Here is a 57,671-nt window from a genome sequence, read left to right as displayed (position 1 = left end):
GACTAGCAAATTGTGCCGAAAGAACGGCAATTTTTAAAGCGGTTTCTGAAGGTAAAACAAAATTTAAAAAATTGGTGGTAATTGGAGATACTGATGGGCCTATTTCACCATGTGGAGCTTGCCGTCAAGTTATTAGTGAGTTTTGTGCTAAAGATATGCCTGTTATTTTGACCAATATGCAGGGGAAAATTCAAGAAACAACAGTGGGAGAATTATTACCTTGGTCTTTTTCACCAAGTGATCTTGATTAACATTATTTTTTAACAATAAAAAATAGTAATCAGGACTTAAGATTTATTTTGTATAAACAAAGCTATACACTAATTTTATTTATTGATAGTAAGAGAGAATAGTAATGAGATTTGTAGATATTATAGAAAAAAAACGTGACGGCAATGTATTAACCACTGATGAAATCCAATTTTTTATCACTAATTATACCAATGGCACTATCCCCGATTATCAAGTTAGTGCTTTATTAATGGCAATTTATTATCAAGGTATGACTTCTAAAGAGTGCGCAGATTTAACCTCGGCGATGATGTATTCTGGCGATACTGTTGATCTGTCTTCAATCAAAGGCATTAAAGTTGATAAACATTCCACTGGCGGTGTAGGGGACACTACAACATTAGTTCTAGCTCCTTTAGTAGCAGCTTTAGATGTTCCAGTAGCTAAAATGTCTGGACGAGGGCTTGGTCACACGGGCGGCACCACAGATAAATTTGAATCGATTCCTGATTTTAAAATTGAGTTAAGTAAACAAGATTTTATTAATCAAGTTAATAATAAAGGCCTTGCCGTTATTGGTCAATCAGGCAATTTAACCCCAGCAGATAAAAAACTTTATTCGTTACGTGATGTAACAGGTACTGTTAACTCTATTCCTCTTATTGCAAGTTCAATTATGAGTAAAAAATTGGCAGCGGGAGCTGATGCCATCGTTCTTGATGTTAAAACAGGTGATGGTGCGCTAATGAAAGATATGGCCGATTCAGAAAAATTAGCCCATGAAATGGTAAATATTGGTAATCAAATTGGCCGTAGAACCATGGCAATTATTTCGGATATGTCTCAACCTCTTGGTTTTGCAATTGGTAATGCTCTTGAAGTAAAAGAAGCAATTGATACGTTAAAAGATCATGGTCCAGCCGATTTAACCGAACTGGTTTTAACATTAGGTAGTCAAATGGTTGTACTTGCCGATAAAGCAAAAACATTAGAAGAAGCCAGAATAAAACTTCAAGAAGTTATCAAAAATGGTAAAGCTATTGAGAAGTTTAAAACCTTAATTGAAGCACAAGGCGGTGATAGTTCGGTCGTTGATCATCCTGAAAAATTGGCTAGTGCACCTTACCAAATTGCCCTACCAGCCCTTAAGTCAGGTTATGTATCAAAAATTATCGCAGATCAAATCGGGATCGCTGCAATGCAATTAGGTGCTGGTCGTGCAACCAAAGAAGATATTATTGATCCCGCTGTTGGAATCGTGTTACATAAAAAAGTAGGCGACAAAGTTACTGAAGGTGAAGCTTTATTAACGATACACGCCAATACTGATAAGCTTGATACTATCAAGCACAAATTATATGACAATATTACCATTAGTGATAACGCAACTGAGCCACAACTTATTTACAAGGTGATTACAGGATAATAGCTGTTATATAAGGATTTAGGAGATACCATGTACTATTATCAGTTTAATAAAAAATTATCATTACTTGTTTGTATGGGGCTATTTTCAGCCTCTTGCATTGCCGCTGTTACCACAAAAAGCTCGTCAGTTCCAACTTGGGAAAAAGACAAGTCTTATCTATTTACTATTTTACATACCAATGACCACCACGGCCGTTTTTGGCAAAATGATATTGGTGAATATGGGCTTGCTGCTCAAAAAACCGTAGTGGATGAAATTAGAAAAGAAGTTACGGCAAAAGGAGGAAAATTACTGCTGCTATCAGGTGGTGATATTAATACTGGTGTCCCTGAATCTGATGTACAGCAAGCCAAACCTGATTTTATTGGCATGAATGCGGTTGGTTACGATGCTATGGCTGTGGGTAATCATGAGTTTGATCATCCTTTGACTATTATTCGTGAGCAACAGAAATGGGCAAAATTTCCTTTTTTATCGGCAAACACTTACTTTAAAGGTACAGATAAACGTGTATTTGATGCCTATAAAATGTTTGATTTGAATGGTATTAAAGTTGCTGTGTTTGGTTTAACCACTGACGATACTATTTTTCTTGCTTCACCCAAAAATACGGAAGGCGTCGAATTTCGACAAACCTTACCCGAAGCACAAAAAATAATTAAACAGTTAAAAGATAATGAACACCCTGATATGATTATTGCTGTCACTCATATGGGGCATTATGAAAATGGTGAACATGGATCAATGGCACCGGGTGATGTTGAATTAGCCAGAAATTTGCAGACCGGCGATTTAGATATGATAGTAGGAGGACACTCACAAAACCCTGTGTGTATGGCTAGTCCTAATAAACGTATTACCGAATATGTACCAGGTACACCTTGCGCGCCAGATCAACAAAATGGCACATGGATTGTACAAGCTCACGAATGGGGGAAATATGTTGGACGTGCAGATTTTGTTTTTTTAAATGGCAAAATCACGTTAAAAAATTACCAATTAATTCCTATTAACCTTAAAAAGGAGGTTGATAATGGTAACAGTACCAAACACCTTGAATATTACACGCAAGAAATTCCTCAAGATAAATCCTTACTTGAAAATTTGAGACCTTATCAAGAATTAGGTAAACAGCAGTTGTTAGTGAAAAGTGGCGAGTTAAAAGGACGATTAGAAGGTAATCGAGATGTTGTTAGATACCAACAAAGCAATATGGGACAACTGTTACTCAGTGCTTTTGTTGAAAAAACCAATGCAGACGTTGGCATTATGTCTGGGGGGATGATTCGTGACTCATTAATTGAAGGTAATATTACTTATCGTGATATTTTAAAAGTAGAACCTTTTGGTAATAGTGTAGTTTATTTTGAATTAACTGGTAGTGAATTAATTGATTATCTAAAAGTTGCATTAAGTAAAAAACAAGGTTCGGGTGGATATGCACATTTGAAAAATATAAACCTAACAAGAAATGGGAACAATATTGAAGATGTAAAAATTAATGATCAACCGATCAATTTACAAAAAAACTACCGCATTGCCACACTCGACTTTTTAGCCGCAGGTGGAGACGGCTATCCAATAACTAATACGTTATCGACTTATGTTGATACGGGTTATCGCGATGCCGATGTAGTAAAACAATATTTTGAGACTCATTCGCCAATTACTGCGTCTGATTATAAACCAAAACAATTTATTATTGAGAAATAAATATTGAGATAATTATGAGCATGACCGAATTTCAACAAAGTTGTTATAATATTGTGACAGACCCTAATTTGTCACCCAAACAAAAATCAAATTTGCTCGCCTTAGCAGCAGAAAATAATTTACCTTATGTAGATCTGGATGAAGAAACACAACAAGCTTTAAATGACCGCGTTATTTGTGATATGTACGAAGGTCACGCACCTTATAAACCTCGTTATGTTTTACCTGATTATGTAAAATTTTTAAAACAAGGATCACAGTGGCTAGAACTTAATCCTGCTGAAACATTTGATGATGCATTAAATTTGCTTATCATCATCTATCATCATGTTCCTTCAGTAACTGGTATGCCTGTTTATTTAGGATGCTTAGATCAAATTTTACTTCCTTACGTTGGTAATCTTACTGAAGATGAAATTTATCAGCGATTAAAGCATTTTTGGATCATGCTTGATCGTAATTTACCTGATGCATTTATGCATGCAAACATTGGACCAACCGATAATATTATCTGTCGGGTAATCTTACGTATAGATAGAGAGCTCAAACAAGTTGCTCCAAATTTAACCTTTATCTATGATGAAGACATTACACCAGAATCATTATTATTAGTGACAATTGAAAATATTTGTGAAACAAGTAAACCCCATATTGCAAACAATAATTTGATCCAAAAAGATTTTGATGGCCAAGGATACGGTGTTGTAAGTTGCTATAATTCACTACCTGTTGCTGGAGGAGGAAGCACGCTTTCACGAATCAATTTAAAAGAAGTTGCAGTACGTAGTAAAAATAGTGAGGATTTTTTGACAAATACCTTACCTTACTATTGTCAGTTACAGCTTAATCTTATTCAAGCAAGATCTAACTTTCTTTATAATCAATCCAACTTTTTTAATAGCAGTTTTTTAGTCCAAGAAGGATTAATCGATCCCAATCGATTTGCCCCCATGTTTGGTATCTTTAGTATGGCTGAAGCGGTCAATATCCTGCAAGAAAAAGCAAATTTAGCAGGGCGTTATGGTTTTGACCAACAAGCCAATGAGCTAGCATTAACCATTACCCAACTCGTTGCCAAATTTATTGATACACACACAATAAAAAATGCTTGGAAAGGAAAGGCTATGTTGCACTCGCAATCTGGTATTAGTTCAGATAGAGGCACAACCCCTGGTTTACGCATTCCTTATGGTCATGAACCTGATCCTGTTACCCATATTATGGCGCTATTTAAACACCATCATTACTACACATCAGGTATCAGCGATATTTTAACAATTGATGAAACAATCAAAAATAATCCTCTAGCCTTACTACAAATTTGTAAAGCAGCTTTTAAATTTGGTTTCCGCGAATTTACTGCTAATATCAGTGGTAATGATCTTGTTCGAGTAACTGGTTATATGGTTAGATTATCGGACATCAAAAAGTATAAACAAGAAGGATCACGAATTAATACAACGTTTTTAGGAGCAGAAGCTGCTAATGACGTTAAAAACAATAGTTATTTATGTCGAAAACCACGAGTAATTAGTCATGAGCAAGACATGGGCAATCGTTAATAAGCTTTTACCCTTTTCTTGTGTAGATGGACCTGGTAATCGACTAGTTATATTTTTACAAGGATGTAATTTTCGTTGTTTAAACTGCCACAATCCTTATACGATATCATTGTGTAAGGATTGTGGCCAATGTATTGATACTTGTCCACATAAAGCATTAAGTTTTAGTAACAATAAAGTTATATGGCAAACTTCAAATTGTCAGCAATGCGATACTTGTATTAATACTTGTAAGCATTCTTCATCACCAATGACTTATAGATATAGTGTAGATGATATTTTAATCACTATCCAGAAATATCTACCGTTTTTAAATGGTATTACCATAAGTGGTGGAGAAGCAACAATGCAGTTACCCTTTATTAAAGAGCTATTCAATGTTATCAAGCAATCTAACGATTTAAAGCACCTTACCTGTTTTATTGATAGCAATGGTTATTTAACTAAAACAGGGTGGCAAAAAGTAGAAAATGTGATGGATGGCGCAATGATTGATCTCAAAGCTTGGGATAATGATGTGCATAAAAAGTTAACGGGAAGAGACAATCAACGAGTAAAAGAAACGATTAAATATCTAGCAAAAATAAAAAAACTATATGAGGTAAGACTTTTAATTATTCCTAAACAAACGGATCTACAGGATAATGCTAAAAATATTGCCAACTTTTTGATTGATTTAGATCCCAATATTCAAATAAGAATTAATGCTTTTCATAATCATGGTGTATATGGTATCGCTAAAAACTGGCCACCTGCCAGTAGACCCGAAGTAGAACTGTTTGCAGAACAATTAAAACAGCATAGCCTACAACATATTATATTACCTAATGTTTATTTGTAATGGTATTACTTGTGAATTTTAAGCATCGATAAATGGCAGGTCAATTTTATCGATGCTTTATAGCTGTTTTAGGATATCATTATATATTAACAATTATGATATTATGAAAACTATTCATAATATTCAATTGTTCTGGTTGTGATTTTATAGTCATCACAATTTTTAATTGTCCAATCACCTTTTTCATTATGCCCAGAAAAATAACATTCAAGCGATGCTTTCTTCTTAGAATTAATATATTTTTTCATTTTGATTAGCTGCCCTTGTTTGTTATATTCCATTATATATTGTTTTTCATCAATCACGGTCGAAATTAACTGATTATTTTTATCGTATTGAAATGTCATATGATCTCCAAGAGAGAGTATCCTGTCTTGAGGATCGTAACTTACAGAAACGGATTGAAGTTCATCTGAATCTATCCCAATTTGGATAAATTTATTTTTGTAGTCTGTCTGAAAAATATTAAATAAATCTATTTTTTCGTAATCATCTGTAGCTAATGGATTAAAATGATTTTGATTTTTACTAGGTAAAGACATTGTAAAATGATCATAGAATTTCCAGGTTTTTACCTCTGTTTTTATATCTTCAGAAGAACTAATAATACGCTTATTTTTATAATTACCTTGATTGAAAGTCGCAACAAAATTAGAAACTAATCCATTATTATCAAAATTCATTTCGAAAGTTACTTCTCTATTTCGATTAAGTGATTTTGCGTAACTGTCTAACAATTTATCTTTTATCGTGCCTTTTGTTGATTTAATTCTATTTTGAGTAAGAGCATGATCAAAATAATAATACATTACAACTAAGTTAGTTGAACGAGCTAAATTTGATGAAGGTTTAACTTTGGCAAATAGTACGGGATCAGGCTCTTTGCCCCAATCATTAATCTGTTGTTTATACTTGATACAATAATTCCTTAGGTTACGTGCTTTCTTAGCATCATAATATGCATAGGTGAAATGTTGCAAATCTGAGTTATCATTATCTATATTATAAAAAAATGATTTTCTAATAGAATTTTTATCATTAATGATAAATTCACCATTTACCGATTTAGCTAGCTCGATTCTAGATCTTAATTCATTAGGGAATTGCTTATTAATTAAACTAGGATAACTATAGTCAGAGTTAGCATATTGTTTATTTGTATTTATTTGGTGAAAATAAAAGTATTGCTGAAAAATATCATTATTTACCCATGAAGGGATCTTTTCAACTGTATAACTTACATTTATAAAAGTATTTACATCTTTTCTATTCTCATAAACACCTAATTTATTTAAAGTTACTTTTCCAAAACAGAAACTACCTTCTTTAAATTCAGTTTCACTGTTTAATTTAGCTAAATGATAGCGCTTCGTTTGATTTTCGACATCTAATGAGTACTCTAATAAACCCAAGCTAGAAAAAATCTCTAATCGTCGATTTAATTCGTTATTTACCCATACATCTGCCCGCTCATGAGTTGGATAATTAATTTCTTGTTTAAGATAAGGAAATGTTACTTTACCTAGATAAAAACAAAAAGGTTTTTCTTGAACTTGTAGTGCAGCTTCAATGTCGTTCTTCAATTTAGTTTTACTCTTATCACATCCTGTTAAAATAACCATTAATGTCAGTAGAGCTAAGTAAAAATATTTTTTCATTATTATTGTTCATCCTTTTTTAATAAATAATAGAGTTATTTAATACTAACAATACTTTATATCATAACCGATAATACTATTACATTAAGTAAAAAGTAAACCTGAGTTGACGTTAATTATATGGTTCAGTTCTATATTGAGTAGATCGCTATTAGGTAGCTTTGACTAAATGGTTCTAAATGCAGAAAAGGGACAATTGTCCCTTAAATTAGAAAAATATTATTTATTCTTTTTAAATGCAGTTGCAAATGCATTTCCCATGACATTATTAGTCATTGAAGAAGAGTGTTGTTTTTTAGTATTGTTAACCGAACGTTCATTAATGAATTTTCGATTATCAGTTTTTGTCGATGCAGGATCATCTAATCGCATTGATAAAGCGATACGTTTTCGAGGAATGTCAACTTCTATCACTTTAACTTTGACTATATCACCAGTTTTTACCACAGTTCTTGGATCATCAACAAACTTATCTGATAAAGCAGAAATATGTACTAAACCATCTTGATGCACACCTATATCAACAAACGCGCCAAAATTAGTTACATTAGTAACAGATCCTTCCATAATCATACCTATTTTTAAGTCTTCCATCGTTTCTATATCATCAGCAAATTGCGCAGTTTTAAATTCAGGTCTTGGATCTCGGCCTGGTTTATCAAGCTCTTTGATAATATCTGTAACTGTTGGCACACCAAAATGATCATCTACGTAATCGATTGCTTTAAGTGATTTTAAATAGTTTGTATCACCTAAAATTTCTTTTAAAGATTTGTGATTTTTTTCTAAAATTCGTTCTACAACTGGATAAGCTTCTGGATGAACGGCCGATGCGTCAAGAGGATTTTTACCATCCATTATACGTAAAAATCCAGCGCACTGTTCAAATGCTTTAGGACCTAAGCGTGCCACTTTTAATAATTGTTGACGATCCGTAAATTGTCCATTTTCATTACGCCAATTAATTATATTTTGGGCTATTACTTTATTAAGTCCAGCAATACGAGCAAGTAACATCATCGAAGCAGTATTTAAATTCACACCAACCGCATTAACACCATCTTCAACAACAGCATCAAGTTTTTTTGCTAACTGAGTTTGGCTAACATCATGCTGATATTGCCCTACCCCAATCGATTTAGGATCAATTTTAACAAGCTCAGCTAATGGATCTTGTAAACGACGTGCAATTGATACTGCGCCACGAATAGATACATCTAAATCAGGAAATTCTTGCGCTGCTAGTTCTGATGCAGAATAAACCGAGGCACCTGCTTCGCTTACTATCACTTTTTGTGCTTTCACTTCTGGATATTTCTTCTGAACATCAAGATAAAAACGTTCAGTTTCGCGTGAAGCTGTACCATTACCAATGGCCACTAATTCAACTTGATATTTAATACAAAGTGCGGCAATAACCATAGCTGCTTTATCTGCCTGCCCTGTATGAGGATAAATCGTTTCAGTCGCAACTAATTTACCTGTTGCATCAACAACAGCTATTTTTACACCTGTTCTTAAACCGGGATCCATGCCCATAGTAACTTTCATACCTGCTGGAGCAGCCATTAACATATCATGCAAGTTGGCAGCAAATACATTAATCGCTTCTTCCTCTGCTCGCTCACGTAATGTTGTCATTAATTCGGTTTCCATGTGCATCAGAATTTTAATGCGCCATGTCCAATTAATCACAGCTTTGCGCCATTTATCTGCTGGTTGTTCATTAAAATGAACGCCTAGATATTCAGTGATAATTTGTTCACAATAACTCTCTTTAGGCGCTTGTTCAAATTGCGGGTCAGCATTTAAGGAGAGTTGTAAAAAGCCTTCATTTCGCCCTCGAAACATTGCTAATGCACGATGAGATGGTATTTTAGAAATCAATTCACTTTGTGAAAAATAGTCTCGAAATTTAGCACCTTCTTCTTCTTTACCGCTCACCACTTGCGAAACTAAATGAGCATTATTCCAAAGATATTGGCGCACTCTCGCTAATAACGCAGCATCTTCGGCAAAGCGCTCCATCAAAATGTAACGAGCTCCATCCATTGCTGATTTTGTATCAGTAATACCTTTGTCGGAATTGATATATTTTTCGGCTTCAATTATTGGGTCAAGTATGGGATTTTGCCATAAGTCGTCAGCTAATGGTTCAAGCCCTGCTTCAATGGCAATTTGACCCCGAGTTCGGCGTTTAGGTTTATATGGTAAATAGAGATCTTCAAGTTCAGTTTTACTAAGCGTTTGTGTAATACTGTTACTTAATTCTAATGTCAATTTACCTTGTTCTTCAATTGACTTTAAAATCGTTTGCTTGCGATCTTCAAGTTCACGCAAATAGCTCAATCGACTATCAAGAGTACGTAATTGGGTATCATCAAGCCCACCTGTCACCTCTTTTCGATAACGAGCAATAAAAGGAACGGTACTGCCCTCATCTAATAATTGAATCGCCGCTAGAACTTGTTCTGATTTTACGGTCAGCTCACCAGCTATAATATGGCTAATTTGTTTATTCATCATGGTGTTTTTAACAATTTTAAACAAAGTGGTGATTATATACCTATCTTTGTTTCTGTTGCAATTCAGATCCCTTGAACTTCTACCTAAAAAAATATCACTATTTTATTGTAGTTATATTTTTTGATTTGGCTCACTTTAAATAAAGCATACCATAAATTTAGCTTCGTTATTTAGAGCTACATAATGCGTAATACGGATGCTGATCATCTCTATCGCCATTTAGTGCAGCATCATTCATATTGATATAAATAGGAGAACCCGTAGAATTAGAAATATCACTAGTCCAACCATAGGTTGGATTATAAAAATTATCACCTTGATAATACGCTAATCCCCCCCATTCAGTAATTAATCCCCCATGTACAGCTCTTTTATAGTAGTTATCAGGATTATTACCATATTTACCTTGATGAAGCAGAAAGTTTGCATTACTCAGCTCTCTAAGAGATGCTAATTTATAATCACCTAAATTATTGCACCAATCGTTTTGTTCTTGATGAGAATCAGTATATTCTCCTCTATTGATAAACCATCTAGTTATTCGGAAACTGTAACTAAGTGTTATTCCTTGTTTGGTTTCACCTATTATTTCAATATCAACTGGTAAATTCGCTTTGGGTGCTGTAGCCTGATTAGCACCTTTAGATGATGAATCAGGACCTTTTAATGTAACCAGTACCATATTTTTCGCATCATAAGCCTTAAAACCACCTACAATCACGGCTCTTGAAGCTTCAGATTTTGTAACTATCGCTGTAATTGCGCCAGGAGATCCTTTATTAGGATCCGATGTTCTTACAATCCATTTTGTTGTATCTAATGAATTGTCAATATTCTCAGTAATTAAATAGAAAAAGAGGCCATTTGCACCAACTGAGGGGAAGTTATTTAAATAATCATCTTGTGGTACAAAGCCATTCCAATCTACCCAATCAAAAATAGATCTATCCCCCCCAAGAATAAGATGGAGCACTATAAAGCATATGCGGGCTAGCATATTTGACGGCTTCACCACCCACTTTGATATTAAAATTTCGATAAGGTATTTTAGTTATAGCAATTTTATCATCTGGGTAAGCCTGAAAATTTGGATCTCCGTATTTCGTAGTTAAAGCAACCCCACCACTAACTTTAATATAAGGATAAATACCACTTTTTACTAATGTTTCAAATGCAGTTTTTGTTTGATCAACTGTTAATTTAACTTCTTTATTACTTGCATCTTCATAATACCATTCTAGAGAAATTGGGGTATCCGTGTCTTCTAATAATTTAATATCTCCATCACCATCTATAACCTCAAAGTTTTCTGGTTGCTTAATTGCGGCTGATAAGCCTAAACTTTCAGGAGTTCTAGTTGAAATGTCTAAGCCTAATGCTGTGTTCAAATCACCTGTGTAAAAATAGGTATTTCCATTATAGACAACACCAAAATAATTAAATGCTTTATTGGATTGAATATTATTTTCTATTGAACTAATAAAACGAGGACTATTTCCCTTAATAGTATTTGCTGTAACGGCCGATAATGCTATAGATTTAGTTGAAAAAAAACTAATAAGACAAAATAAGCTAAAAATTAACTGTTTCCGTGTAGTCATATTCATTCCTAATGGTGATATAAACAATAACAACTTATTTATTTTATTGTTGTGTAGTTACAAAATTTAACTTATTTATACGATATACTTACTTAATTACTAAGCAATAGATATCCCGACAAAAAAGCAGAAAAAAAGAAATACAAACAATAAAATTATCATAACATTTCATTATTGATTTTTAAAGATTATTTAATTTTAATTTGATAAATATTAAATAATTGAATAAATTTTATTAAAGACTTGTCTTATTTTTATTCGAGACAATAAATTTTAACAAAGGGATATCGAACTTTTACTCGAGAAATAAAAATAATTATAGGCACTGAAAATATGCAAAAGAAAAACTATATAACAAGAGAAGGCTATTTAAATCTTAATCATGAATTGAAATATTTATGGAAAGAAGAAAGGCCTCGCGTTACACAAGCTGTATCAGATGCAGCAGCGCTCGGCGATCGTAGTGAGAATGCAGAATATATTTATGGAAAAAGAAGATTACGCGAAATTGATCGGCGTATACGTTTTCTTACCAAGCGACTAGAAACATTAACAATTGTTGAACCACATCCAAAACAAAAAGGTACAGTATTTTTTGGCGCATGGGTAAAATTGGAAGATGAATCTGGTAATTTACATATTTACCGTATTGTTGGTAGCGATGAATTTGATCCTAAAAAAAATTGGATATCGATTAATAGCCCTGTAGCAAAAGCATTAATAGGTCATAAAGTTGATGATGAAATAGCCGTTATCACCCCTAATGGCAAAGTATTGTATTACATTACTGAAATAAGCTATACCGAGTTATGCTAATATGCCTTAACTTATTCATTCCATTTGTTAAATCTAAAAACTATAAGATATGGGTAATTAAGTATATAATTATCAGAACATTTATAATCTATTTAAGATATTATGATTTTCGTCAATCAACTATACATCTACCCAATCAAATCGATGCAAGGGATACAATTAACAAAGGCTAATACTGTCGATGGAGGCTTTGAGCATGACCGAATATTGATGCTTAGTGAACCCGATGGCACCTTTATTACGGCAAGACAACACCCTGAGCTTCTGAAATTCAAAACATCCATAGTAAAAAACGAAGTACATATTTCACTATCTCCAACTGAAATGATAAAATTTAATCTTGATGAGTTTTCGTTGAGTTATGAGCCTACTGAAATTTGGGGTAATCATTTTACCTCACTAATAGCACCTATAAGAGTCAATCAATTTTTCAGTCAAATTTTGCATAAAGATGTACAATTAAGATGGGTTGGTCAACAATTAACTCGTCGAACCAAACGCTATCCTGAAATTCCTGTTAGTTTTGCTGATGGTTACCCTTATTTGTTATTAAATAAAGCTTCATTTGATTATTTACAACAGCAATGCCCTGAAAAACTCGATATTAGACAATTCCGTGGAAATATTGTTATTCAAGGAGCACTACCTTTTGCGGAAGACGGTTGGAAAACAATAAAAATTGGCAATGTGATTTTTGATATTGTTAAACCCTGTAGTCGCTGTGTTATAACGACAATGAACATAAAATCTGCAACATTCTTAGCTGATAATGAACCAATTAAAACCTTACGTTACTTTAGAGCCGATAAGCAAGGGGAAATTGATTTTGGTATGAATATGATAGCCCGAAATCATGGAACAATTTCAGTTCACGATAAAATTGAAGTATTGGAACGGCAACCAGCTAAAAACTATATTAAAACCTTTCCAACAGAAATAAAAACTGAAGCAAAAGTTTGTACAATAAATTTTGAAAATCAAATAATTAAAGGTAATAATAAGCAAACTATTTTAGAGCAGTTAGAACAACATAAAATAGCATTACCTTATTCTTGCCGTGCAGGTATTTGTGGGCGTTGTCTAATTGAATTAAAACAAGGTGAAGTAAATGGATTAACACAATCTGCAATTAGATGCCATAATAAAATTTTAGCTTGTAGCTGTATTCCTAAAGGAGATATTACAATTAAGTTACTTAAGAAATAGCCTTAAATCCAAAATAATCTAATGTCGGCGCTTGTTCAGTTGATTGTTTCTCTATAGGTATTAATCTGTCATTCATTACTTTTATTGCTTCAGAAAACACAAATGTTTTGCTCATTGCAATAAACGAAGCCTGTGCAATAATACAAAGAGAGGCATTCCCACCCGCTTCAACGACCATCAAACAAACCTTTTGCCCATCTTCTTGTAAATTTACTTCAACAATATCGGCTACTTTAGGTATATAAAGTTTTGGCTGTTGAGAAAAATACCAACTCTTAGGCATTTGTGGTTTTAAAAAATTAGCAGCCACAATAGCGTTAATAGATAGTTCAACTTTTTGTGAATCTGTTAAATTAAGTAACTGACAACTATTATAAAATTGATAATAAGACGTTGCGTCACTAACAGAAAATGGAAACTCACCAAAAACATCAGGAACTAACATTTTACTTGGATAACAAGAACGAAATAACATTTCAGATGAAACTTCAAGCATTAAACTATCGTATTCGCTATCAAAATACCATCGCCAACAATCAGTTGGTCGAAAAGTCATTTTCATTAGTATGTTACCCTTATCATTTGATTTAAAATTGGTCAAAAAGATAACATAAATTACATAAAAAATAAATAAAAAGTTAAAATAAAAATAATTTAATTATATAATTTTTAAAAAATTTAATTATAAATTGAAATGATCAAAAAAATATAAATTGGATCTAAATTTGATCCAGATAGATCCTTTTAGATCTAATTGTTTTATACTGAAACATATACTTACCTGAAAGTTTTTTACAATAAATTCAATTTTTAGATACAAAAAAAGGTACTTTTCAGCACCTTTTTTATAATTATAAATAGCTATTTAGCTTGCAACATTGATGCGTTTCATATCAGTCATATAACTACGTAATTTACGACCGATTGTTTCAATTGGATGATTACGGATTTCTTCATTCACATCGCGTAATTGTGCATTATCAACACTACCTTCAGGGATCGCTTTACCTAGATCGCCAGCTTGTAACATTGGCATGAATTTTTCTTTTAATAGTGGTACAGCGGCATTAGCAAATAGATAGTTGCCATACTCAGCTGTGTCAGAAATAACAACATTCATTTCATACAAACGTTTACGCGCAATAGTATTAGCAATAAGTGGTAACTCATGTAATGATTCATAATAAGCTGATTCAGCTAAAATACCGGATTCAAGCATAGTTTCGAAGGCAAGTTCAACACCGGCTTTAACCATTGCAACCATAACAACGCCTTGATCAAAGTAAGCTTGTTCATCAATTTTACCCTGATAGTCAGCAACTTTTTCAAAGGCGGTTTCACCTGTTTCTTTACGCCATTTAAGAAGGTTCGCATCATCATTTGCCCAGTCTTTCATCATAGTTGACGAAAACTCGCCTGATATAATGTCGTCCATATGTTTACGATAAAGATCCGTCATGATCACTTTTAATTCTTTCGCTAAAGCATTTGCTCTCAATTTAGCTGGATTTGATAAACGATCCATCATTAAAGTAATTCCACCTTGTTTTAGCGCCTCAGTGATCGTTTCCCAACCAAATTGGAGTAATTTACATGCATAAGCAGGATCAACACCATCTGCCACTAGCTTATCAAAACAAAGTAATGATCCTGTTTGTAACATACCACAAAGGATTGTTTGTTCACCCATTAAATCTGACTTAACTTCGGCAACAAATGACGACTGTAAAACACCTGCACGATGTCCGCCTGTTGCCGCAGCCCATGCTTTAGCAATTGCTAGCCCTTCACCTTTTGGATCGTTTTCTGGATGAACTGCAATTAATGTTGGCACACCAAAACCTCGTTTATATTCTTCACGAACTTCAGTACCAGGGCATTTAGGGGCTACCATCACTACTGTAATATCAGAGCGAATCTTTTCTCCTACTTCAACAATATTAAATCCGTGAGAATAGCCAAGCGCAGAACCTTTTTTCATCAACGGTTGAATAGCTTGAACAACGGCAGAATGTTGTTTGTCAGGAGTCAAATTGATAACAAGATCTGCTGTTGGAATTAATTCTTCATAGCTTCCTACTTTAAAACCATTTTCAGTTGCTTTCTTCCATGATGCTCGTTTTTCAGCAATAGCTTCTTTACGTAGTGCATAAGATATATCTAAACCTGAATCTCGCATATTCAGACCTTGGTTAAGGCCTTGCGCTCCACAACCAACAATTACAATTTTTTTACCTTTTAAAAAATTAGCTTCTGATGCAAATTCATCACGAGCCATAAAACGACATTGACCTAATTGTTCTAATTTTTCACGCAAATTCAATGTATTAAAATAGTTTGACATTTTTCTCTCCAAGAGTTTAAGTATTCACAATCAACAATAAAACACTATATAATACTTTTAATATTGCTAAAATTGATATATTTAAAATATAATATTGCATAAATTGCAATAAACTTGCTAAGTTCAATGCTTTCTTTTAATCTAAATCACCCTCAATTCTGAATAAATCAATATGGATGCTCGATATAAACAAGCAAATAAAGAGGCTAAACTTTCTTTATTGCTAACTTTTATTTATCTTCTTGGATGGATCGTTTGTGCATACTGTATTAACGACAAAATAGGATTTTTAGGTCTTCCATTGTGGTTTGAACTATCTTGCATTATGGTGCCTATCGGTTTTATATTGCTTTGTTGGGTAGTTGTAAAATTTCAATTTAAAAATTTCTCATTAGAACAAACTAAGTGATTTAACATGCATTTAGATATTATTATACCGCTTGTCATCTATCTTATTTTTGTGTTTGCATTATCAATTTATGCTTATGTAAAACGTAAAAAAGTAAATCAATTCACTGATTATTTTATCGGCAATAGAACCATGGGAGGATTTTTACTCGCCATGACACTAGCCGCAACTTATATTAGTGCTAGCTCATTTATTGGTGGTCCCGGTGCTGCTTATAAATTTGGCCTTGGTTGGGTGCTATTATCGATGATCCAAGTCCCAACTGTATTACTCTCACTTGGTATTCTAGGCAAAAAATTTGCCATTTTGGCTCGTAAATATAATGCTATAACTTTAAGTGATATGCTTTATGCTCACTATAAAAGTAAAGTCATAGTTTGGTTTGCAAGCATTTCATTAGTTGTGGCTTTTATTGGTGCTATGACGGTACAGTTTGTTGGTGGTGCACGATTATTGGAATCATCAGTTGGCATTTCTTACGATATCGGATTATTAATTTTTGGTGTTGGTACCGTTATATATACTGCTTTTGGAGGATTTAGAGCAAGTATACTTAATGATGCTTTTCAAGGTTTAGTAATGATAATTGGCGCTATCTTGCTATTAACAGCAATTATTTATGCTGGTGGTGGTATAACAGCTATTATTCACCGTTTGAGTGAAATCGATCCTGCGCTACTAACACCACAAGGTCCTAACAATTTTATGGACTTTCCGTTTATGGCATCATTTTGGGTTTTAGTCTGTTTTGCTGTGGTTGGTTTACCTCATACAGCGGTTCGCTGTATGGCATACAAAGACAGCAAAGCTGTACACAAAGGCATTATAATTGGTACTATTGTTGTCACAATCATTATGTTAACCATGCATTTATCTGGCGCTCTTGGTCGAGCTATTATTAGTGATTTAACTGTTCCGGATCAAATTGTTCCAACTTTAATAATTAACATTATGCCACCATTAGTGGCCGGTATCTTTTTGGCCGCTCCACTTGCTGCAATTATGTCAACAATTAACGCCCAATTGCTACAAATTTCATCAGTTATTATTAAAGATCTATTTTTAAGTATGAATCATGCAAAAAACTATAGTGATAAAACATTAACTCGCACATCTGTTATCATAACTTTTAGTTTTGGTGGATTACTCATCCTAGCGGCTTGGAATCCACCAGATATGATTATTTGGTTAAATTTACTTGCATTTGGTGGGCTTGAAGCCGTATTTTTATGGCCATTGGTACTTGGGCTTTATTGGAAAAAAGCAAATTCAACCGGTGCTTTATGTTCTATGTTTGCCGGTGCGATAAGCTATACTCTTTTATCTGTTTACAATATAAAGCTTTATGCTTTTAACCCGATTATCCCATCCTTAATTATTGGATTGGTAGCATTTATTATTGCCAATATGTTTGGTAACACAGGAAAAAATTATGCCTTGGATTCAACTCAAAATTAATACAACCAACGATCTTGCTGAACAAATTAGCGAACAATTAGAGGAGTCTGGTGCTGTATCAGTCACTTTTCAAGATACCTTTGACACACCTGTTTTTGAACCATTACCTGGCGAAACTAAACTTTGGGGTAATACCGATGTGATTGGGCTTTATGATGCTCAAACAGATATCGATGAATTAAAAGCAATGCTAAATCTTGAACAATATTCTTATAAGATTGAACAATTAGAAGATAAAGACTGGGAACGTGAATGGATGGACAACTTTCATCCTATGAAATTTGGTGAGCGACTTTGGATTTGTCCTAGTTGGCACGAAGTGCCCGATGCTAATGCAGTTAATGTCATGTTAGATCCTGGATTAGCATTCGGTACAGGTACTCACCCAACCACGGCATTATGCTTAACTTGGCTTGATAGTTTAGACCTTAAAGATAAATTAGTTATCGATTATGGTTGTGGATCTGGTATTTTGGCAATTGCTGCACTAAAATTAGGTGCAAAACAAGTAATCGGTATTGATATCGATCCTCAAGCCATTCAAGCTAGCCGTGACAATGCACAGCGTAATGATGTCAGTGAAAGGCTAGATCTTTATTTATCAAAAGAGATCCCAGACAATTTGCAAGCAGATATAGTTGTTGCCAATATTTTAGCTGGACCATTAAAAGAGCTTGAACCACATATAAGTAAATTAGTAAAACCTGAAGGTAAGCTTGGTTTATCTGGTATTTTAACTACCCAATCATCAAGTGTTTGCATGGCTTACCAACCCAATTTTAAATTAGATCCAATGGTTGAACTTGATGAGTGGTGTCGTATCACTGGTAAAAAAAATAAAAAAATTAACGCTACCCCCTTTTAAGTTTGAAAAAAAATGCGTAATATAGCCGACCTTAATTTACTTAGCATTGGTGAACTAAAATTAAAGAATAATTTAATTGCAGCACCAATGGCAGGAATAAGTGATAAGCCATTTCGTAATCTATGTCATCGATTTGGTGCTGGTATGACTGTTTCAGAAATGTTTTTAGCAAATTCTGATGTTTGGCATACCGATAAATCAACTTTGCGAATGATAGCAAATGATGATGTTGGTATTCGTGCCGTACAAATTGTTGGTTCTGATCCCGACGAAATGGCAAAAGCTGCGGAATTTAATGTCAAACACGGTGCTCAGTTGATTGATATTAATATGGGATGCCCAGCTAAAAAGGTCAATAAAAAATTGGCTGGATCTGCCTTAATGCAGTATCCGGAACTTATTAAAAAAATTTTGCAGAAAGTTGTCGGTGCAGTTGATGTTCCGGTAACATTAAAAACGCGGACTGGATGGAATAAAGAAAATAGAAATTGCATAGAAATCGCACAAATTGCACAGGATTGCGGCATAAAGGCAATTACTATTCATGGACGAACACGTGCTTGCTTATTCAACGGTGTCGCTGAATATGACTCTATTAGAGCAGTTAAAGAAAACGTTTCAATACCTGTAATTGCCAATGGAGATATTTCTACACCTGAACAAGCAAAAGATGTTTTTCAATATACGCAGGCTGATGCTATAATGATCGGGCGAGCGGCACAGGGGCGACCTTGGATATTTGAAGAAATTGCATTCTATTTAACACATGGACAGTTACAGAAAAATAAAAGTATTGATGAAATAGAACAAGTTGTGCTATCACATCTTGATGATCTTTATCAATTTTATGGAGAATACAAAGGATTAAGGATTGCCAGAAAGCATGTAAATTGGTACACCAAGAATTATGCTGACAGCGATCAATTCAGGCGCTTATTTAGTGTACTTAGCAATACAAGTGAGCAAGTAAACACTCTAAAAGCATTTTTTAGTAAAATTAGAAACAACCCAAAGAGTTAAGAATACTATGTCAGAACAACGCGTTACAGCTGCAGCACTTAAATTTACAACTGTAAATTCTCAAGACCAAATAACACAAAAGCCATTGCGTGATTCAGTGAAGCAAGCTTTAAAAAACTATTTATCACAATTAAATGGTGAAGATCCGACAGATCTTTATGAATTAGTGTTAGCTGAAGTTGAACATCCATTCCTTGATATGGTTATGCAATATACACGTGGCAATCAAACTCGAGCAGCAAATATGCTTGGTATCAACCGCGGTACACTTCGCAAAAAATTAAAACAATATGGAATGAGCTAATCGTTTATTACTTAATATTTTATAATATAAAAAGGCACCTTGATATAAGGTGCTTTTTTTCTATTTTAGATCTCAATTACAAAAATTATTCAATGCTCTACTTTTATAATACTTACTAAGCAGACATACGTTTAATTAAAGTTGGTGTTAAAGTTAATGTATGAAGTGAATCAGTAGGATTATGGAATCGATTTAATAATGTCTCAACAGCCAATTGTCCTAGTTCTTCTTTTGGTTGATGGATAGTAGTTAAAGGTGGTGTCATATATTGTGCAATTTCAATATCATCATAACCAATAATTGCAATATCTTTTCCTGCTTCAAGACCATTTTTATAAAGGGCTTGATAAGCACCAATAGCCATAGCATCATTAGAACAAAATACAGCCTGTGGAGGAATAGATAGTTTTAATAAATTTTGCATAGCAATAATACCTGAAGCAAATTGAAAATCACCTTGGACTTCATATTCCTTTAAAATTTCTAAACTAGCATTTTGCATAGCCTTGCGGTATCCTTGCAGGCGAGTTTGCGCTTGGGTATTATTTAAAGGACCTGTGATGCAAGCTATTTGTTTGTAGTTTTTCTCAGTCAAATATTGTGTAGCAATCATTGCGCCATAAAACGAATTATCTTTAATAATATCACACATACCATCAAATGGTGCCCAATCCATCATTACTATAGGAAGCTTAGGATATCGAGCAAATATCTGTTTTGGAATAGAATAAGTTTCAGTGCACATAACCAACAAACCATCAACACGCTTTTGCAGTAAATGTTCAATATTATCAAGCATGCGCTGATGATCACCTTCGGTACTACATAAAATCAAATTATAACCAAGTTCATAACAACTACGCTCAACACCTTGCACAACTTCTGAGAAAAAAGGATTATTGCTTGCTGTAACCAACATCCCAATGGTATAAGTTTTATTGCTTTTCAAACTGCGAGCAATAGCTGAAGGAGCATAATTTAACTGTTTGATAACGAGCTCAACTTTTTCACATATAGCAGGACTAACATAACGATCTTTATTGATGACATGGGAAACAGTTGAAATTGATACATTCGCAGATTTTGCGACATCTTTTATTGTAACCAATTTTTTATTGCTCTTCTATAAATCTTGTAAATTAATAAAATCTTCGACTTCATTGCGTGTTGGCACTGATGTCTGTGCTCCCGCTCTAGTCACCGATAGTGCCGCAGCGGCATGAGCAGACCTAACAGCTTGATTGAGTGATTTCCCTTCTAACAGAACTGTTACTAACATTCCATTAAATGTATCACCAGCTCCAATAGTATCAACTGCTTTAACATGAAATCCAGAAACAATTTCACCATCACCACAATGACTAACCCAAGCCCCTTTACTACCAAGGGTAATAATAACGGTTTTAATACCTTTATTATGTAAAAATAATGATGCTTTTTGTGCATCTTGTTCTGTGGCAATTTTTATCCCTGTTAGATACTCTGCTTCTGTCTCGTTTGGTGTAATAATATCAATGTGTTTAAGTAAATCATCTGATAATTTTTGTGCAGGTGCTGGATTTAAAATTACTTGGGTATCATTTTGTTTAGCTAATTTTGCAACATGCTCTACAGTCTGTAATGGTATTTCTAGTTGCATTAAAATTGCATTCGCTTTTATTATATCATCTTCAAATTGCACCAAATATTCAGGTGTGACTGCTGAGTTTGCTCCTGAATGGATAGCAATTTGATTTTCTCCTTGTTTATTTACTAAAATCAATGCAACACCTGTATTTTTACTTTCAATTACAGCAACAGAATGAGTATCTATATGATCATTTTCTAATTGTTGCTTAAATTTTTTACCAAAATCATCATCCCCCACCGCTGCAATAAACTGAACGTTAGCACCTAAACGTCCAGCGGCAACAGCTTGATTAGCTCCTTTACCTCCATATGAAATTTTATAGTTTGAACCTTTTAATGTTTCTCCTGGTTTAGGAAATTCATTTACATTTAAGATATGATCAATATTTACGCTACCTATCACGATCAATTTACTTGAATTCATATAACTACTCCATATTCACATAGTAATAGGACGCTAGAATGCGTCCTAAAAAAGTTTATTTAGTAATAAGTTTTAATTCCACAGGAATTTTTGCATCAACTTTTTCACCTTTTATAACTTTATCTGCAATTTCAATACCTATTGATCCTATTTTTTCTGGTTGTTGAGCTACAGTTGCAGCCATCTTACCACGTTCAACAGATTTAATGCCATCACCAGTACCATCAAAGCCAACCACTAAAATATCATTTCTTCCGGCTGTTTGAATTGCACGCATAGCTCCTAATGCCATTTCATCATTTTCTGCAAATACTGCTTGCACTAAAGGATAAGCAGTCAATAAATTTTGCATAACATTCATACCTTTAGCTCTATCAAAATCAGCTGGTTGTGCAGTTAAAATAGTAAATTGGTTATCTTTCATTGAATTGGTAAAACCTTCACCACGTTCGCGAGAAGCTGAAGTACCAACAATACTTTGTAATTGAATCACCTTTGCACTAGCGCCTAATTTTTGAAAAATAAAATCACCGGCCATTCTACCACCGGAAACATTATCCGAGGCGATATGGCTAATAACATCTCCTTTAACAGATGCACGATCAAGTGTTATAACAGGAATGCCAGCTTTATTTGCAGCAAGTACTGCATTACCAACAGCCTCAGAATCAGTAGGATTGATAAGAATTACTTTAGTCCCTTTAACAATTGTATCTTCAACATTTGCGAGTTCTTTTGCGGGATTATTTTGTGAGTCTAATATCACTAATTCATAATCAAGCTCCTTAGCTTTATTTACTGCACCTTCTTTTAAATTAACGAAAAAAGGATTATTAAGGGTTGAAACAACTAAAGCTATATTTTCTTTCGCTGAAGCTTGAAAGGCCAAAGAAAAATTTAATGTAATTGCAACAATGGCTGTAAAAATTTTTCCGAATTTCATAACTTTCTCCTAAGGTAAAACATCGTGTTTAAAGCAACTATTTATTAGTTTTTTTATCGACTAAAACTGCTAATAAGATAACAACGCCTTTTACTATCATTTGGTAATAGGCATCCACTCCCAACATATTTAATCCATTATTTAAAAAGCCTAAGATTAAAGCACCTACTAGTGTTCCGATAATCTTTCCTCTCCCTCCCGACATACTAGTGCCACCAAGTACAACAGCAGCTATTGCATCCATTTCATAACCTGTACCGGCTGTTGGTTGAGCTGAAGATAACCGTGCTACTTCAATAGTACTTGCAAGAGCACAAAGCAAGCCACTAATGGCATAAACTATAATTTTTACCTTATCAACATTAATACCTGAAAGACGAGTTGCCGCTTCATTCCCACCAAGTGCATAGATATAACGACCCAAGCGAGTATATTTTAATAAGTACCATGCAAAAATAAAAACAATAATCATGATTAATATTGGCACAGGAATTCCTAACACTCGACCAAATGCAACCCATTCAAATAATTCAGAATTATCATTACTACCAGTAGAAATAGGACTACCTTTAGTATAGACCTGTGTTATTCCTCGTAGGATAAGCATCATAACTAAGGTAGCAATAAAAGCTTGAAGTTTTCCTTTGGCTATAATAATCCCTGAAAAGGCGCCCAATAACCAACCTAAAGCTAGAGAAACAAAAATAGCAATAAAAGGTGAAATATCTACCCCAATTATAGAAGCAGCAATTGCACCAGTTAAAGCAAATATTGATCCCACACTTAAATCAATTCCAGAAGTTAAAATAACTAGAGTCATTCCAACAGCAATAACCGCATTAATTGAAGTTTGCTGTAATATATTGAAAAAATTATTTAACGTAAAAAAGTTATCATTTAAACAAGAAACAATAGCAATTAAAACCAGTAAAGTAATCAAGGACTTTTGTTCAATTAATATGTTCTTAAATGTTTTATTTTGCAACATCAGTGTTCTCCTGTATTTTTCCAACGGCTGCTGCCATAAGTTTTTCTTGTGTTGCCTCACAACTTAAAAAGTGCCCTGTTACTCTTCCTTCATGGATAACTAAAATACGATCACTCATACCAAGTATTTCTGGCATATCTGATGAAACTAAAATGACACTCAAACCTTGTTGTTTAAATTGATTAACGAGTTGATAAATCTCCTTTTTAGCCCCGACGTCTACCCCTCGAGTCGGTTCATCTAAAATTAATATATTTGGACGAGTCATTAAACCTTTGGCAATAGCAACTTTTTGTTGATTACCACCAGATAAGAAACCGATTGTTTGATTGATTGATGGTGTTTTAATATTAAATAATTCTATAAAGTCATTAACTACATCTTGTTCTTCAGTTAACCGCAGTTTATTAAATTTGCTAATAAAATAATTTAGGGCATTAAGTGACATATTCTCTTTCACTGACATACCTAAAATTAATCCATCTTTTTTACGATCTTCAGAAATATAAACAATACCATTTGTTAAACCTTCACGAGGTGAACCGATTTTAATTGATTTATCATTTAGAATAATTTCACCTAACTTTGCAGGGTTAGCACCATAAATCATTTTCATTAATTCAGTTCTTCCAGACCCCATTAAACCAGAAATACCAAGTATTTCGCCTTCATGAAGACTAAAACTAATATCATTTACCCCCACTCCATTTAGATTTTTAACTTCTAATGCAATGTTACCTCTCGGTACATTAATTCTTGGATATTGTTCTTGAAGCTTCCGACCAACCATCATTTCAATTAAAGTATCTTCATTTAATTGATCAATTTTTTTTCATCAACAAATTGCCCGTCACGCAACACTGTCACTTCGTCACAAATTTCAAAAATCTCTTTTAATCGATGTGATATATAAACCACACCACACTTTTGTTTTTTAAGTTTATTTATTACTTTAAAAAGAGAAACTGTTTCAGTATCCGTAAGCGCATCGGTAGGTTCATCCATAATAATTACTTTGGAATTAAAGCTAAGAACTTTAGCTATTTCAACCATTTGCTGCTCACCAATAGATAAGTCACTAATTAAACGACGACTATCATAATCTAGGTGAAGTTCGGCGAGTAATTTATCAGCTTGTGCATACGTTTTTTTCCAATCTATACAACCAAATTTATTGGTGAATTCACGCCCTAAAAATATATTTTCGGCAATACTAAGTTGTGGAATTAAATTTAATTCTTGATGGACAATACCTATCCCTGCTTCTTGTGAAGATTTAGGTCCATAAAAGTTAACTTCATTTCCTAAATAAATAATTTCACCTTCATCTTTTTGATAAATTCCTGTTAAAACTTTCATTAAAGTTGATTTACCTGCACCATTTTCACCAATTAAAGCCATTACTTGGCCGGCACGTACAGTTAAATTAACTCCTGAAAGAGCTTTTACACCAGGAAAAGATTTGTGAATATTTATAAGCTGTAAAAGATTATCGTACATAAATCACTCATTATTTATCTTTATAACAGAGGTTTAAAAAATAACACCAGACTGTAAAATTATGTTAGAAAATGGAGAACATTCACCGGTTCGAATAACAGCTTTACAGTAATGAGTTTGAAGTTTTAATTTTTCATGACTGACATAAATAATTTCAATACTTTTATTTTGAGTTTTTTCAAGGTTCCTAATTTGTTCTAGTATTATCTTATGCATTTCACAATTTTTTTTAATAATCTCTTCAGCTAATATCACTTTTTCAATCTGCATTTCTTGCGATACTGCTTGAAAAACTTGAATAAATGATGGTATACCGTAAGTCACCGCTAAATCGATACGTTGAATATCGCTAGCAATTGGTAAACCTACATCACCTATCGCAATTTGATCTGTATGCCCCATTTTGGATAAGACTTGAATAATTTCAGAATTAAACAATTGACCTTTATACATAATATAATCCTTGGATAGTTGAATAAAAACTAATATCGAAACGTTTCGACAGTTATCTTCTACTGGATAAATCTTGGTTGCAATATATAAAAATAAAACTTGTGATCTAGATCTAGATCAATATGAAATGATTCAGCTAAAAATACCGTTTTTGAAAATTTATATTATGTAGGGCAACCATGATAGCTTGTTTAATTAATATACAATTCCCATATATAAATAAAAATTAAATCATTCCTGATTGATAAAGAATAATTTTATAGAACCTAAAAAACTTATCAGTATATTGGTAATGAATTTTGAGTAAATGTTTGCTAGAATATAGTGATTTTTAAATTATTATCTGGAGAATTTTATGGCAGGTCATAGTAAATGGGCCAATACGAAACACCGCAAAGCTGCACAAGACGCTAAACGGGGTAAAATCTTTACCAAAATTATTCGTGAGTTAGTAACTGCGGCAAAATTAGGTGGTGGCGATCCAGCGTCAAATCCTCGATTACGAGCGGCAATGGATAAAGCATTATCTAATAATATGACCCGTGATACCATGAACCGAGCTGTTGCACGGGGTGTTGGTGGGGAAGATGATAGCAACATGGAAACGATCATCTATGAAGGTTATGGTCCTGCTGGTACAGCTGTAATGGTTGAATGTCTGAGTGATAATCGTAATCGAACTGTGTCCGAAGTACGCCATGCATTTACTAAAACAGGTGGTAACTTGGGTACTGATGGTTCAGTTTCATATTTGTTCACTAAAAAAGGCGTTATTTCATACCCAACTGGTACTGATGAAGACCAAGTTATGGATGCAGCGCTTGAAGCAGGGGCAGACGACGTTGTGACTTATGATGACGGAGCAATTGACGTATTTACTACACCAGAATCATTTGGTGAAGTAAAAGATGCGCTTGATGCTGCTGGGCTAGTTGCCGAAGCCGCTGAAGTATCAATGATACCAGCAACAAAAGTAGATCTTGATATTGAATCTGCACCAAAATTATTACGTTTAATTGATATGCTTGAAGATTGTGATGATGTTCAAGAAGTTTATCATAATGGTGAAGTTTCTGACGAGGTTGCTGCAACGCTCTAATGGCCATTATTCTTGGCATCGATCCTGGATCTCGTTTGACGGGTTACGGTGTAATCCATCAAACGGGACGACAACTTACCTACCTTGGTAGTGGATGTATTCGTACAGCTGTTGATGATTTACCTACTCGTTTAAAACGAGTATACGCTGGTGTTAGTGAAATTATTTTACAATTCCGACCCGATATGTTTGCTATTGAACAAGTTTTTATGGCTCATAATGCCGATTCCGCATTAAAGTTAGGTCAAGCAAGGGGAGCTGCAATTGTTGCTGCTGTAAATAATAATTTACCTGTTTTTGAATACGCAGCTCGTTTAGTTAAGCAGAGTGTAGTAGGAACAGGCGCAGCCGATAAAAAGCAAGTGCAACATATGGTCAAATTATTATTAAAGTTACCAGCTAGCCCTCAAGCTGATGCCGCTGATGCTTTAGCTATAGCAATTACCCACGCCCATACCAATCAGCATTTACTAAAGCATCGCAAGTAAATATAACAAAATTCAATTTACGTATACGCATCTATATAAACAAAAAATGCGCCAAAAAACGGCGCATTTCGTTATTTTAGTTATTTTAATAGCTCGCTTAAGTTATATATGACCTATAGAACTATACATCAAGGCCATATATGTACCAAAACTAGCTATTTAGTTATTACTTTTAAGAACGGTTAATAGGTAATACTACTTTATTTTTATGTTTTGTAAATAGTTTTGTTACAAATAAAAAGAACAAGGGAACATAAAATATTGCTAAAAATGTTGCTGTCAACATACCACCAATTACACCAGTACCTACCGCATTTTGGCTAGCAGAACCAGCACCGCTATTTAATGCTAGTGGTAATACCCCTAAAATAAAGGCAAACGAAGTCATTAAAATCGGGCGTAGGCGCAGGCGACAAGCTTCAAGTGTAGCATCAATCAATGATTTACCCTCTTTTTCCAAGGCATCTTTGGCAAATTCTACAATCAATATAGCATTTTTAGCAGATAGCCCCATTGTCGTTAATAGTCCTACAATAAAGTAAATATCGTTATCAAGCCCTCTAAACATAGTTGCAAATACTGTACCTAAAATCCCAAGAGGAATAACGAATAAAATCGAAATCGGTACCGTCCAACTTTCATACAATGCTGCTAATGATAAAAATACAACAATAATCGAAATAATGTAAAGAGTTGTTGTTTGTGAACCTGTTTGACGTTCTTGATAAGAAATATCAGTCCAGTCAAAAGTAAATCCTTTAGGCAAATTTTTCGATAGTTCTTCCATTACAGCCATTGCTTGCCCAGAACTCAGACCTGGAGCAGCGGAACCACTTATCTCCATTGCAGCCACACCATCATAACGAACGAGTGAAGGAGATCCATAAGTTTTTGTCGTAGTAGCAAACGCATCATATGGAACCATTTCACCATTTTTATTTTTAACATGCCAGTAACTAAAATCATCTGGCAACATGCGATATGGTGCATCTGATTGTAGGTATACTTTTTTAACTCGGTTATTATAAACAAAATCGTCAATATAAGCAGAACCTAAAGCTGTGGACAATACAGTATTTACTGAATTTACCGAAACGCCTAGTGCTTGTGCTGCTTCAAAATCAACATTAATTTTGTACTGAGGAACATCTAGCATACTTCCTGGTCTAACTTGCTGCAGTTTTGGATGATGAGAAGCTTGACCCAACATTTGGAAAAATGCACCTACCAAAGCATCATGCCCATAACTAGCCGTATCTTTCAGTACATAAGAAAAACCATTAGCCATACCTAATGCTGGAACAGCTGGTAAGTTGGTAACAATTACCCTTCCCTCGGTTATAGTAGAAGCAAATCCCCAACCGCTAGCGACTAAAGCATTAACTTTTTGATCTGCGCGTTTACGTTGTTCCCAATTTTTTAATCGAACAAAGCCTAGCCCCATATTTTGCCCACGACCAACCATACTAAATCCAGCTACAGTAAATATTTCCTCAACTGAATCAGCTTTTTGCTCAGTATAAAATTTTGCCGTTTTATTTAAAACTGACATAGTTTGCTCTAAAGTTGATCCTGGCGGTAGCTCAACCATAACTAAAAGCACACCCTGATCTTCATTAGGTAAAAAACCAGTAGGTAACCGATTAAAGCCAAAGATTAATCCAACTAGAATTAAAGCATAACAAACAAAAGCTATTAATGGATAACGAACAACTTTTATTACACCTTTTTCATAATGGCGTAAACTTTTTTCATAGAACTCGTTAAACCATTTAAAGAATTTTTTTGTGCCAACAGAACACCAACTAAATGGTGGTATAGATTCTAACTTGTCACCTAACGAGTTTCTTTTTAATTTACTTTTAGATGGTGCTTTTAAAATTTGAACACAGAGCGCTGGAGTTAATACAATTGCCATCAACACTGATAATGCCATCGCTGTTACAATGGTAATTGAAAATTGGCGGTAAATTCCACCCGCTGCACCTCCATAAAATGCCATAGGAACGAATACTGCAGATAACACGACTGCAATGCCAACCAACGCTGAAGTAATTTGTTCCATCGATTTAACGGTTGCATCATAAGGCGATAAACCTTCATCATGCATAATACGTTCAACGTTCTCAATAACAACTATTGCATCATCTACCAACAAGCCTATGGCAAGCACCATTGCAAACATAGATAATGTATTAATCGTAAACCCACAGATATACAAAACAGCAAAAGTTCCTAGCAATACCACAGGTACGGTAATCGTCGGTATAAGTGTCGAACGGAGATTTTGTAAAAAGACATACATTACAATAACAACTAAAATAATAGCTTCAATCAATGTATGTACTACGTTATTAATTGATAATTTTACAAATGGTGTTGTGTCATACGGATAAGCATAGTGAATATCTTCAGGAAAGATTTTTGATAATTCAGCTAATTTTTTATCTACCTGATCAGAAGTTTCTAATTGGTTAGCTCCTGTTGCCAAATAAATACCAAGACCTGCAGATGCTTTACCATCATAATAAGAAATAAAGTTATAATCAGACGCACCAATTTCAACCGTTGCTATATCTTTTAATAAAAGATTAGAACCATCTGTATTTACACGCACTAAAATATTTTGGAATTGTTCGGGTGTTTTTAAACGTGATTGAGCTGTAATTGTCGCATTGAGTTCTTGTCCATCTGTTGATGGTAAGGCACCTAATTGCCCTGCTGTTACTTGCGCATTTTGTGCTTGAATAGCCGCAATGATTTCTTCAATTGATAAATTAAAATAAGTCAATTTATTTGGATCAAGCCAAATACGCATTGCATATTCAGAACCAAACAATTGAGTATCACCTACACCCTGTACACGTCTAATCTGATCTTGCACAGTTGAATAAACAAAATCAGCAATATCTGCTTGTGTTTTTTTAGGATTTGTTGAATAAAAACCCACAACCTTTAAAAAGTTGGTGTTATTTTTTGCAACAGAAACACCATTTTTTTGCACACTTTCTGGTAGCCTTGATTTAATACTCTCTACTTTATTTAACACTTGTACTTGAGCAAAATCGGGATTAGTTCCAGGAGCAAAGGTTAACGTCGTTTGAACAACACCTTGTGCACTACTGGTTGATTTCATATAAATTAGATTATCCAATCCAGTTAAATTCTGTTCAATCAACTGAGTAACAGTATTTTCGATGGTCTGTGCATCGGCACCTGGGTAAACAGCACTAACAGTTACAGCAGGAGGGGCAATGTCAGGATACTGCTCAACAGCTAGTAGCTTGATACATAAAGCACCTCCTAGCATCATCATGATAGCAATTACCCATGCAAAAACAGGTCTATCAATAAAAAACTTAGCCATAATTCACCTACTCCTGTATTATTTCACACTGTTTTTTATGATACTGTCTAATTGTTCTTGTGAAAGTGTATTAAGATCTCCGACTTTTTCTACTTTCATAGGTGGAGCATCTTTTTGAGGTTTTTCAACAGAAGTTAAATTAAGTAATCCAGTAATAATAACCTCTTCACCAATGCTAATTCCCTTTGTTACAACCCAATAACCACCAACTCCTGTGTATACTTGAATATCTTGTCGATACTCTACTGTATTATCAGGTTTCAAAATTTTTGCAGTATATTGCCCTAACTTATTGCTGGTAATTCCTTGCTGTGGAACAAGCACTGCATTTTTGATATAGCCTAATGTCAGCTGAGGCTTAACAAACATACCTGGTAGAATTTTACCTTCACTGTTTGTAAACTGTGATCTCAAGGTTACCGTGCCTGTTGTTTCATTTACAGTCATATCAGAGAATTTAACACTACCAGGATAAGCGTATTTAGAGCCATCATTAAAGTATAATTCGACATTATTACCTTTCACTGGTTCATAAATTACGTTTTTGTCCTGAAGATATTTATTATAACGAGTAGCCGCTTCTGTCATATCGACATAAATTGGATCCAGTTGTTGGACTAATGCAAGTGGTGTCGATTGGCCTGCCGCCACTAATGCCCCTTCAGTTACACTTGATTTACCAATATATCCATCAATTGGCGAATATACTTTTGTATAATCTAAATTGACTTTAGCTGTATGTTCAGCTGCTTGGGCAACTAATACCGCAGCTTCAGCTTGTTTAGCATCTGCAGCTGCTTTATCATAAGCTTGCTGACTAATGGAGTTAGTATTTAATAATCCGGCGTAACGTTTAAGAGTGAGTTGAGCTATATTGGCATTGGCTTTAGCGCTAGCAACACTTGCTACCGCACTATCATAATTAGCTTGATAAATAGCTGGATCTATTTGATAAAGAGATTGTCCAGCTTTAACATTCGAACTTTCATCAAACTCTCGTTTTAAAACAATACCACCTACTTGAGGTCTAATTTCAGCAATTTGAGATGCAACAACCCTACCTGGTAAACCAATCTTTAATGTGTAATTCAATGGCTCAACTTTAAATACAGTTACCTGTGGTAAATTATTACCATTTTTTGAATTGCCATTATCACAACTTGTTAATAAAAGTAGGCTAGCACATGCCACAGGCAAGGCTAATAATAGCTTGTTAAATCTCATATAAAAATGACCTCAATGAACTTAATAATTATTTTAATTTTTTAAATAATAGATCTTATTGAAAAGTAATCGGCGATTTTACAAAAAATACGCATAGATTGTAAGTATCTTTACAGGCTAATAGCACAGAGTTCTAAAAAATAGCTAGTTTGATAGTGGCACTAAAAAATAATATTGTTAATTATGATTATTACTAGAAATAAAATAATATAGACTAATTGATTTTTTGTACTATAAAGTATCTTAAATAAAATGTTATACTACAAAAAAAAATCAAATATGATTGCTTTAATGAATATTAATTCATATTGCTAATAAAGAGTAAAAAATTTACATTACAGTACTCTGCAATCATTTTTTTCAAAAGATGATTGAACAATTTGAGTCTATATTTAATTTAATACAGAGATGGTTATTATGGATAATTTACGTATTGTTCTAATTGTTGTTGCATCCTTGGTCATTATTGCATTGCTTATCCATGGATTTTGGATCAATAAAAAAGAACGTTCTTCGCTTTTTAGTTCAAACAAAAAGGAAAAATTTGCACAAAACACTCAACAATATCAAAACTACCCAATGAATGACATAGAAGAAGATGATGTTATCTTACTCAAACCTAAAACAGCAAAAAGTAGTGAAACCATTGGAAGTGATGAAATCACAAAAGAGCAAGAAAAGATACCTCAACAAGAAGATTTATTTACTGATAATGATGATGAACAAGAAATTATTGCTGAAACAACAGAAGAACCAGCTATCAATGTTGAACTTGATCTTTTTGAAAAAGAGCAACAACCTGATTTAATTCAAACAACAAAAGAAAAACAATCACATATTAATAACGAAATTAACCATAATGACAAATCGAAAAAAATAAATATCGACAACGAACAATCTAAAACCGAAATTATTGTGTTAAATGTCACAGGCATTAACGGGAAATTACTACAAGGCGATGTGCTACTTGCAAGCATTATGCAATCAGGTTTCCAATTTGGTGATATGCGAATTTTTCACCGTCATGTAGATCCTGCGGGCAATGGAGCAATATTATTTAGTTTAGCCAACATGGTTACACCTGGATATTTAGATCCTGAAACAATGCACGAGTTTACCACACCAGGCGTGTCTATATTTATGGTTGCGCCTACAGAAGGCAACAATCAGCATAACTTTAAATTAATGTTGCAAACAGCACAACGTATAGCCGATGATGTTAACGGTGTAGTATTAGATGATGAACATCACATGTTAACTCCGCAAAAAATAGACAGTTATAAAGAACGTATTAAAAAGGCCAGTAACGAAATTTAACCGCAGTCTTTTCAGCAAATCTTTTACAGAATCCCACCAACTTAGGTTGGTGGCTATAAATTAATATCGAAATAACCTATTCATTTAAATGAGTTAATTTGGCTAGGAATAATTCACAGTTAAATTAATCCATTTGTAATGATTTTCCCAACCTACGTTTTAATTTAAGAGCATATAATCATGTCGCTATCTAATAAAACCGAAAATTCAATAAATTCATCTGAACAGAATAAAGACATAGCAAAGCAATTGACCTCATTACGCAACCTAATCAGACATCATGAATACTGTTATTATGTCCTTGACACACCAGAAATTCCCGATGCTGAATATGATAAATTAATAAAACAACTACAAACATTAGAACAACAAAACCCAGATCTTATTACGCCCGACTCACCAACCCAACGAGTTGGTGGTTCCCCATTAGCACAATTTGCATCCATCAAACATGAAATGCCCATGTTATCACTTGATAATGTATTTGATGATGTTAGCTTTATTGCATTTAACAAACGAGTTAAAGATCGTCTTCATTTGAGTGATGCTGAACAGGTTGAATATTGTTGTGAGCTCAAACTTGACGGACTTGCTGTCAGTCTTCTTTATGAAAATGGTCGTTTTATACAAGCGGCAACGCGAGGAGATGGTTCAACAGGAGAAGACATAACAGCCAATGTAAAAACTATCAAAACAATTCCACTAGTTCTAAGAGGCGATAACATCCCTTCTAGATTAGAAGTTCGAGGAGAAGTCTTTATCACACATAAAGGCTTTGAAAAACTCAATGTAGATGCAGAAAAGCGAAATGAAAGAGTATTCGCCAATCCACGCAATGCAGCCGCCGGTTCATTAAGACAATTAGACCCTAAAATTACAGCAAAAAGACCATTAGCATTCTTTTGTTATGGTGTTGGTATTTTCGAAGGTGCCACATTACCTGACACACATTACGATCGTTTGATGCAATTTAAAGCTTGGGGGCTACCTGTTAGTAATAAAATACAAAAACGCCAAGGAGCGCAAGCCGCTTTGGATTATTTTAAACTAATTGGCGAACAACGTATGTCATTAGATTTTGATATCGATGGTGTAGTAATTAAAGTTAATAGTATTGAACTACAAGACGAGCTTGGTTTTGTTGCCCGAGCGCCAAGATGGGCCACAGCGTTTAAATTTCCGGCTCAAGAAGAAGTTACAAAATTAAATAAAGTAGACTTTCAAGTTGGACGAACAGGTGCAATCACTCCTGTAGCAAGGCTTGAACCTGTATCAGTTGCTGGTGTTATTGTAAGCAATGCGACATTACATAATAGCGATGAAATAATCCGATTAGGTATTCGTGAGGGTGACTATGTAACAATACGCAGAGCTGGTGACGTTATTCCTAAAATAGTAGCCGTCATAGTAGATAGAAGACCCGCCGACACAAAAGAAATCATCTTCCCGACACACTGCCCTATTTGTGGCTCGCAAATAGTTCGAGACGAAGGTGCAGCGATATCACGCTGTGCCGGAGGTTTGATTTGCCCTGCACAACGAAAAGAAGCTTTAAAGCATTTTGTTTCACGGCGAGCAATGAATGTTGATGGTATGGGAGAAAAAATTATTGAACAACTGGTTGATAAAGAATATGTCAAAACACCTGCAGATTTATATAAACTAAATCTACCAACACTATGTAGTTTAGATAAAATTGGGGAAAAATCTGCCAATAACTTATTAAAAGCACTAGAGGTGTCTAAAAATACGACATTAAGCCGCTTTATATTTGCGCTTGGAATTCCGAATGTTGGTGAAGTTACTGCCGAAAATCTTGTTAACCAACTTGGTAGTTTATCAGCAATTGAGAACGCCTCACTAGAAAAACTACAATCAGTAAACGAAATTGGTGCCGTCATTGCGGAAAGCATTATTGACTTTTTTCAAGAACCACATAATCGCAATGTAATTGAACAACTAACCAGTAATGAAGTAGGCATTCACTGGCAAGATGTCATTCCACAAGTACAAGAGATCGCCATTAACTCACCTTTTTCAGGAAAAACTGTAGTTTTAACTGGTACATTGTCGGTTTTAACACGAGATGAAGCCAAAGATAAATTAAAGCAACTAGGAGCCAAAGTAACAGGTAGTGTTTCGAAAAATACTGATCTAGTTATTGCAGGAGAAGCAGCAGGCTCTAAACTTAATAAAGCTCAAGAACTAGGAATAAAAGTTATTGATGAGCAAGAATTAATAAATTTACTTGATCAGTAAATATCAAATCTACTGGTACTTATTAGTAAATTGATTAGAATAACAATGTTCAAATAACAAGGAGGACATATGCCTTTACTAGACAGTTTTAAAGTTGATCATACAAAAATGAAAGCACCCTTTGTGCGAATTGCAAAAACAATGGTGACCCCAAAAGGTGACAACATTACTGTGTTTGATCTACGCTTTACCATTCCAAACAAAGACAACCTTCCAGAAAAAGGAATTCATACATTAGAACATTTATTTGCTAGTTTTATGCGTGATCACCTTAACAGTGATAAAGTTGAAATAATCGACATTTCACCAATGGGATGCCGCACAGGATTTTATATGAGCTTAATTGGTAATCCGAATGAGGCATTAGTTGTCGATGCATGGCTAAAATCAATGCATAACGTATTAAATGTTAAATCACAAAACCAGATTCCAGAATTAAATGAGTATCAATGTGGTACTTATAAAATGCACTCATTAAATGAAGCTAAATCCATTGCAGAACAAATTATAAAATCTGGCATTAACATATGCCATAATGATGAAATTGTATTAACTGATGAGCAACTTGCCCAAATTAATAATCACTAGGAGGTATCTATGCCTAATGTCGTTATAGACTTTTTAGAAGGTCGCAGTGTAGAGCAAAAAAGAGAAATGGCAAAACGGGTAACTAATGCCATCGTTGAAACCCTTAACTGTAAACCAGAAGCAGTACAAATCATAATGCACGAATTATCTAAAGATCAGATTGCTAATGGTGGTGTGCTACGTAGCGATAAAAATTGATTTTAAAGGTGCCAAATAATTGGCAATTATCACATAAACCTAAATTAAAATTTTTCTCTTATTATCAAGTAACAAAAAACTCAAAATAATATTTTCTATTTTGAGTTTTCATTTCAAAATTTTTACTATTTTAGATAAATTCAATTACAAACCAATAAGTTCTCTTAGTTAATTTAAATTTTTAGTGATTGCAATTATAGTGATGCAAATGAAGTAAGTGTCCCATTTTATTTGCTTTTGTTTCTAGATAATGCTCATTGTTTGGATTTTCACCAACTTCCAATGGCACCCTTTGTATAATTTTAATTCCAGACTGTTCTAGTACCCGTATTTTCTCGGGATTATTGGTTAATAAGCGAATTTGTGATACACCCAATAAAGCCAGCATATCTGCGCATAGAGTAAAATCGCGCTCATCTGCTGCAAACCCCAATTGTTCATTAGCTTCAACCGTATCCAAACCTTGATCTTGTAATGCATAAGCTCTAATTTTATTCAATAAACCAATATTACGCCCTTCTTGCCGATGATAAATTAAAATCCCTTTACCTTCCTTTGCAATTTGTTTTAAAGCTGCTTCTAACTGAAAGCCACAATCACAGCGTAAGCTAAAAAGTGCATCACCTGTTAAGCATTCAGAATGAATTCTTGTAAGAACTGGTGTATCGCCAGATATATCACCAAATACTAATGCGACATGATCCTTTTTTGTTGCAATTTCTTCAAATCCCACAATAATGAAACATCCCCACGGCGTTGGCAATTTTGCTTGAGCAACACGTTTTAATTGCATTATTATCTCCGTTTTCAATAAGCATAAATAAGATTTTATAAAAATAAATTTATCTTCTATGCTAAAATATTAAGCAAAAGCAATTTCTACTTAATTGAGTTTATAAATGAGGTTAGTAATAAAAAAAACAATAGCCCTATTGGCTATTTTCTTAGCTGTTCCTTTTACTATTATAGCCATAAATTGGCATTGGCAACCAGCATCCTTAAATAATACATCTAAATGTGTATTTTTAATAACTGAAACAGCAAGTTTTCCTTGGGGAATTATCACCTCAACAATCTTATTTATTGCATTTTGTCTGTTATTACAAAAAAAAACAAAAAAAAGAATTATATTATTATGGTTACTTCTTGTTAGCGCAATATTAAGTGGGCAAATAATTAAAAGCCTTTTAAAATCACAAATAGCTGAATCACGGCCTTATGTACTTTGGATGGCTCAGGAATATAATATTAGTGATCAACAATTTTATTCGAAATCACGTTCAGAAAGAAAAGAAATTATTCATCAATTATTTAACAATTCATCGACAATCCCAAGTTGGTTATCTAACCACTGGCAAAATGAAACTGGATACGCTTTTCCATCTGGACATACCTTATTAGCTGTAACTTGGGCATTATTAGCTTTAACATTGCTAAAATTTAAACAACACTATGCGATAATATCGTTTATCATTATTTGGTCAATATTAATTGAATTAAGCCGGTTATTATTAGGCATGCATAGTCCTATTGATCTAATAACAAGTATATTAATCGCATGGATAATCTCATTAATTTGCTATTTTTATGCTAGAAAATGGCATATAGTAGACAAATGATTATTAAATATTTTGAGAAAGTGACATTTACAACAAACAATATTATTTTTAGGCAATATGGTTAATAATCTAACTAGCCAAATGCAAAAAGAAATTATAAGAATAGAAGAGTATAATAAACGAAAGAGTTTAACTAAAACAAAAAATAAAAAATAAAAATAAAGGTCAACATTATGAAATTTGTTATATCAATTTTATTGATAATTATCATCTTTGCCATCTCAATAGCAATAGGGTCGGCTAATGATCAAACAGTAACATTCAATTATTTGGTAGCTAAAACTGAAATCCGCCTATCAGTATTATTAGCAATTTTATTTGGTTCAGGGTTTATTGTTGGTTGGATATTAACCGGCATTTTCTTTCTAAAATCTAAATTACAGCACTCATCAACAAAACGTAAACTAAATAAATTACAAAAAAAATATGATGAAGGCATGGCTAATAAGCAAATAAACACAACTAAAACTAATTAAGAATAGGTTATTATGTTTGAACTGTTATTTTTGTTGCTTCCTATTGCTGCCGCATACGGTTGGTATATGGGCGACAGAAATGCAAAACAAAAATATCTAAATGAATCTAACCGACTATCTCGTGAATATGTTGATGGTTTGAATTTTCTTTTATCCAATCAAAAAGACAAAGCTGTCGATCTTTTCTTAGACATGTTAAAAGAAGACGATGGCACACTTGAGGCCCATTTAACATTAGGTAATTTATTTCGCTCTCGAGGAGAAGTTGACCGAGCGATTCGCATTCATCAAGCGCTATTAGAAAGCTCATCTTTAACATTTGAACAGCGATTATTAGCCATTCAACAACTAGGTCGAGATTACATGATAGCAGGCTTTTACGATCGTGCTGAAGAAACATTTTTGCAATTAATTGACGAAGAAGACTTTCAACAACATGCATTACAGCAACTTATCATCATATATCAATCAACCAGTGAATGGATAAATGCCATCAACATGGCAACTAAACTAGTCAAACTCGGCAATGAAAAATATAAAACCGATATTGCGCAATTTTATTGTGAATTGGCATCACTAGCGATTGCTAATGACGATCTCGATAAAGCCAATAGTCTATTACAAAAATCAGCAATGGCAGACACTAAATGTGCTCGTACTTCACTCATGTTGGGGCAAGTTCTTATGCAACAAAACAAAACTGAGCAAGCTATCAAATCTTTTCAGCAAATATTGCAGCAGGACAAAGCTTTTATTGGCGAAGCATTACCTGCATTAAAAGAGTGTTACCTAAAGCTAAATAATCAATATGAATTTCAAGAATTTTTACAAATATGTGTCGATCAAGATACAGGTAATGTTGCTGAATTAATGCTTGCTGATGTTATCGAAAAAGAAAAAGGTCTAGACACTGCACAATACTATATGTATCGAGAATTACTGAAACACCCTAATTTAAAAGGTTTTTATCGATTAATGAACTATCATGTTGCTGATGCAGAACAAGGTAAAGCTAAAGAAAGCCTTTTACTTTTACGCAACATGGTTGGCGAACAAATAAAAGCGGTACCCAATTATCGATGCCAAAAATGTGGATTCACAGTTAACTCACTCTACTGGTTATGCCCTGCTTGCCGTTCATGGTCAACAATAAAACCTGTTCGTGATTTTGAACAACATTAAGATAAATAAAGAAGAGATTTTTATGTTTTTAATTGATTCTCACTGTCATTTAGATAGTTTAGACTTTAGTACTAAATCCATCAAAGATGTTTTACAAGAAGCTATCAACAATAGCGTTAAATATTGCCTAAGCGTGGCAACAACACTATCCGGCTATGAATCGATGAAACATAAGCTTATACCTTATCAAAATCAATGCTCTTTCTCATGTGGGATTCATCCACTTAATCTTGATGACGAAACCTACGATGCTGAACGCTTTCAAACCTTAGCACAAGAAGATAATGTCATTGCCCTTGGTGAAACAGGACTTGATTATTACTACCAACAAGACAACTTAGAACTACAACAAACTATATTTAAAGAACATATCCGATTAGGGCGAAAGCTAAGCAAACCCATTATTGTCCATACACGTAATGCTAAAGAAGACACTTTAAAAATTTTAAAAGAAGAGCATGTCCATTCAGGTGTTTTACACTGTTTTACAGAAGATATCGAAACAGCAAAACAACTATTGGATCTTGGTTTTTATATTTCCTTTTCAGGGATTGTCACCTTTAAAAATGCCGAGGCTCTACGAGAAGTTGCGAAATATGTTCCGCTTGATCGTATTTTGGTCGAAACTGACTCACCTTATCTTGCTCCCGTGCCATATCGAGGTAAAGAAAACCAACCAGCGTATGTTCGTGTGGTTGCACAATATTTATCTGCTTTAAAAGGTGTTTCATTAGAGGAGATAGCAAAAAAAACCACTCATAATTTTTGCCAATTATTCAATCTTCAAGGAAAATTAAATGAATTATAAATTAGCTATTGATTGGGATGATTTTTTAACAAACTATTGGCAAAAAAAACCGGTAATCTTACGCAAAGCATTTGCTAATTTTATTGATCCCATAACACCAGACGAACTAGCTGGTTTAGCAATGGAAGACGAAATTGATAGCCGAATTGTTTCTAATAAAGATGGCATTTGGGATGCTAAATTCGGGCCATTTACTCAATACGATAACTTAGGTGAAGATCATTGGAGTTTGCTAGTACAAGCCGTTGACCATTGGCATGAACAAGCAGCGACCTTACTTAAACCGTTTAAATGCCTTCCACAATGGCAATTTGATGATCTAATGATTTCTTACGCAACCCAAGGCGCTGGAGTTGGACCTCATATTGATAATTATGATGTATTTGTTATTCAAGGCATGGGTAGCAGGCATTGGCAAGTTGGCAATAGCGATCCAAATTATAAACAATTTAATGCGCACAAAGCATTATTACATGTCGAAGAATATCAACCAATCATTGACGAAGAGATCACCACTGGCGATATTCTATACATTCCAACAGGTTGTCCGCATAATGGTATATCAATTGGAGAATCATTAAGTTATTCTGTTGGTTTTATGACACAAACTTCACAACAACTATTAAGTAGCTTTGCTGATTATGTCATTGATAACCTACCAAATAGTATTTATTATCAAGATCCAAATTTAAAGCTACCTAACGATCCTCATCGCGTTCAACCTTATGAACTAACAAAAGTACAAAATCAAATTATCGACCTAATCAAAACACCTACATTATTTAACGATTGGTTTGGCAAACACATTACTCTACCAATGCACGATTTAAATATTGTATTAGTTGAACCTCCATACAATTATGAAGAATTTGAATCATTACTAAAAGCTGGTGCAGAACTACACCGTGTACTAAGCATTCGAATCTTTAAAGTAGGCGATTTTGGCTATATTCATGGTGAAAAAATTGACTTACCAATGCCTATCATAGATCTACTTTGTGAAACTGAAACACTTAATTACGAACAGTTACGGGATAAAAACATGCTTAAAGTCATGCTTGATCTTGTCAACAAAGGTTATTGGTACTTTGCTGAAGATTAAATAAATCAATTGCCGATAGCAAAATCGGCAGATAAAACGACTGTTTAGGGCATTAAGCTTGGCTTTTTACTAGTTTTAAGTATATACTTGCCCCGCTTTAATTTACCCTCCGTTTAATCACAAATTAAACATCATAAAACGCAAATTTTAAGTAACATCTATTTTTAAAAACTAGAGGTATACATGAAAACTGAAGCAAACACAGCCTTGCAAGCAGAAAGTGAAAACGAACACACAACCCCGTATCAAAAAAGAACCCTTTTTGCATCCACTGTCGGTTACGCACTTGACGGCATGGATATGATGATTTTAGGTGTATGTTTTAGTCTAATCTCAACCAGCTTTAACCTGACTAAAGCCGATTTAGGAACCTTAACATCAGTAACCTTACTTGGCGCAGTATTAGGTGGTATTTTATTTGGTATCCTTGCCGATAAATATGGTCGAGTAAGAGTCTTTTCATGGACTATTTTAATATTTTCTCTTTTCACTGGGTTATGTGCAATTTCACCTAACTATGAATGCTTTTTAATATTTCGCTTTTTAAGTGGTCTTGGTCTTGGTGGTGAATTTGGAATTGGTATGACTTTAGTTTCTGAAAGTTGGCCTAAAAATAAACGCTCAAGAGCAACATCTATTGTAGCATTAGGCTTTCAAGTAGGTATCATTTTAGCCGCATTGACCGTTAATTTTATTGGTGAAATTTATGGTTGGCGCTGGGCTTTTGCCATGGGAGTACTACCAGCGCTATTTGTTGCTTGGACACGTAAAGGCCTAAAAGAACCAGAAATCTGGCAAAATTTAAAAGCCCAAAATAAAAATAAAATAGCCATTGGCAAATTATTTAAAAATCCTCGAACCGTAGCAACTACAATAGGGTTAACTATTGCCTGTGCAGTACAAAATTTTGGTTTTTATGGGCTCATGGTTTGGATGCCAAATATGATTGCAACTGAACTCAAATTGCCATTCAAAAATACAATGTTCTGGACCATTTCAACAACAATTGGTATGTCATTAGGGATCTTAATTTTTGGTTGGTTATGTGATAAATTTGGTCGCCGTCCTTCTTATATCCTATTTTTATTCGTTTCGGCAGTTTCAATTTGGTTTTATTTTCATCAAACTGATATGTTTATATTAATCATATTTGGTTCAGCAATTGGCTTTTTTGTAAATGGCATGATGGGCGGATATGGTGCATTGCTTGCTGAACATTATCCAACAGATGCCCGTTCAAGTGCTGAAAATATTATTTTTAATGTAGGTCGAGGAATTGCAGGAATATCACAAGTTTTAATTGCATATTTAGCTACTGTTTATTCAATTAGCTACGCATTAGCTTTACTGTCTGCTGCTTATTTATTATCAGCGGCTGCATTTGTATTTTTAATACCCGAAACAAAAGGTAAAGAACTAGAATAACTCAAAAAACAGGGGAAATCCCCTGTTTTATATCACATTGATCAATTATATCAAAAATTAAAACAAACTACTTTAGTTAGCAGTACAAGAAGCTGGCGTCAATTTAACACTAAATAATTGCTCATCATTTATATAATAATTATGACTAACGCCATTTGGGAATGCATTCCTAAACTGTTTAAGTTGTGGGTTATTACCACAATAAAGGTTTTTCAATGTTTCTGCTGTCTGTTTTTGTGTATCTGAGATTGATAACTCATCTTTTGAAGCATTAATAATATATTTATAATTAAGTAAATCATTATCTTTTGTTATTTCTACTAAATTAGTTTTTGCATCAATTTTAACTGGAAGCATTTTCTTAGCTTCATTAATAATAGTATTTTGCAAAAGACTAAGATCAGTATTTTTTGAAGAATCACCTACTGCTTTATTGGCATCGGATTTTGAATTATCACAACCGAAAAGAACTAAGCTCATCAAAATTGCGATCACTGGTTTTAAGCCTTTCATTGTTATTCCTTTTTGTTAATATTACAAAGTTTATTTTTACCTCTTATTCAAAACATTGGCGTTAAAATTGTAAAATATTTGAAAATAAATAGATACAAAAAATTGTAATATTTTAGATTTTTGGACAATATAAATAATCAATAAAAAAGGGCTTTGATAAGCCCTTTTATTGCCAATGAGTTTTAGTTATTTATTCAAAATATATTTAATCATCATCACAATCACTTGGTTTTACATCTACTGAAAATACCTTATCGTCATTGATATAATAATTATGGTTAGCTCCTCTAGGAAATACTAATCTTAAAGTCTTCATGCTAGAATCATCACCACAATAAAACTCAACTAATTTATCTTGTAAATTTTTTTGATTAGTTTTAGCCTGTAATGCATCTTTAGTGATATTATTCACAATATATTTATAATTAATTGCATTGCTATCTGACGATACATCAATTAAAGTTACACTCGAATCAATTGTTGCTGGTAATTTTGTTTTAATTGCCTTAATCATCAAACCTTGAGCAACATTATAATTACCTTCTTCAATCTTATTAAGCATCTCATCTTTTTCTGATTTTGTTTGTTCATACAAATCTTTAGCTTTATCACCAATTGCTGAGCTTATTTGCTTAACTTGGTCTTCAATTTTTGCACTTAATTCACTAGCCTTGTCACCAATTTCCGAGCTTAACTGATTAGACTTTTCGCTAATTTCTGCACCAGCTTGATTGATCTTGTCACTTGCTTCTGAACTTGTTTGTTCGGCTTGTTGTTTAATATCATCAGTTTTTGATTTTGAATTATCACAATTGACTAAGAAAAGCCCTAACACTGCTAAGGTGATCACTTTAAAAAGTTTCATTTTTTTTCCTTTTTATTTTCTATTTAATTTTTGACTATCATGAATTAACTCATAATATTCCTTTGATTTAAAAATTAATTTTATATCACATTAACAGTAAAAGAGTTTAAACAAACTCTTCTACTGTAATACTATCACTAGTTAATATGCATGCCACCTGTAACGCCATAAGTTTCACCAGTTGTATAGCTTGATTCTTCAGAAGCTAAGTGCACATAAACACCAGCAAGTTCAACCGGTTGTCCAGCTCGTTGTAAAGGAGTTTGTTTACCAAATTCAGGAATGACATCACTTGGTTGACCACCACAAATTTGCAATGGTGTCCAAACTGGGCCTGGTGCTACAGAGTTTACGCGAATACCTTTATGTCCTAATTGCTTAGCTAAACCACGTGTAAATGCGATAATAGCGGTTTTAGTTGAAGCGTAATCTAATAAATTACTGCTAGGTTGATACGCCTGAACAGACGAAGTTGTAATAATCGTTGAACCAGGTTTTAAATAACCCAAAGCTGCTTTAGTAATCCAAAAAAGTGAAAATACATTGACTTCAAAAGTTTTCTTAATTTGCTCGGTAGTTAGTTCCATAATATCTTCAACAGCAACTTGCTTACCAGCAACCAGTGTCAAATTATCTAATCCACCTAATTGATGATGCGCTTCTTCAACTAATTTTTTGCAAAAAGTCTCGTCACTCAAATCGCCAGGAATTAACACCGCTTTGCGTCCAGCCGCTTGAATAACCTTAGCAACCTCTTCCGCGTCCTTTTGCTCGAAAGGAAGGTAATTTATTGCTACATCAGCACCTTCTTTAGCATAAGCAATCGCTGCCGCGCGACCAATACCAGAATCGCCACCAGTAACAAGCATTTTACGCCCTTCTAAGCGCCCATGGCCTTGATAGCTTTTTTCACCACAATCAGGGATTGGGCTCATTTCGCATTGTAAAGCAGGTGCAACTTGTTTTTGTTTTGGGAACTTATCATGATGATATTTGGTAAGTGGATTGTAGATATGTTTGCTCATAATTTTCTCCTAAGTTAAACATGTATTTGAAAACAAATTCGATATAACTTAAATGAAATCAATTAATAATCACAAAATCCTATTGATAAACCTATTTTAATCTTTAAAATAACTAACTAATTCAATAAATTATATTTACTGACAACAAAAATTAGAATATTCTTTTTAAACTTAATAGCATTGCTCAATATCATCCCCATACATTTTTAAACAAACAAAAACTGAGGCTATAATAAACAAAAGCGGCTTTCCATGATTGGCTTGGAGAGGTCATTGAAATTAGTAAAGCCGGAACCTTAAGTATTGCATAATCTTGCACTGAGCTAAGTGTATCAAATTAACATATACGAAGCTAGTAAAAGAAAATCCCTAAGAAAGGTTATTTTTCTTTGCAATCTATTGATTTTAATTCAATTATTATGATTTCTTTATTGTCTATATCGTAGTGATAGTTAATACCATCGGGAAAATCCTTTTTAAGCTCATTCATTTCTTTATTATCTTCACAATACGCATTAAGTAATTTTTGACGAATTGTATCAATAGTGGTTGGCAGTAATAAAGCTTGTTCAGGTGTATTTTTAACATTATATCTATAATTAATTGTATTATGATCTTTAGATATATCCACTAATGTAGTAAGTTCATCAATATCAATTGGTAACTCTTTTTTGATTGAATCAATGACCGAATTTTGAGAATCACTAAGATCATCATTTTCCCAATTTGCGGTAGATGTATCTTGCGAAGCTTTTTTAGCGTAATCACAGCTTATTAAAACTGAATTAAAAATAACAAAAATAATTAGTTGCAATATTTTCATACTGATATCACTTTTTAAATATTTTAGATAATCGTTATTTCTTAATATTACTTATGTTTATTCTTTATACACTAACATGACAAAAATACAAAAAAAACCACCTAAACCGATATTTTTTATACTAAGACACAGTGTTTTTTGAACACTTTTTACAAGTTACTTATGCCAAATAGCAAAAATCAATAAAAAAACTATTGCACTTTTTTTAAAAACGAGTATTTTGTTAAAAATATTTTAAAAAATGATAAAAAGTTAATCATCCAACATTATGAAATTTTCACTCAAAATCGTCCTCATCAACATTATTGTCAGCGTGGTCATTATTCCTGCGCGGGGGCGTTTTTGAATAAAAAAATGTTTATACATAAATCAAGAAACCCCCGCTCCCAAAGCGGGGGTTTTTTTATGGATAATTGATAGATAAAAGTACAAGCGAGGAATAAATGTTAGGAACACAGTGGATAGTAAAAACATTAAAAGAAAAAGGCGTAACCACCGTTTTTGGATATCCTGGTGGACAAATTATGCCTCTATACGATGCACTTTATGACGGGGGTATTGAACATGTATTATGCCGTCATGAACAAGGTGCTGCCATGGCGGCTATTGGTTATGCTCGTGCAACAGGAAAAACTGGTGTTTGCATTGCCACCTCGGGGCCGGGTGCAACTAACATCATTACAGGTCTTGCTGATGCTTTGATTGATTCTGTTCCGATTGTTGCTATAACTGGTCAAGTACCAACCAAACTTATTGGCACTGATGCCTTTCAAGAAGTTGATGTTTTAGGATTATCTCTTGCTTGCACCAAACACAGTTATTTAATCTATGATGCGCACGATTTACCCAATATATTAGAAGAGGCGTTTAACTTAGCCAATTCTGGGAGACCGGGACCAATATTAATTGATGTTCCCAAAGATATACAGCTTGCAAACCTAGACTATCAAAACTATTTAACGCCACCCTCATTAAAAATCGCACAGAATAAAACTCAACTATACCCAATCTTGCCTGATGATATAAAACAAGCCAAACAAATGATCACCCAAGCCCAAAAACCAATGCTTTACATTGGTGGAGGTGTTGGACTTTCAGGCGCAATATCCGAACTTAGAAACTTTATGGAATTAACACAAATTCCAAGTGTATCAACATTAAAAGGGCTTGGTGTTGCCGATATTAATAATCCCTATTATTTAGGATTAGTCGGCATGCATGGAGCAAAAGCAGCCAATTTAGCAGTGCAAGAGTGTGACCTACTAATTGCCCTAGGAGTACGATTTGATGACAGGGTTACCGGCAATCTTAATGAATTTGCACGACATGCTAAAGTACTTCATATTGATATCGATCAAGCTGAAATCAACAAATTACGCCAAAGCCATTTAGGATTACAAGGCGATATAAAGCAAGTTTTACCACTACTAAATCAAACAGTTTCAATTGATAACTGGCATAAAAAAATTAATCAACTAAAAGCACAACACCCAACTCGCTATGATCACCCTGGTGAAGCTATTTATGCGCCAACTTTATTAAAAACTATCTCTGAGCGAAAATCAGCTAATACTATTGTCACTACCGATGTGGGACAACACCAAATGTGGACAGCACAACATATGTGCTTTAATCACCCTCAAAACTTCATTACATCAAGTGGGCTTGGCACAATGGGATTTGGTTTACCATCTGCCGTTGGCGCACAAATGGCAAGACCCAATGACTGTGTAATATGTATATCAGGTGATGGATCTTTCATGATGAATGTCCAAGAATTAACCACTATAAAACGTAAAAAATTGCCAATAAAAATCGTATTAATTGATAACCAACGCCTAGGTATGGTTCGCCAATGGCAAGAATTATTTTTTAACGAAAGATACAGCGAAACAAATTTATCAGATAATCCCGACTTTTTAATGCTAGCCAAAGCATTTGATATATCTGGGCAAACTATCAACAAAAAGTCACAAATCGATGCTGCACTCGATAACTTATTCAATTCAAAAGGAGCTTATCTTTTACATGTATGCATAGATGAATTAGAAAACGTATGGCCACTGGTACCACCTGGAGCAGCAAACGAAAACATGCTAGATAGAAGTTGTAAGGAGTAAGCAATGAACGAACAAACACAATACCAATTAGTAATAAAAGCTTATGACAAATTGGGGGCACTTGAACGTATATTACGCATTATCCGTCATCGGGGTGGACATATTAAATCAATGCAAATGCAAACAATTGAAAACAACATACTAATTATGACATTAATATTAACCACTGAAAGATCGTTTTCGACACTACAAAATCAAGTAGCAAAATTAGAAGATGTAATAGTGATTGAATAATAACAATTTCAAACAATTTATTATTAAATAATAAGTTAAATTAAAAATAACAAACAATTTAACAGTTAAATAAACAAATAAGTATAGTATAATGCTTGACCGTTAAAGCAAAAATACCGAAAGCGAAGTACATACTTAACAAATTAAAAAATAAAGAGGGAAACAAAATGGGTTCTACAGCAAAATCTGATTATATTTGGTTGAATGGTGAAATGGTTCCATGGGCAGATGCAAAAGTTCATGTAATGTCACATGCTTTACATTATGGAACTTCGGTATTTGAAGGTGTACGTTGTTACGATACCCATAAAGGTCCTGCCATTTTTCGCCACAAAGAACATGCTCAAAGGCTGTTAAATTCAGCAAAAATTTATCGTTTCCCTGTACCTTATTCTCTTGATGAAATCATGGAAGCTACACGCCAAACTATCAAAAAAAATAATTTAAAAAGCGCTTATATTCGCCCATTAGTCTTTATTGGTGATGTCGGTATGGGAGTAAACCCACCTGCTGGATATAAAACTGATGTCATGATAGCGGCATTTCCATGGGGAGCTTATCTAGGCGAAGAAGCATTAGACCAAGGTATTGATGCAATGGTCTCATCTTGGCATCGGGTTGCATCAAATACAATTCCAGCCGCTGCTAAAGCAGGTGGTAACTATTTATCATCGTTATTAATTGGTTCTGAAGCGAGAGCAAATGGCTTCCAAGAAGGTATTGCGTTAGATGTTCATGGTCACTTATCTGAAGGTGCTGGTGAAAATCTCTTTATTATTAAAGATGGCATTTTATACACTCCGGTTTTATCGTCATCGGCGCTACCAGGTATTACACGTGATGCAGTATTAACACTAGCACTTGATATTGGTATTGAAGTACGAGAACAAACACTATCACGCGAATCACTTTATCTAGCTGATGAAGTCTTTATGACAGGTACTGCAGCGGAAATTACACCTGTGCGCAGTGTTGACCGCATCCAAGTTGGCATTGGCCGTTGTGGTCCAATCACCAAACAAATCCAACAAACATTCTTTGGTTTATTTAATGGTAAAACTGAAGATAAATATGGTTGGTTAGATCTTGTTAAATAATAAATAAAATCAAAATCCGCCAACTATATTGGCGGATAACTTTTTAACTTGGTGATTAATATTAAAAACTACAAACCGTTAAACACGGTTACTTGCATAAAATTGGGAGCAGAAAATGCCTAAATATCGTTCAGCAACCTCGATCGAGGGTAGAAACATGGCTGGAGCCCGCGCATTATGGCGTGCAACTGGCGTTAAAAATGAAGACTTTGGTAAACCCATCATTGCGGTGGTTAACTCATTCACACAATTTGTACCAGGACATGTCCACCTAAAAGACATTGGACAGCTAGTCACCAAACAAATTGAAGCATCGGGTGGCATTGCCAAAGAGTTCAATACAATCGCAGTTGATGATGGTATTGCCATGGGACATGGTGGAATGCTTTACTCACTTCCTTCAAGAGAACTCATTGCTGATTCTGTCGAGTATATGGTTAATGCACACTGTGCCGACGCCATGATCTGTATTTCTAACTGCGACAAAATCACACCGGGAATGCTAATGGCTTCGCTTCGTTTAAATATCCCAACCATTTTTGTTTCAGGTGGACCGATGGAAGCAGGCAAAACCAAACTATCTGACCAAATCATTAAATTAGACTTAGTTGACGCAATGATTCAAAGCGCTAACCCAAATGTTAGCGACGCAGATAGCAAAGCCATCGAAGAATCAGCTTGCCCTACTTGTGGTTCTTGCTCAGGCATGTTTACAGCTAACTCAATGAACTGCTTAACTGAAGCATTAGGACTTTCATTACCGGGCAATGGTTCACTTATTGCCACTCACAAACAACGTGAACAACTCTTTTTAAACGCAGCTAAACGCATTGTTGAAATCACCAAACGTTATTATGAACATGATGATGTATCTTACCTGCCTCGTTCAATTGCAACAAAAGCGGCATATGAAAATGCTATGTCATTAGACATTGCTATGGGTGGCTCGACCAATACCGTATTACATTTGTTAGCTACTGCACAAGAAGGCGAAATCGACTTTACCATGTCAGATATAGATAGATTATCGCGAAAAGTCCCACATTTATGTAAAGTAGCGCCAAGTACAGCACAATATCATATGGAAGATGTTCATCGAGCTGGTGGTGTTGTGTCAATTATGTCAGAACTAGATAAAGCAGGATTACTAAATCGCAATGTACACAATGTTCTAGGACTAACATTACAAGAAACTTTCACCAAATACGACATAACTCAAACTACCGACGAAGCAGTAAAAAAAATGTATCGTAGTGGACCTGCAGGCATTCGCACCACTAAAGCTTTTTCACAAGATTGCTATTGGGATTCACTTGACGATGACCGTGTAAATGGTTGTATTCGTGATAAAGCTCACGCCTATAGTCAAGACGGTGGACTTGCAACACTCTATGGTAATGTGGCACAAGATGGCGCAATTGTTAAAACCGCAGGCGTTGCTGCTGAAAATTTAATTTTCCGAGGCCCAGCAAAAGTATTTGAAAGCCAAGAAGATGCTGTTGATGGCATATTAGGAGGCAAAGTAGTTGAAGGTGATGTCGTTGTCATCATTTATGAAGGACCAAAAGGTGGACCGGGTATGCAAGAGATGCTCTACCCAACCAGTTATTTAAAATCCATGGGGTTAGGCAAAAAATGTGCATTGATAACAGATGGACGATTTTCTGGTGGTTCCTCTGGCTTATCGATTGGTCATATTTCTCCTGAAGCAGCAAATGGCGGCGTTATAGGTCTTGTTCGTGATGGTGATATTATTGATATTGATATCCCAAATCGTAAATTAGTACTAGATGTCCCAACTTCTGAACTTGAACGTCGACGAGTTGCAGAACTAGAACGAGGTGAAAAAGCATTTACGCCTCATAATAGAGATCGTTACGTCTCATTTGCGCTTAAAGCTTACGCCAGTTTAGCAACAAGCGCAGACAAAGGTGCCGTACGAGATAAAAGTAAATTAGGTGGCTAATTGTGAAACAAGAAAATACTCAACTTACCGGTGCAGATTATTTAAAAGCAACACTTTGTAGCGCCGTATACGATGTAGCAGAAGTAACTCCACTTGAAAAAATGGAAAAAATATCGGCAAGAATACACAATCAAGTTTTTGTCAAACGCGAAGACCGCCAACTCGTCCACAGCTTCAAAATCCGTGGAGCACAAGCCATGATAGCCAGCTTAAGTGAAGAAGAACGCAAATGCGGCGTTATTGCCGCGTCGGCTGGCAACCATGCGCAAGGAGTGGCTTTTTCGGCTACAAAATTAGGCATCAGTTCTTTAATTGTTATGCCACTAACAACTGCCGATATCAAAGTTGAAGCTGTAAAAAGTTTTGGTGGTGAAGTATTACTTTATGGTGCCAACTTTGACGAAGCCAAAGCCAAAGCAATGGAACTAGCTAAAGAACAAAATCGCATCTTTATTCCACCATTTGATCATCCATTAGTAATTGCTGGGCAAGGCAGTATTGCTATGGAACTATTACAACAAAATGCTAAACTCGACCGAATCTTTGTACCTGTTGGTGGTGGTGGGCTTGCCGCAGGCATTGCAGTGTTAATCAAACAAATCATGCCATCAATCAAAGTTATTGCAGTTGAGCCTAAAGACTCAGCTTGCTTAAAAGCTGCATTAGATGCAGGTCACCCTGTTGATTTAGAGCGTGTCGGACTCTTTGCTGAAGGCGTTGCTGTCAAACGAATTGGCGATGAAACATTCAGACTTTGCCAACAATATATTGATGATATTATTACCGTGAATAGCGACGAAATTTGTGCGGCAGTGAAAGACTTATTTGACGATGTACGTGCAATAGCTGAACCATCTGGCGCAGTAGCATTAGCTGGACTAAAAAAATATATCGATCAGCATAACATTTGTGGTGAAAAACTTGCTCATATACTGTCAGGCGCTAATTTAAACTTCCACAGCTTGCGCTATGTATCAGAACGCTGTGAATTAGGCGAAAAACGTGAAGCGCTATTAGCAGTCACCATTCCAGAAAAGAAAGGCAGTTTTTTAAGTTTTTGTCAGCTATTAGGTGGACGCGCAGTAACCGAATTTAATTACCGCTATCATGATGAAAAATCTGCTTGTATTTTTGTGGGAATAAAAATCTCGAAAAGTGAAGAAAAAGATGAAATTATGCAAGAACTTGCTGCTGCAAAATACCCGGTTGTAGATCTAACCGAAGACGAAATGGCAAAACTACATGTACGCTACATGATTGGTGGCAAACCTTGCAAACCGCTTCAAGAACAAGTATACAGTTTTGAGTTCCCTGAATCGCAAGGAGCGTTGCATAAATTCTTACAAACGTTAGGGACTAATTGGAACATATCAATGTTCCACTATCGTAGCCACGGTACCGATTATGGTCGTGTACTTGCCGCGTTTGAAATCGACGAATCAACCCTTAACCAGTTTAATCAACACCTAACTGAACTCGGTTATGGTTTCCACAACGAAACACATAATCCATCGCTTAAACTGTTTTTAACCAATCAAGGTTAAAATTAGTAACAACTATTCACCTATAAGGTGGATTAGCGAAGAGTACTTTTTTGTTGTAGTAAGTTTTATTTTTTAGAAAAGCGCTTTTGCTACTCAGTTGCAAAAGCGCAAGAATCGCAGACTTTGTCTTCTATATGCTCCTATGTATTGGTTGATGGCGTTGTAATACTACACCAGATAACTTTATAGCCAATAATGCAGAGATTATTGCTTTTGTTTTCCCTCATCAAATATTAAATACAGAATACTACGTATAAATAGTATTGGTTTTACTTACCATTAATATTTGTACACAGCAATAACAATAGCAGCATCGATGGTAAAAATTACTGTAAAAACGTCAAGGCTATAGCCTATTGAATAATAAGGTTAATTAATTTTAAAAATTTGTTAGCGTACGGTAACTTTTAAGGGGGAATTTCATTGTTTTAGTATATTTTTTAGATTTATTTTAAGGTATCTAAAAATAGTATGAATGCTCGTTTCTGTTCTATAGATAATACTCGCCAGTGTTGCAATAAACGAGCATCAAGGTCATTATGTTGTTTGTCGGTAAATTTCATTTCATAACTTTGTTGCTGTTCCCCTATTTTATTATTTAATACCAAACCGTTAGGATAGGTATCAAAATCAATAAAAAACCAACTTATTGGTGTTTTTAGGTGCTCTGCAATTTTAACAAAATGATCGAAGTTAATTTTATTTTCACCTCGTTCATAACGCGCTAATTGTTGCGGAGATAAGTTGATTTTTTCGGAAAGTTGAGCAACGGTCAAATCCATTTCTTTACGACGCTGTTGTATTCGTTTACCTACTATTCTATCTGTATTTGACGCTGCTAGTTTTACCATGTTGAGAATATCTAATATAAAAAATCATGGCTATCATTGTCTGAGATTAAAATAATAATTAAATACCTTTTTAGGATTAAAAAAACAAATAAATTCCATTAATAGATTTTTTGGCATTTTAATCGTCAGATAATCAGCTAAATATCAATTAAACAGATTCATTGAGTTATATTTTGTATTTTCCTTTATTGAAATAACGTTATCTCTAGCAACAATCAAATGATCTAATACAACAACATCGATCAACGCTAATGCATTTTTAATTTTAGAGGTTAATAAAATATCCAATAAACTAGGCTCTTTATCGCCACTTGGATGATTGTGAACCAAAATAATGGCCGTTGCTTGATAATATAATACTTGCTTTACAATTTCTCGAGGATAAACACTTGACTCATTAATTGTGCCACGAAATAGCTCCTCTAGTGCAATAATTCTATTTTGACTATTTAAATACAAAACACAAAACGCTTCATAATCATATAATCCTAAATGAAATATAAAATAATCCTTAATATGATCTATTGTGGATATCTTTTTCCCTACTTGTATATATTTTTTCATGATTTTTTTTGCTTGATCAATTATAGCTAACTCTTTTTGACTGATTATCATCATAAATATCTACTTTGTTATTATTATTGTTTATCTTAATATAAAATAATGACAGATTTTGTCATGTTTAATATTTGAGTAGGAAAATAAAAATGTACGAAAAATCATGGGATTTGTTTGATCTTGCTTTCGAATTACAAAATAGTGCTGAGGGATTATCATTAGATGAGATTCAACGGCGTTATAACGTATCACTACGAACAGCACAACGAATGTGTGCAGGGTTGCGTGATTATTTTCCAAATATGGAAGAGTATTCAACAGACGGACGCTGCAAGCGATGGCGGATTTCATCTCAACAGATAAATGCACTTTTTACTTTTTCCCCACAAGAGCTTTCTGCCTTGCAGGCTAGTGTGAATTTTTTAGAGCAACATAATTTACACGAGCAAGCCAAATCACTAGTTAGTTTAGAAACAAAGATTAAAAGTTTATTACAATCTAAAAAACGTAAAAGAAGCCTTGAAGATGAAACAGAAGCATTATTGAAAATTGAAGGATTAGCTTTTCGCCCTGGTCCTCAGTTTCATTTAAATGCAGAAATACTCAATGCATTACGAACAGCTTTGCTTAATAAAAAACAAATAAAAATAAAGTACTACAACAAAAATAGCGGTAAATACAGCCACAACACATTAGAGCCTTATGGAATTTTATATAGTGAACGAAATCATTACCTTTTAGCAAGACACAGTGATAACTATTATGGCCAACAGATCCATCATTTTATTTTGCATAATATAGAACAGATTAATATTTTAGAACTTAGTTATACAATCCCCGATTCATTTAATTTAACTGATTACTGTCAAGATATGTTCGGAGCCTTTAAAGAGGAACCTTTCGATGTGGAGTGGCGTTTTAGTCCTGAAGTAGCAAAAGAAGTTAGACATTATATCTTCCACCCAACTCAAACTATGATAGAAAATAAAGACAAATCAATAACCGTTAAATTTAAAGCAGGCGGTGCCCTTGAAATGTCTTGGTATCTCTATATGTGGGGCAATATGGTGGAAGTTATTAAACCCGTTGATTTTTGGAATTGGTTTGATGAAGAATAACAAAAACACCTCAAATAAATATACTACTCAATAGTAAAAATTATCTTTTCTATGTCAAATTTTGACATATATCATTATTAATATAATCAAACTAATCATCAACAAAAAATCCATTAATGGATTTTTTGTTAATTTAATTCCAATTATAGACTTATTAAGATAACTAGTCTACAATTGAATTTTTAACATTCATAAAAAAGGAAAAACGATGAAGAAATTACTATCTATATTAATATTAGGGCTTTTTTTAACAGGTTGTGGGGATGGTATGCCGCCTAGCTGTGATAGCAAAGATACAAAAAAGCTATTGAACCAAATAATGGCAAAACAAGGTGGCGGTCAATTTTCTTTTATTAACATTAGCGATCAATTAACACTTAACGAAGATAAAGAACAAAAGAGATACTTATGCCAAGCAAACGTTTCTTTTGGTGGTAATGGAGCATTCCCTGTTAAATATTCTGTATTTTTAGACAAAAAAAATAAAAACCAATTTTTTGTTCAAATTGTTAACTAATAAAAAAGGAGTATAGCATGTCATTACTAGATAAAATAAAAGAACAACAAAATAAAAGCATGTCTTCACACATTAAATATATTAAAGGAGAATATGGACTTGCAAAAACATTTTGGTTGTTTTGGTTTCTTCCTGTCGTTGTTATTACAATTGTTGATATGTTTACACGTACAAGTTCAGGATTATTTAATGGCAATATTTTGATTATCATTTGGTCAATAGCCACGTTATTCGCTGTCTATAACACAACCAATGATAATAATAAAAATGTATGGAAAATCATATCATTAATATTTGTAAGTTTAACAGTTATCACTCGAATATTTGCAATTTTTGTTGAATAATTATGAATAAGATCCTACTTAGGATCTTATCGGTTTATTAAATATTATGCTGAAAGGAATAATATGAAAAATAACTTACGCCACTTATTAGTTTTTTGTTGGCTAATTTTTACTACTCTTACCGTTGGTGCTGATACCTCCTATTCTTCAACCAAAACACCTTTATACAAAAATTTGTATTACAATATGCCTAAAAATGAAGTAATGCAGCAATATAGCACTGAACAAGATCCTGACGATCAAAATCAGCTGATAAGTTACAACCAAAGCTTTCTCGGTTTTCAATGGACAATGGTACTGATTTTTAACCAAAATAATCTTTTAGAATCTGTTTATCTTGAAACAGATTCAGACGATAACGGTAATAAATTAGGAACATTACTGACTGCGATAAGCAAGAACTTTTCTATTGTTTATGCTACAGATGATTCTAACAATGTTGACTTTGTATCTATCATAAAAGAAAAAGGTCAAAATGCTACTCAAAAAGCTTTTGAAGAATTTTGGCTAGATGCTATTTCTCATTCTACATCGTTAAATATTATAGCTATCAGCAATGATTCTCTACAAGGTGTTTTTGGCAAAGCCAATAATTATATGTCATTACTTCACCGAATACCTGATACAGCAAGACAAGCAGAGCTCATTGTTATATCTGATGAAGATGATAATATCCGTTTAGGTGTAAATTTTACATTGCCTAAAAAACAACTTATAAACTTTCAAAATCAATCAAATGAAGATTTTTAATATTCTTTTCTGACCCAAACCTATTTATGGGTACCCAAATATTTTACATATTGGTACCCTTAATTATTTTTTACAATAACTAGGGCGTGTTGATCTTTCATGATTATTTTTTAGACGGCATGATGTGAGTTATAATAATTCAGCCAAAAACAACCATAACTCGATTCATCATGCCAAGAACAATGCTAACAGATAAACGGTGGGAAAAGCTACTACAAATAATGAAAAATACCGGCCGAGTTTATAATAAATCCGAGCATCGGATGACGTTTGA

At 34.1% G+C, this 57,671-nt stretch carries 53 protein-coding genes and 1 pseudogene (1 of these 54 running past the window's edge); 33 read left to right on the top strand and 21 right to left on the bottom strand.

Annotation, left to right across the window (positions count from 1 at the left end):
- From A9G31_RS02795 to A9G31_RS02775, 5 genes are all read left to right on the top strand, one after another.
- Positions 1-251, top strand: partial view of a cytidine deaminase gene (locus tag A9G31_RS02795; protein WP_065560330.1) — the 3' portion only. Its footprint begins 145 nt before the window's first position; the window shows 251 of its 396 coding nt (coding positions 146-396); its start codon lies beyond the left edge, outside the window; the stop codon is at positions 249-251.
- 104 nt (positions 252-355) lie between these two features.
- On the top strand, positions 356-1,657 hold the full coding sequence (locus tag A9G31_RS02790) for a pyrimidine-nucleoside phosphorylase (RefSeq protein WP_065560329.1): 1,302 nt from the start codon (positions 356-358) through the stop codon (positions 1,655-1,657).
- Between the two features lie 75 nt (positions 1,658-1,732).
- Positions 1,733-3,373 carry a bifunctional UDP-sugar hydrolase/5'-nucleotidase UshA gene (gene ushA / locus A9G31_RS02785; RefSeq protein ID WP_065560346.1) on the top strand — a complete coding sequence of 547 codons (1,641 nt, stop codon included), beginning with the start codon at positions 1,733-1,735 and terminating at the stop codon, positions 3,371-3,373.
- Between the two features lie 14 nt (positions 3,374-3,387).
- Positions 3,388-4,935, top strand: coding sequence for a YjjI family glycine radical enzyme (locus A9G31_RS02780; protein ID WP_218056350.1), 1,548 nt, complete (start codon positions 3,388-3,390; stop codon positions 4,933-4,935).
- Positions 4,910-5,776 (top strand): YjjW family glycine radical enzyme activase, encoded by an 867-nt coding sequence (locus tag A9G31_RS02775; RefSeq protein ID WP_065560328.1) that lies wholly within the window; start codon positions 4,910-4,912, stop codon positions 5,774-5,776. The genes A9G31_RS02780 and A9G31_RS02775 overlap by 26 nt, the downstream gene beginning before the upstream one ends.
- A gap of 110 nt (positions 5,777-5,886) precedes the next feature.
- On the opposite strand, the gene A9G31_RS02770 is transcribed toward A9G31_RS02775, so the two are convergent.
- The 4 genes from A9G31_RS02770 to A9G31_RS02755 all read right to left on the bottom strand — a co-directional run bounded on the left by A9G31_RS02770 (position 5,887) and on the right by A9G31_RS02755 (position 11,561).
- Entirely contained in the window at positions 5,887-7,434 is a 1,548-nt protein-coding gene (locus A9G31_RS02770) for a hypothetical protein (RefSeq protein ID WP_065560327.1), read from the bottom strand.
- Positions 7,435-7,653: 219 nt separating this feature from the next.
- Positions 7,654-9,960 carry a Tex family protein gene (locus tag A9G31_RS02765; protein WP_065560344.1) on the bottom strand — a complete coding sequence of 769 codons (2,307 nt, stop codon included), beginning with the start codon at positions 9,958-9,960 and terminating at the stop codon, positions 7,654-7,656.
- A 166-nt stretch (positions 9,961-10,126) separates the two neighbouring features.
- Positions 10,127-10,957 carry a hypothetical protein gene (locus A9G31_RS02760; RefSeq protein WP_141671363.1) on the bottom strand — a complete coding sequence of 277 codons (831 nt, stop codon included), beginning with the start codon at positions 10,955-10,957 and terminating at the stop codon, positions 10,127-10,129.
- On the bottom strand, positions 10,905-11,561 hold the full coding sequence (locus A9G31_RS02755; RefSeq protein ID WP_065560325.1) for a hypothetical protein: 657 nt from the start codon (positions 11,559-11,561) through the stop codon (positions 10,905-10,907). The genes A9G31_RS02760 and A9G31_RS02755 overlap by 53 nt, the downstream gene beginning before the upstream one ends.
- 333 nt (positions 11,562-11,894) lie before the next feature.
- Between A9G31_RS02755 and greB the strand changes: the two genes are divergently transcribed.
- Both greB and A9G31_RS02745 read left to right on the top strand, forming a co-directional pair.
- Complete coding sequence (greB, locus tag A9G31_RS02750; protein WP_065560324.1) at positions 11,895-12,377, top strand: transcription elongation factor GreB; 483 nt, start codon at positions 11,895-11,897, stop codon at positions 12,375-12,377.
- Between the two features lie 102 nt (positions 12,378-12,479).
- Positions 12,480-13,583 (top strand): YcbX family protein, encoded by a 1,104-nt coding sequence (locus A9G31_RS02745; RefSeq protein WP_065560323.1) that lies wholly within the window; start codon positions 12,480-12,482, stop codon positions 13,581-13,583.
- On the opposite strand, the gene A9G31_RS02740 is transcribed toward A9G31_RS02745, so the two are convergent.
- Together A9G31_RS02740 and ilvC are read right to left on the bottom strand one after the other, a co-directional pair.
- Positions 13,573-14,145, bottom strand: a complete 573-nt coding sequence (locus A9G31_RS02740; RefSeq protein ID WP_081299317.1) for a cell division protein ZapC — start codon at positions 14,143-14,145, stop codon at positions 13,573-13,575. The genes A9G31_RS02745 and A9G31_RS02740 overlap by 11 nt on opposite strands.
- Positions 14,146-14,448: 303 nt before the next feature.
- Entirely contained in the window at positions 14,449-15,927 is a 1,479-nt protein-coding gene (gene ilvC / locus A9G31_RS02735; protein WP_065560322.1) for a ketol-acid reductoisomerase, read from the bottom strand.
- Between the two features lie 172 nt (positions 15,928-16,099).
- Between ilvC and A9G31_RS12185 the strand changes: the two genes are divergently transcribed.
- The 5 genes from A9G31_RS12185 to fis are packed head-to-tail and all read left to right on the top strand — an operon-like array spanning position 16,100 to position 19,983.
- Positions 16,100-16,336 carry a YhdT family protein gene (locus A9G31_RS12185; protein ID WP_034911058.1) on the top strand — a complete coding sequence of 79 codons (237 nt, stop codon included), beginning with the start codon at positions 16,100-16,102 and terminating at the stop codon, positions 16,334-16,336.
- 6 nt (positions 16,337-16,342) lie between these two features.
- On the top strand, positions 16,343-17,794 hold the full coding sequence (gene panF, locus A9G31_RS02725; protein ID WP_065560321.1) for a sodium/pantothenate symporter: 1,452 nt from the start codon (positions 16,343-16,345) through the stop codon (positions 17,792-17,794).
- A complete protein-coding gene (gene prmA, locus A9G31_RS02720; RefSeq protein WP_065560320.1) occupies positions 17,769-18,659 on the top strand; it encodes a 50S ribosomal protein L11 methyltransferase in 891 nt (296 codons plus the stop codon). The genes panF and prmA overlap by 26 nt, the downstream gene beginning before the upstream one ends.
- Before the next feature lie 12 nt (positions 18,660-18,671).
- Positions 18,672-19,679 (top strand): tRNA dihydrouridine synthase DusB, encoded by a 1,008-nt coding sequence (gene dusB / locus A9G31_RS02715; protein WP_065560319.1) that lies wholly within the window; start codon positions 18,672-18,674, stop codon positions 19,677-19,679.
- Between the two features lie 7 nt (positions 19,680-19,686).
- Positions 19,687-19,983, top strand: a complete 297-nt coding sequence (gene fis, locus A9G31_RS02710; protein WP_034883623.1) for a DNA-binding transcriptional regulator Fis — start codon at positions 19,687-19,689, stop codon at positions 19,981-19,983.
- Positions 19,984-20,098: 115 nt separating this feature from the next.
- Here fis and rbsR read toward each other — a convergent pair whose 3' ends face one another.
- The 6 genes and pseudogenes from rbsR to rbsD form a co-directional block, all read right to left on the bottom strand.
- Positions 20,099-21,082 (bottom strand): ribose operon transcriptional repressor RbsR, encoded by a 984-nt coding sequence (gene rbsR, locus A9G31_RS02705; RefSeq protein ID WP_065560342.1) that lies wholly within the window; start codon positions 21,080-21,082, stop codon positions 20,099-20,101.
- A 24-nt stretch (positions 21,083-21,106) separates the two neighbouring features.
- On the bottom strand, positions 21,107-22,036 hold the full coding sequence (gene rbsK, locus A9G31_RS02700; protein WP_065560318.1) for a ribokinase: 930 nt from the start codon (positions 22,034-22,036) through the stop codon (positions 21,107-21,109).
- Between the two features lie 55 nt (positions 22,037-22,091).
- Complete coding sequence (gene rbsB / locus A9G31_RS02695; RefSeq protein ID WP_065560317.1) at positions 22,092-22,979, bottom strand: ribose ABC transporter substrate-binding protein RbsB; 888 nt, start codon at positions 22,977-22,979, stop codon at positions 22,092-22,094.
- A gap of 37 nt (positions 22,980-23,016) precedes the next feature.
- Positions 23,017-23,967, bottom strand: a complete 951-nt coding sequence (rbsC, locus tag A9G31_RS02690; protein WP_065560316.1) for a ribose ABC transporter permease — start codon at positions 23,965-23,967, stop codon at positions 23,017-23,019.
- Positions 23,954-25,467 (bottom strand): annotated as a pseudogene (gene rbsA, locus A9G31_RS12180) (ribose ABC transporter ATP-binding protein RbsA). The gene rbsC and the pseudogene rbsA overlap by 14 nt, the downstream one beginning before the upstream one ends.
- Before the next feature lie 33 nt (positions 25,468-25,500).
- Complete coding sequence (gene rbsD, locus A9G31_RS02680) at positions 25,501-25,920, bottom strand: D-ribose pyranase (protein WP_065560315.1); 420 nt, start codon at positions 25,918-25,920, stop codon at positions 25,501-25,503.
- 355 nt (positions 25,921-26,275) lie between these two features.
- Between rbsD and A9G31_RS02675 the strand changes: the two genes are divergently transcribed.
- Both A9G31_RS02675 and ruvC read left to right on the top strand, forming a co-directional pair.
- Complete coding sequence (locus A9G31_RS02675) at positions 26,276-27,019, top strand: YebC/PmpR family DNA-binding transcriptional regulator (protein WP_065560314.1); 744 nt, start codon at positions 26,276-26,278, stop codon at positions 27,017-27,019.
- On the top strand, positions 27,019-27,507 hold the full coding sequence (ruvC, locus tag A9G31_RS02670; protein ID WP_065560313.1) for a crossover junction endodeoxyribonuclease RuvC: 489 nt from the start codon (positions 27,019-27,021) through the stop codon (positions 27,505-27,507). The genes A9G31_RS02675 and ruvC overlap by 1 nt, the downstream gene beginning before the upstream one ends.
- A 172-nt stretch (positions 27,508-27,679) precedes the next feature.
- Here ruvC and A9G31_RS02665 read toward each other — a convergent pair whose 3' ends face one another.
- Positions 27,680-30,874: an efflux RND transporter permease subunit gene (locus tag A9G31_RS02665; RefSeq protein ID WP_065560312.1), complete on the bottom strand. Its 3,195-nt coding sequence runs from the start codon at positions 30,872-30,874 to the stop codon at positions 27,680-27,682.
- Positions 30,875-30,892: 18 nt separating this feature from the next.
- The gene (locus A9G31_RS02660; RefSeq protein ID WP_065560311.1) at positions 30,893-32,098 is read right to left on the bottom strand and encodes an efflux RND transporter periplasmic adaptor subunit; all 1,206 of its coding nucleotides are present in this window, start codon (positions 32,096-32,098) and stop codon (positions 30,893-30,895) included.
- Positions 32,099-32,515: 417 nt separating this feature from the next.
- Here A9G31_RS02660 and zipA point away from each other — a divergent pair, with 417 nt between their 5' ends.
- The 4 genes from zipA (at position 32,516) to A9G31_RS02640 (ending at position 36,460) form a co-directional block, all read left to right on the top strand.
- Entirely contained in the window at positions 32,516-33,415 is a 900-nt protein-coding gene (gene zipA, locus A9G31_RS02655) for a cell division protein ZipA (RefSeq protein ID WP_176700340.1), read from the top strand.
- Positions 33,416-33,595: 180 nt separating this feature from the next.
- On the top strand, positions 33,596-35,674 hold the full coding sequence (gene ligA, locus A9G31_RS02650; RefSeq protein ID WP_065560310.1) for an NAD-dependent DNA ligase LigA: 2,079 nt from the start codon (positions 33,596-33,598) through the stop codon (positions 35,672-35,674).
- A 69-nt stretch (positions 35,675-35,743) separates the two neighbouring features.
- Positions 35,744-36,262, top strand: a complete 519-nt coding sequence (gene luxS / locus A9G31_RS02645; protein ID WP_065560309.1) for an S-ribosylhomocysteine lyase — start codon at positions 35,744-35,746, stop codon at positions 36,260-36,262.
- A 9-nt stretch (positions 36,263-36,271) separates the two neighbouring features.
- On the top strand, positions 36,272-36,460 hold the full coding sequence (locus A9G31_RS02640; protein WP_065560308.1) for a 2-hydroxymuconate tautomerase: 189 nt from the start codon (positions 36,272-36,274) through the stop codon (positions 36,458-36,460).
- A 181-nt stretch (positions 36,461-36,641) separates the two neighbouring features.
- Here A9G31_RS02640 and ribA read toward each other — a convergent pair whose 3' ends face one another.
- The gene (gene ribA / locus A9G31_RS02635; protein WP_065560307.1) at positions 36,642-37,253 is read right to left on the bottom strand and encodes a GTP cyclohydrolase II; all 612 of its coding nucleotides are present in this window, start codon (positions 37,251-37,253) and stop codon (positions 36,642-36,644) included.
- 106 nt (positions 37,254-37,359) lie between these two features.
- Here ribA and A9G31_RS02630 point away from each other — a divergent pair, with 106 nt between their 5' ends.
- The 6 genes from A9G31_RS02630 to A9G31_RS02605 all read left to right on the top strand — a co-directional run bounded on the left by A9G31_RS02630 (position 37,360) and on the right by A9G31_RS02605 (position 43,072).
- Complete coding sequence (locus A9G31_RS02630) at positions 37,360-38,079, top strand: phosphatase PAP2 family protein (protein WP_065560306.1); 720 nt, start codon at positions 37,360-37,362, stop codon at positions 38,077-38,079.
- Between the two features lie 173 nt (positions 38,080-38,252).
- Entirely contained in the window at positions 38,253-38,555 is a 303-nt protein-coding gene (locus A9G31_RS02625) for a LapA family protein (RefSeq protein WP_065560305.1), read from the top strand.
- 12 nt (positions 38,556-38,567) lie between these two features.
- Positions 38,568-39,737, top strand: coding sequence for a lipopolysaccharide assembly protein LapB (lapB, locus tag A9G31_RS02620; protein ID WP_065560304.1), 1,170 nt, complete (start codon positions 38,568-38,570; stop codon positions 39,735-39,737).
- A gap of 22 nt (positions 39,738-39,759) precedes the next feature.
- Positions 39,760-40,545: a YchF/TatD family DNA exonuclease gene (locus A9G31_RS02615; RefSeq protein WP_065560303.1), complete on the top strand. Its 786-nt coding sequence runs from the start codon at positions 39,760-39,762 to the stop codon at positions 40,543-40,545.
- Positions 40,535-41,647 (top strand): ribosomal protein uL16 3-hydroxylase, encoded by a 1,113-nt coding sequence (locus tag A9G31_RS02610; protein ID WP_065560302.1) that lies wholly within the window; start codon positions 40,535-40,537, stop codon positions 41,645-41,647. Before A9G31_RS02615 ends, A9G31_RS02610 begins: the two co-directional genes overlap by 11 nt.
- 183 nt (positions 41,648-41,830) lie before the next feature.
- On the top strand, positions 41,831-43,072 hold the full coding sequence (locus A9G31_RS02605; protein WP_051634280.1) for an MFS transporter: 1,242 nt from the start codon (positions 41,831-41,833) through the stop codon (positions 43,070-43,072).
- Positions 43,073-43,144: 72 nt separating this feature from the next.
- On the opposite strand, the gene A9G31_RS02600 is transcribed toward A9G31_RS02605, so the two are convergent.
- From A9G31_RS02600 to A9G31_RS02585, 4 genes are all read right to left on the bottom strand, one after another.
- Complete coding sequence (locus A9G31_RS02600) at positions 43,145-43,585, bottom strand: hypothetical protein (RefSeq protein ID WP_065560301.1); 441 nt, start codon at positions 43,583-43,585, stop codon at positions 43,145-43,147.
- A 205-nt stretch (positions 43,586-43,790) separates the two neighbouring features.
- On the bottom strand, positions 43,791-44,450 hold the full coding sequence (locus A9G31_RS02595) for a hypothetical protein (protein WP_065560300.1): 660 nt from the start codon (positions 44,448-44,450) through the stop codon (positions 43,791-43,793).
- 137 nt (positions 44,451-44,587) lie between these two features.
- On the bottom strand, positions 44,588-45,475 hold the full coding sequence (locus A9G31_RS02590; RefSeq protein ID WP_065560299.1) for an SDR family oxidoreductase: 888 nt from the start codon (positions 45,473-45,475) through the stop codon (positions 44,588-44,590).
- Positions 45,476-45,854: 379 nt separating this feature from the next.
- Complete coding sequence (locus A9G31_RS02585; RefSeq protein WP_065560298.1) at positions 45,855-46,298, bottom strand: hypothetical protein; 444 nt, start codon at positions 46,296-46,298, stop codon at positions 45,855-45,857.
- Between the two features lie 443 nt (positions 46,299-46,741).
- On the opposite strand from A9G31_RS02585, the gene ilvG reads away from it, so the two are divergent.
- The 5 genes from ilvG to ilvA all read left to right on the top strand — a co-directional run bounded on the left by ilvG (position 46,742) and on the right by ilvA (position 53,259).
- Entirely contained in the window at positions 46,742-48,418 is a 1,677-nt protein-coding gene (ilvG, locus tag A9G31_RS02580) for an acetolactate synthase 2 catalytic subunit (protein ID WP_065560297.1), read from the top strand.
- A gap of 3 nt (positions 48,419-48,421) precedes the next feature.
- The gene (gene ilvM, locus A9G31_RS02575; RefSeq protein ID WP_034914016.1) at positions 48,422-48,652 is read left to right on the top strand and encodes an acetolactate synthase 2 small subunit; all 231 of its coding nucleotides are present in this window, start codon (positions 48,422-48,424) and stop codon (positions 48,650-48,652) included.
- A gap of 167 nt (positions 48,653-48,819) precedes the next feature.
- Positions 48,820-49,749: a branched-chain amino acid transaminase gene (locus A9G31_RS02570; RefSeq protein ID WP_065560296.1), complete on the top strand. Its 930-nt coding sequence runs from the start codon at positions 48,820-48,822 to the stop codon at positions 49,747-49,749.
- 115 nt (positions 49,750-49,864) lie between these two features.
- A complete protein-coding gene (gene ilvD / locus A9G31_RS02565; RefSeq protein WP_065560295.1) occupies positions 49,865-51,715 on the top strand; it encodes a dihydroxy-acid dehydratase in 1,851 nt (616 codons plus the stop codon).
- A 2-nt stretch (positions 51,716-51,717) separates the two neighbouring features.
- Positions 51,718-53,259 (top strand): threonine ammonia-lyase, biosynthetic, encoded by a 1,542-nt coding sequence (gene ilvA, locus A9G31_RS02560; protein WP_065560294.1) that lies wholly within the window; start codon positions 51,718-51,720, stop codon positions 53,257-53,259.
- 446 nt (positions 53,260-53,705) lie between these two features.
- Here ilvA and A9G31_RS02555 read toward each other — a convergent pair whose 3' ends face one another.
- Positions 53,706-54,110 carry a helix-turn-helix domain-containing protein gene (locus A9G31_RS02555; protein ID WP_034914001.1) on the bottom strand — a complete coding sequence of 135 codons (405 nt, stop codon included), beginning with the start codon at positions 54,108-54,110 and terminating at the stop codon, positions 53,706-53,708.
- Between the two features lie 144 nt (positions 54,111-54,254).
- A complete protein-coding gene (radC, locus tag A9G31_RS02550; protein ID WP_051634277.1) occupies positions 54,255-54,728 on the bottom strand; it encodes a RadC family protein in 474 nt (157 codons plus the stop codon).
- An 89-nt stretch (positions 54,729-54,817) separates the two neighbouring features.
- On the opposite strand from radC, the gene A9G31_RS02545 reads away from it, so the two are divergent.
- The 4 genes from A9G31_RS02545 (at position 54,818) to A9G31_RS02530 (ending at position 57,397) form a co-directional block, all read left to right on the top strand.
- The gene (locus A9G31_RS02545; RefSeq protein ID WP_034913998.1) at positions 54,818-55,786 is read left to right on the top strand and encodes a helix-turn-helix transcriptional regulator; all 969 of its coding nucleotides are present in this window, start codon (positions 54,818-54,820) and stop codon (positions 55,784-55,786) included.
- Between the two features lie 208 nt (positions 55,787-55,994).
- Positions 55,995-56,303: a hypothetical protein gene (locus A9G31_RS02540; RefSeq protein ID WP_065560293.1), complete on the top strand. Its 309-nt coding sequence runs from the start codon at positions 55,995-55,997 to the stop codon at positions 56,301-56,303.
- 17 nt (positions 56,304-56,320) lie between these two features.
- On the top strand, positions 56,321-56,647 hold the full coding sequence (locus A9G31_RS02535) for a hypothetical protein (RefSeq protein WP_034913991.1): 327 nt from the start codon (positions 56,321-56,323) through the stop codon (positions 56,645-56,647).
- A 63-nt stretch (positions 56,648-56,710) separates the two neighbouring features.
- Entirely contained in the window at positions 56,711-57,397 is a 687-nt protein-coding gene (locus A9G31_RS02530) for a hypothetical protein (RefSeq protein WP_065560292.1), read from the top strand.
- Positions 57,398-57,671: the final 274 nt, after the last annotated feature.

Origin of the sequence: Gilliamella sp. Gris1-4 (assembly GCF_001690335.1) — a bacterium.
In the GTDB taxonomy this organism is placed as follows: domain Bacteria; phylum Pseudomonadota; class Gammaproteobacteria; order Enterobacterales; family Orbaceae; genus Gilliamella; species Gilliamella apicola_P.
This window is presented reverse-complemented; position numbering and strand designations above follow the sequence as displayed.

Bases quoted from the DNA above. Each gene is read 5' to 3' on its own strand.
- A9G31_RS02790 (WP_065560329.1), top strand. From the start codon at position 356: ATGAGATTTGTAGATATTATAGAAAAAAAACGTGACGGCAATGTATTA.
- ushA (WP_065560346.1), top strand. From the start codon at position 1,733: ATGGGGCTATTTTCAGCCTCTTGCATTGCCGCTGTTACCACAAAAAGC.
- A9G31_RS02780 (WP_218056350.1), top strand. From the start codon at position 3,388: ATGAGCATGACCGAATTTCAACAAAGTTGTTATAATATTGTGACAGAC.
- A9G31_RS02775 (WP_065560328.1), top strand. From the start codon at position 4,910: ATGAGCAAGACATGGGCAATCGTTAATAAGCTTTTACCCTTTTCTTGT.
- A9G31_RS02770 (WP_065560327.1), bottom strand. From the start codon at position 7,434: ATGAAAAAATATTTTTACTTAGCTCTACTGACATTAATGGTTATTTTA.
- A9G31_RS02765 (WP_065560344.1), bottom strand. From the start codon at position 9,960: ATGATGAATAAACAAATTAGCCATATTATAGCTGGTGAGCTGACCGTA.
- A9G31_RS02760 (WP_141671363.1), bottom strand. From the start codon at position 10,957: ATGCTAGCCCGCATATGCTTTATAGTGCTCCATCTTATTCTTGGGGGG.
- A9G31_RS02755 (WP_065560325.1), bottom strand. From the start codon at position 11,561: ATGACTACACGGAAACAGTTAATTTTTAGCTTATTTTGTCTTATTAGT.
- greB (WP_065560324.1), top strand. From the start codon at position 11,895: ATGCAAAAGAAAAACTATATAACAAGAGAAGGCTATTTAAATCTTAAT.
- A9G31_RS02745 (WP_065560323.1), top strand. From the start codon at position 12,480: ATGATTTTCGTCAATCAACTATACATCTACCCAATCAAATCGATGCAA.
- A9G31_RS02740 (WP_081299317.1), bottom strand. From the start codon at position 14,145: ATGAAAATGACTTTTCGACCAACTGATTGTTGGCGATGGTATTTTGAT.
- ilvC (WP_065560322.1), bottom strand. From the start codon at position 15,927: ATGTCAAACTATTTTAATACATTGAATTTGCGTGAAAAATTAGAACAA.
- A9G31_RS12185 (WP_034911058.1), top strand. From the start codon at position 16,100: ATGGATGCTCGATATAAACAAGCAAATAAAGAGGCTAAACTTTCTTTA.
- panF (WP_065560321.1), top strand. From the start codon at position 16,343: ATGCATTTAGATATTATTATACCGCTTGTCATCTATCTTATTTTTGTG.
- prmA (WP_065560320.1), top strand. From the start codon at position 17,769: ATGCCTTGGATTCAACTCAAAATTAATACAACCAACGATCTTGCTGAA.
- dusB (WP_065560319.1), top strand. From the start codon at position 18,672: ATGCGTAATATAGCCGACCTTAATTTACTTAGCATTGGTGAACTAAAA.
- fis (WP_034883623.1), top strand. From the start codon at position 19,687: ATGTCAGAACAACGCGTTACAGCTGCAGCACTTAAATTTACAACTGTA.
- rbsK (WP_065560318.1), bottom strand. From the start codon at position 22,036: ATGAATTCAAGTAAATTGATCGTGATAGGTAGCGTAAATATTGATCAT.
- rbsB (WP_065560317.1), bottom strand. From the start codon at position 22,979: ATGAAATTCGGAAAAATTTTTACAGCCATTGTTGCAATTACATTAAAT.
- rbsC (WP_065560316.1), bottom strand. From the start codon at position 23,967: ATGTTGCAAAATAAAACATTTAAGAACATATTAATTGAACAAAAGTCC.
- rbsD (WP_065560315.1), bottom strand. From the start codon at position 25,920: ATGTATAAAGGTCAATTGTTTAATTCTGAAATTATTCAAGTCTTATCC.
- A9G31_RS02675 (WP_065560314.1), top strand. From the start codon at position 26,276: ATGGCAGGTCATAGTAAATGGGCCAATACGAAACACCGCAAAGCTGCA.
- ruvC (WP_065560313.1), top strand. From the start codon at position 27,019: ATGGCCATTATTCTTGGCATCGATCCTGGATCTCGTTTGACGGGTTAC.
- A9G31_RS02665 (WP_065560312.1), bottom strand. From the start codon at position 30,874: ATGGCTAAGTTTTTTATTGATAGACCTGTTTTTGCATGGGTAATTGCT.
- A9G31_RS02660 (WP_065560311.1), bottom strand. From the start codon at position 32,098: ATGAGATTTAACAAGCTATTATTAGCCTTGCCTGTGGCATGTGCTAGC.
- zipA (WP_176700340.1), top strand. From the start codon at position 32,516: ATGGATAATTTACGTATTGTTCTAATTGTTGTTGCATCCTTGGTCATT.
- ligA (WP_065560310.1), top strand. From the start codon at position 33,596: ATGTCGCTATCTAATAAAACCGAAAATTCAATAAATTCATCTGAACAG.
- luxS (WP_065560309.1), top strand. From the start codon at position 35,744: ATGCCTTTACTAGACAGTTTTAAAGTTGATCATACAAAAATGAAAGCA.
- A9G31_RS02640 (WP_065560308.1), top strand. From the start codon at position 36,272: ATGCCTAATGTCGTTATAGACTTTTTAGAAGGTCGCAGTGTAGAGCAA.
- ribA (WP_065560307.1), bottom strand. From the start codon at position 37,253: ATGCAATTAAAACGTGTTGCTCAAGCAAAATTGCCAACGCCGTGGGGA.
- A9G31_RS02630 (WP_065560306.1), top strand. From the start codon at position 37,360: ATGAGGTTAGTAATAAAAAAAACAATAGCCCTATTGGCTATTTTCTTA.
- A9G31_RS02625 (WP_065560305.1), top strand. From the start codon at position 38,253: ATGAAATTTGTTATATCAATTTTATTGATAATTATCATCTTTGCCATC.
- lapB (WP_065560304.1), top strand. From the start codon at position 38,568: ATGTTTGAACTGTTATTTTTGTTGCTTCCTATTGCTGCCGCATACGGT.
- A9G31_RS02615 (WP_065560303.1), top strand. From the start codon at position 39,760: ATGTTTTTAATTGATTCTCACTGTCATTTAGATAGTTTAGACTTTAGT.
- A9G31_RS02610 (WP_065560302.1), top strand. From the start codon at position 40,535: ATGAATTATAAATTAGCTATTGATTGGGATGATTTTTTAACAAACTAT.
- A9G31_RS02605 (WP_051634280.1), top strand. From the start codon at position 41,831: ATGAAAACTGAAGCAAACACAGCCTTGCAAGCAGAAAGTGAAAACGAA.
- A9G31_RS02600 (WP_065560301.1), bottom strand. From the start codon at position 43,585: ATGAAAGGCTTAAAACCAGTGATCGCAATTTTGATGAGCTTAGTTCTT.
- A9G31_RS02595 (WP_065560300.1), bottom strand. From the start codon at position 44,450: ATGAAACTTTTTAAAGTGATCACCTTAGCAGTGTTAGGGCTTTTCTTA.
- A9G31_RS02590 (WP_065560299.1), bottom strand. From the start codon at position 45,475: ATGAGCAAACATATCTACAATCCACTTACCAAATATCATCATGATAAG.
- A9G31_RS02585 (WP_065560298.1), bottom strand. From the start codon at position 46,298: ATGAAAATATTGCAACTAATTATTTTTGTTATTTTTAATTCAGTTTTA.
- ilvG (WP_065560297.1), top strand. From the start codon at position 46,742: ATGTTAGGAACACAGTGGATAGTAAAAACATTAAAAGAAAAAGGCGTA.
- ilvM (WP_034914016.1), top strand. From the start codon at position 48,422: ATGAACGAACAAACACAATACCAATTAGTAATAAAAGCTTATGACAAA.
- A9G31_RS02570 (WP_065560296.1), top strand. From the start codon at position 48,820: ATGGGTTCTACAGCAAAATCTGATTATATTTGGTTGAATGGTGAAATG.
- ilvD (WP_065560295.1), top strand. From the start codon at position 49,865: ATGCCTAAATATCGTTCAGCAACCTCGATCGAGGGTAGAAACATGGCT.
- A9G31_RS02555 (WP_034914001.1), bottom strand. From the start codon at position 54,110: ATGGTAAAACTAGCAGCGTCAAATACAGATAGAATAGTAGGTAAACGA.
- radC (WP_051634277.1), bottom strand. From the start codon at position 54,728: ATGATGATAATCAGTCAAAAAGAGTTAGCTATAATTGATCAAGCAAAA.
- A9G31_RS02545 (WP_034913998.1), top strand. From the start codon at position 54,818: ATGTACGAAAAATCATGGGATTTGTTTGATCTTGCTTTCGAATTACAA.
- A9G31_RS02540 (WP_065560293.1), top strand. From the start codon at position 55,995: ATGAAGAAATTACTATCTATATTAATATTAGGGCTTTTTTTAACAGGT.
- A9G31_RS02535 (WP_034913991.1), top strand. From the start codon at position 56,321: ATGTCATTACTAGATAAAATAAAAGAACAACAAAATAAAAGCATGTCT.
- A9G31_RS02530 (WP_065560292.1), top strand. From the start codon at position 56,711: ATGAAAAATAACTTACGCCACTTATTAGTTTTTTGTTGGCTAATTTTT.